Annotated in this window: 34 protein-coding genes, 8 tRNA genes, 1 other RNA gene and 1 pseudogene; 23 read left to right on the top strand and 21 right to left on the bottom strand. The window is 69.5% G+C overall.

The genetic code is table 11. The features are described from left to right. Positions 1-310 precede the first annotated feature (310 nt). Together ACFVUT_RS29645 and ACFVUT_RS29650 are read right to left on the bottom strand one after the other, a co-directional pair. Positions 311-1,147, bottom strand: coding sequence for a DUF2637 domain-containing protein (locus ACFVUT_RS29645; RefSeq protein ID WP_389657338.1), 837 nt, complete (start codon positions 1,145-1,147; stop codon positions 311-313). 248 nt (positions 1,148-1,395) lie between these two features. Next, positions 1,396-2,925, bottom strand: a complete 1,530-nt coding sequence (locus ACFVUT_RS29650) for a DnaB-like helicase N-terminal domain-containing protein (RefSeq protein ID WP_389657476.1) — start codon at positions 2,923-2,925, stop codon at positions 1,396-1,398. 275 nt (positions 2,926-3,200) lie between these two features. Here ACFVUT_RS29650 and ACFVUT_RS29655 point away from each other — a divergent pair, with 275 nt between their 5' ends. The 3 genes from ACFVUT_RS29655 (at position 3,201) to ACFVUT_RS29665 (ending at position 5,939) form a co-directional block, all read left to right on the top strand. Then, positions 3,201-3,746 (top strand): helix-turn-helix transcriptional regulator, encoded by a 546-nt coding sequence (locus ACFVUT_RS29655; RefSeq protein WP_266770085.1) that lies wholly within the window; start codon positions 3,201-3,203, stop codon positions 3,744-3,746. Positions 3,747-3,876: 130 nt separating this feature from the next. Further along, on the top strand, positions 3,877-4,176 hold the full coding sequence (locus tag ACFVUT_RS29660) for a helix-turn-helix domain-containing protein (protein WP_389657334.1): 300 nt from the start codon (positions 3,877-3,879) through the stop codon (positions 4,174-4,176). Then, positions 4,173-5,939 (top strand): tyrosine-type recombinase/integrase, encoded by a 1,767-nt coding sequence (locus ACFVUT_RS29665; protein ID WP_389657331.1) that lies wholly within the window; start codon positions 4,173-4,175, stop codon positions 5,937-5,939. Before ACFVUT_RS29660 ends, ACFVUT_RS29665 begins: the two co-directional genes overlap by 4 nt. Positions 5,940-6,011: 72 nt before the next feature. Here ACFVUT_RS29665 and ACFVUT_RS29670 read toward each other — a convergent pair whose 3' ends face one another. The 3 genes from ACFVUT_RS29670 to ACFVUT_RS29680 form a co-directional block, all read right to left on the bottom strand. Next, entirely contained in the window at positions 6,012-6,737 is a 726-nt protein-coding gene (locus ACFVUT_RS29670) for a PaeR7I family type II restriction endonuclease (protein ID WP_389657328.1), read from the bottom strand. Between the two features lie 11 nt (positions 6,738-6,748). Further along, positions 6,749-8,425, bottom strand: a complete 1,677-nt coding sequence (locus ACFVUT_RS29675) for an Eco57I restriction-modification methylase domain-containing protein (protein ID WP_389657324.1) — start codon at positions 8,423-8,425, stop codon at positions 6,749-6,751. Positions 8,426-8,739: 314 nt separating this feature from the next. Then, positions 8,740-8,827, bottom strand: a tRNA-Ser gene (locus ACFVUT_RS29680). A gap of 143 nt (positions 8,828-8,970) precedes the next feature. On the opposite strand from ACFVUT_RS29680, the gene ffs reads away from it, so the two are divergent. From ffs to ACFVUT_RS29710, 6 genes are all read left to right on the top strand, one after another. After that, positions 8,971-9,065: signal recognition particle sRNA small type (gene ffs, locus ACFVUT_RS29685), an RNA gene on the top strand. A 71-nt stretch (positions 9,066-9,136) separates the two neighbouring features. After that, a complete protein-coding gene (locus ACFVUT_RS29690; RefSeq protein WP_389657321.1) occupies positions 9,137-11,362 on the top strand; it encodes a DNA polymerase III subunit gamma and tau in 2,226 nt (741 codons plus the stop codon). A 291-nt stretch (positions 11,363-11,653) separates the two neighbouring features. Next, positions 11,654-12,904 carry a phosphoribosylamine--glycine ligase gene (purD, locus tag ACFVUT_RS29695; RefSeq protein ID WP_389657318.1) on the top strand — a complete coding sequence of 417 codons (1,251 nt, stop codon included), beginning with the start codon at positions 11,654-11,656 and terminating at the stop codon, positions 12,902-12,904. A gap of 462 nt (positions 12,905-13,366) precedes the next feature. Continuing rightward, complete coding sequence (locus ACFVUT_RS29700) at positions 13,367-15,196, top strand: hypothetical protein (RefSeq protein ID WP_389657315.1); 1,830 nt, start codon at positions 13,367-13,369, stop codon at positions 15,194-15,196. Positions 15,197-15,605: 409 nt separating this feature from the next. Continuing rightward, positions 15,606-17,069: a N,N-dimethylformamidase beta subunit family domain-containing protein gene (locus ACFVUT_RS29705; RefSeq protein WP_389657312.1), complete on the top strand. Its 1,464-nt coding sequence runs from the start codon at positions 15,606-15,608 to the stop codon at positions 17,067-17,069. A gap of 122 nt (positions 17,070-17,191) precedes the next feature. Continuing rightward, entirely contained in the window at positions 17,192-18,106 is a 915-nt protein-coding gene (locus ACFVUT_RS29710) for a phosphoribosylaminoimidazolesuccinocarboxamide synthase (RefSeq protein WP_389657310.1), read from the top strand. A gap of 56 nt (positions 18,107-18,162) precedes the next feature. Here the strand turns inward: ACFVUT_RS29710 and ACFVUT_RS29715 are convergent. From ACFVUT_RS29715 to ACFVUT_RS29735, 5 genes and pseudogenes are all read right to left on the bottom strand, one after another. After that, a tRNA-Gly gene (locus ACFVUT_RS29715) sits at positions 18,163-18,238 on the bottom strand. 22 nt (positions 18,239-18,260) lie between these two features. Further along, positions 18,261-18,808: pseudogene (locus ACFVUT_RS29720) on the bottom strand (DNA-binding response regulator). Positions 18,809-19,090: 282 nt separating this feature from the next. Next, positions 19,091-19,163 (bottom strand) — tRNA-Gly (locus ACFVUT_RS29725). Positions 19,164-19,261: 98 nt separating this feature from the next. Beyond that, positions 19,262-19,333, bottom strand: a tRNA-Gly gene (locus ACFVUT_RS29730). Between the two features lie 234 nt (positions 19,334-19,567). Beyond that, positions 19,568-19,903: an Lsr2 family protein gene (locus ACFVUT_RS29735; protein WP_389657307.1), complete on the bottom strand. Its 336-nt coding sequence runs from the start codon at positions 19,901-19,903 to the stop codon at positions 19,568-19,570. 382 nt (positions 19,904-20,285) lie between these two features. Here ACFVUT_RS29735 and purS point away from each other — a divergent pair, with 382 nt between their 5' ends. The 5 genes from purS (at position 20,286) to ACFVUT_RS29760 (ending at position 25,500) form a co-directional block, all read left to right on the top strand. Then, positions 20,286-20,546: a phosphoribosylformylglycinamidine synthase subunit PurS gene (purS, locus tag ACFVUT_RS29740; RefSeq protein WP_383072961.1), complete on the top strand. Its 261-nt coding sequence runs from the start codon at positions 20,286-20,288 to the stop codon at positions 20,544-20,546. Next, positions 20,543-21,223 (top strand): phosphoribosylformylglycinamidine synthase subunit PurQ, encoded by a 681-nt coding sequence (gene purQ, locus ACFVUT_RS29745; protein WP_389657303.1) that lies wholly within the window; start codon positions 20,543-20,545, stop codon positions 21,221-21,223. Before purS ends, purQ begins: the two co-directional genes overlap by 4 nt. After that, entirely contained in the window at positions 21,220-23,469 is a 2,250-nt protein-coding gene (purL, locus tag ACFVUT_RS29750; RefSeq protein WP_389657301.1) for a phosphoribosylformylglycinamidine synthase subunit PurL, read from the top strand. Before purQ ends, purL begins: the two co-directional genes overlap by 4 nt. 359 nt (positions 23,470-23,828) lie before the next feature. Continuing rightward, a complete protein-coding gene (locus tag ACFVUT_RS29755) occupies positions 23,829-24,467 on the top strand; it encodes a TetR/AcrR family transcriptional regulator (protein WP_389657298.1) in 639 nt (212 codons plus the stop codon). 232 nt (positions 24,468-24,699) lie between these two features. Then, positions 24,700-25,500 carry a sterol carrier family protein gene (locus ACFVUT_RS29760; protein ID WP_389657295.1) on the top strand — a complete coding sequence of 267 codons (801 nt, stop codon included), beginning with the start codon at positions 24,700-24,702 and terminating at the stop codon, positions 25,498-25,500. A gap of 71 nt (positions 25,501-25,571) precedes the next feature. Here ACFVUT_RS29760 and ACFVUT_RS29765 read toward each other — a convergent pair whose 3' ends face one another. Beyond that, on the bottom strand, positions 25,572-27,026 hold the full coding sequence (locus ACFVUT_RS29765) for a sulfatase (protein ID WP_389657292.1): 1,455 nt from the start codon (positions 27,024-27,026) through the stop codon (positions 25,572-25,574). Positions 27,027-27,273: 247 nt separating this feature from the next. After that, positions 27,274-27,366 (bottom strand): putative leader peptide, encoded by a 93-nt coding sequence (locus ACFVUT_RS29770; RefSeq protein WP_389657289.1) that lies wholly within the window; start codon positions 27,364-27,366, stop codon positions 27,274-27,276. Positions 27,367-28,005: 639 nt separating this feature from the next. Here ACFVUT_RS29770 and purF point away from each other — a divergent pair. Then, the gene (gene purF / locus ACFVUT_RS29775; protein WP_389657286.1) at positions 28,006-29,532 is read left to right on the top strand and encodes an amidophosphoribosyltransferase; all 1,527 of its coding nucleotides are present in this window, start codon (positions 28,006-28,008) and stop codon (positions 29,530-29,532) included. 60 nt (positions 29,533-29,592) lie between these two features. Beyond that, on the top strand, positions 29,593-30,660 hold the full coding sequence (gene purM, locus ACFVUT_RS29780) for a phosphoribosylformylglycinamidine cyclo-ligase (RefSeq protein ID WP_389657283.1): 1,068 nt from the start codon (positions 29,593-29,595) through the stop codon (positions 30,658-30,660). Positions 30,661-30,941: 281 nt separating this feature from the next. Here purM and ACFVUT_RS29785 read toward each other — a convergent pair whose 3' ends face one another. Both ACFVUT_RS29785 and ACFVUT_RS29790 read right to left on the bottom strand, forming a co-directional pair. Further along, positions 30,942-31,199, bottom strand: coding sequence for a DUF3073 domain-containing protein (locus ACFVUT_RS29785; RefSeq protein ID WP_317863750.1), 258 nt, complete (start codon positions 31,197-31,199; stop codon positions 30,942-30,944). A 310-nt stretch (positions 31,200-31,509) separates the two neighbouring features. Next, positions 31,510-32,601 carry a Leu/Phe/Val dehydrogenase gene (locus tag ACFVUT_RS29790; protein WP_389657279.1) on the bottom strand — a complete coding sequence of 364 codons (1,092 nt, stop codon included), beginning with the start codon at positions 32,599-32,601 and terminating at the stop codon, positions 31,510-31,512. A gap of 174 nt (positions 32,602-32,775) precedes the next feature. Between ACFVUT_RS29790 and ACFVUT_RS29795 the strand changes: the two genes are divergently transcribed. Both ACFVUT_RS29795 and bldC read left to right on the top strand, forming a co-directional pair. After that, positions 32,776-33,621, top strand: a complete 846-nt coding sequence (locus tag ACFVUT_RS29795) for a hypothetical protein (RefSeq protein ID WP_389657276.1) — start codon at positions 32,776-32,778, stop codon at positions 33,619-33,621. Positions 33,622-34,145: 524 nt separating this feature from the next. Then, positions 34,146-34,352, top strand: a complete 207-nt coding sequence (gene bldC / locus ACFVUT_RS29800; protein ID WP_003949541.1) for a developmental transcriptional regulator BldC — start codon at positions 34,146-34,148, stop codon at positions 34,350-34,352. A gap of 544 nt (positions 34,353-34,896) precedes the next feature. Here the strand turns inward: bldC and ACFVUT_RS29805 are convergent. The 3 genes from ACFVUT_RS29805 to hrpA all read right to left on the bottom strand — a co-directional run bounded on the left by ACFVUT_RS29805 (position 34,897) and on the right by hrpA (position 39,428). After that, a complete protein-coding gene (locus ACFVUT_RS29805; protein ID WP_389657273.1) occupies positions 34,897-35,142 on the bottom strand; it encodes a DUF6274 family protein in 246 nt (81 codons plus the stop codon). 128 nt (positions 35,143-35,270) lie between these two features. Then, positions 35,271-35,345, bottom strand: a tRNA-Asp gene (locus ACFVUT_RS29810). A 114-nt stretch (positions 35,346-35,459) separates the two neighbouring features. Next, positions 35,460-39,428, bottom strand: a complete 3,969-nt coding sequence (gene hrpA, locus ACFVUT_RS29815) for an ATP-dependent RNA helicase HrpA (RefSeq protein WP_389657270.1) — start codon at positions 39,426-39,428, stop codon at positions 35,460-35,462. Positions 39,429-39,582: 154 nt separating this feature from the next. Between hrpA and ACFVUT_RS29820 the strand changes: the two genes are divergently transcribed. From ACFVUT_RS29820 to ACFVUT_RS29830, 3 genes are read left to right on the top strand one after another with little or no spacing between them, the layout of a single operon-like run. After that, positions 39,583-40,086: a hypothetical protein gene (locus ACFVUT_RS29820; RefSeq protein WP_389657267.1), complete on the top strand. Its 504-nt coding sequence runs from the start codon at positions 39,583-39,585 to the stop codon at positions 40,084-40,086. A 60-nt stretch (positions 40,087-40,146) separates the two neighbouring features. Next, positions 40,147-40,977, top strand: a complete 831-nt coding sequence (locus ACFVUT_RS29825) for a DsbA family protein (protein WP_389657264.1) — start codon at positions 40,147-40,149, stop codon at positions 40,975-40,977. Next, positions 40,974-41,822 carry a cytochrome c biogenesis CcdA family protein gene (locus ACFVUT_RS29830; protein WP_389657261.1) on the top strand — a complete coding sequence of 283 codons (849 nt, stop codon included), beginning with the start codon at positions 40,974-40,976 and terminating at the stop codon, positions 41,820-41,822. Before ACFVUT_RS29825 ends, ACFVUT_RS29830 begins: the two co-directional genes overlap by 4 nt. A 38-nt stretch (positions 41,823-41,860) precedes the next feature. Here the strand turns inward: ACFVUT_RS29830 and ACFVUT_RS29835 are convergent. The 4 genes from ACFVUT_RS29835 to ACFVUT_RS29850 all read right to left on the bottom strand — a co-directional run bounded on the left by ACFVUT_RS29835 (position 41,861) and on the right by ACFVUT_RS29850 (position 42,643). Beyond that, positions 41,861-41,937: transfer RNA gene (locus tag ACFVUT_RS29835), tRNA-Phe, on the bottom strand. Positions 41,938-41,959: 22 nt separating this feature from the next. Then, positions 41,960-42,034 (bottom strand) — tRNA-Asp (locus ACFVUT_RS29840). A 39-nt stretch (positions 42,035-42,073) separates the two neighbouring features. Continuing rightward, positions 42,074-42,146: transfer RNA gene (locus tag ACFVUT_RS29845), tRNA-Glu, on the bottom strand. Positions 42,147-42,292: 146 nt separating this feature from the next. Then, positions 42,293-42,643: a metallopeptidase family protein gene (locus tag ACFVUT_RS29850; RefSeq protein WP_389657258.1), complete on the bottom strand. Its 351-nt coding sequence runs from the start codon at positions 42,641-42,643 to the stop codon at positions 42,293-42,295. Positions 42,644-43,002: 359 nt separating this feature from the next. Between ACFVUT_RS29850 and ACFVUT_RS29855 the strand changes: the two genes are divergently transcribed. After that, a complete protein-coding gene (locus ACFVUT_RS29855; RefSeq protein WP_389657255.1) occupies positions 43,003-43,587 on the top strand; it encodes a hypothetical protein in 585 nt (194 codons plus the stop codon). 238 nt (positions 43,588-43,825) lie between these two features. Continuing rightward, positions 43,826-46,027: a DEAD/DEAH box helicase gene (locus tag ACFVUT_RS29860; RefSeq protein WP_389671076.1), complete on the top strand. Its 2,202-nt coding sequence runs from the start codon at positions 43,826-43,828 to the stop codon at positions 46,025-46,027. Positions 46,028-46,159: the final 132 nt, after the last annotated feature.

The following is a 46,159-nucleotide window of genomic DNA, read 5'->3' on the forward strand; positions in this document are numbered from 1 at the left end:
GGAGACCCCCGAAGACCGGCCAAGAGTCGGACTCGGGGTACTACTGGCTCCGCCAGGAGCAGCCCGTCCGAACGCCCGCCGCAAACGTTCCGTCAGCGTAGGCGATTTCGTCAGTGTCAGCGGCGATCCGATGTCGGAGTTGGGGTGGTGCGGGTCGTGGGTCACGGATAGTGCTCCGGAGAAGTGCGGGCGGGATGGTGGCGTGCGAGGGCCACGGCTACGGCCGTAGGTGGGAATGAGCGATCAGGCGGAGAGGCGGGGACCGCCCTGACCGGTGGCCGGAGGAGTTCCGGCCACCGGTGGCGGGCGATCAGCCGACGTTCCGACCGGCGCCGGGTTCCGACCGGAGGATTTCCATGACCTCGGTCAGCCTCTGGCCGCCGACCGTGTGTCCCTTGTCTCGTATGGCCTGTTGCACGATGCCCCGTGTGAGCTTCCGCTTCTCGGCTGCGGCGATCCGCCCGATCTCGACCAGTTCCTCGACCGTTGCGCTGACCGGACGACCGCCTCGCGGAACACCCTTCGAGATCCCGGGAGGCGTATTCGGGTAGCCGGATGCGGTGGTTTGCGGTTGCCCGGTGTGCGCGGGCGGCAGGGCAGGCGATTCCGGCGTCTCAAGGGAACCGGTGGCGGGCCGGTAGGAAGCCCGGTCGACCAGTTGGTGGATCTGCCGCATCAGCACTCCGAAGGCCAGCAGGGCTGCGGTCGGGGGAACCGCCGCGACCACGTAGTCGAGTAGGGGTGCGACGCTCTCGTTGCCCGTGCCGCTCACCCCGGCCACGTTGAGCGCAATGGATCCGGTTGATCCGATGGCGGTCAGACCGACCGCCCACCAGTCGGTCACCCGGCGAAGGCCGGCGCGGAGCATCAGCAGTTCGCCCGCGACGATGAAGGCGTCCAGGGTCGCGGGCCAGGCCCATTGCCGGACCGGGGAGCTTCCCAGCCCATGCTGTCCGGCGACCTGGGCGAGGTGGGCGTAGGAGAGCCAGAAGCCGCCGGCGGTGAGGGCTGTGATGACGGTTCCGGCTGCGGCGAGGGCGTATTGCTCTGCAGCGTGCTGGGGCTTTGCTTGTCGCCTCGTGGCCTGGGCGCGGGGCGTCGCGTGAGTGTGCCGGGGGATGTCGTGGGGTGTGGCGGGTGTGGTCATGCGGGCTTCTCCGGGATGGTTCTGCGGAGGCGATCACGGCGTTCACGGAGGGGGCGTACACGTGAGCCCCCTTCTAAAGGGGGCTCACGCGTGAACGCTGGCGTGCGTGTACGGCGTGAACGATCGCGTGATCGTCTGACCTGGGGTTTTGTGCTTGGCGTGTACGCCTGCGGTGAGGCGTGGGCCGGTGCGTGGGGGAGGGGGTGCGTGTACGCCCTCGTGTACGGTCGCGACGTCCGGCGGTGGGGTCAGGAGACCGCGCCGATGTGGCGGACGGAGGTGCGGTAGCGGGCTTGCTGGCCGCCTCCGGTTCCGCCTGCGGCTCCTTCGGCCTTGTCCGCGAGTCCGGCCCTGACGAGCCGGTCCAGGGTGCGCCTGGCTTTCTCGGTGGCCGAGCGCTCGGGGTTGTTCTGGCCGCTTTGGATCATGGCGAGTTCGCGCACGGTCAGGCCGTCGGGGCGCTGGCGCAGGATGGCGACCGGGTCGAGAGCGGGGTCGAGCGTCGAGGTGCCGCGTTCGTGGTCGTGGATGACCTGAAGGGGGCCGATCTCGCCGGTGGGGGTTTTGATGTGGTGCAGGGTGACGGCGAGGTCGCCCGCTTCCCCGGCGATGAAGAGGACGCTGCCCGCGCCGGAGGTGATCCAGGTGGAGCCGTAGACCCGGTCCAGGGTGGGCTTCTGGGCGCGTGGGGCGCCCTCGGTGGCCTTGCGCTGGTGGTGGAGTTCCATGATCTCGACGCCGTTACGCATGGCTCGCTGGCGGGCATTGTTGTAGGCGACGCCAAGCGCGTCGTCGACCAGAGTGCTCACCGCGTCCTTGAGGCTGTCGATCACGATCGTGTCGGCCTGGTGAGCGGCGGCGAGGTCTGCCAGAAGGTCGGGCTCCTTGTCCAGGCTGGCGGGCAGAGGCCCCTGCCAGACAGCGAGCCCGTCGCGCAAGCGCTGCTCGTGTTCCGGTCCGATGCCGCGGGCCATGGCACGGGCGATCTGCTTGTACCGGTCCAGCGCCAGGTACAGCACCCGCCGACTCGGTGCGACCGGCATGTCCAGGACGCTGTCCGCCAGACCCAGGCGGGCGAGGATCACCTGGTGAGCCAGTGTGGTCTTCCCTACGCCGGGTGCTCCGACGATCATCAGACTTTCGCCGGATGACCAGGCCGTCTGCTCCCGCGTGCCCCACAGCGGCTCGGTGTCGGCGCCGGTCTCGGTGACGAAGAGCCATCCGTCGGTGATGAACCGGGAGAGCCGGCCCTGTCCCGAGGCGAGTGCACGCTCGCGTTCGATCCGGACCTCCGACTCCACCTCGCTGCGGATGGCGTCCGGATCGGCGCCCGGCTCCATCGCGCGCTGGGCGGTGCGGATGCCGGAGGCACGCAAGCGGCGCAGGTCGGCCAACCTGCGCACAATGCTGGCGTAGTAGGCGGCGCTGCTCGTCGAGGGCACGGCGTCGGCCAGCTGGTGGACGTACACCACGCCGCCGACCCGCTCCAGGTCGTCCTGGGCGCGCAGCTGGTGCGACAGGACGATGGGGTCGGTCGGCTTGTCCTCGCCGTGCAGAGCGAGGATGGCGCGCCAGACCGTCTCGTGCGCGGGGCGGTAGAAGTCGGCCGCGTCGAGCAGTTGGCGTACTTCGTCGATCACCGCGGCCTTGTGCATGCAGGCCCCCAGCACGGCGGCTTCGGCGTCGACGTCGTGCGGCGGAACCGCGGTGAGGTCGCCCGGCGGGGGCTGGCGGCCGGATTCCGCGAGGTGTGGCGTGTTCGGCCGGGGTTCGTCCATACTGGACATTGAGCTCCTCAACTTGCGGGCCGTACGGGACGGCGAATCCCAGGCCACGCGGGTCAATCGTTCAGGGATGGGCGGTTACGAGAGTTCGTGCTTGGCCCCCGGCGTTCGTAGCGTCGGGGGCTTTTTGCGTTCGCCCACGTTCGAGGGCGGACGCCTACAGTACCCGACGTGTTCGGAAGCGCAACGGTTGCATTCGGCTCCGGAATGGTGTTTAGTTTTCACCATCGCCCCGGCTGTCCGTCGGGCCCCTGCAAGGAGGTGCAGTGATGAGCAGTGACGAAGGCGCCTCCCGCGCGGGGCCGGAGCGGCCGCTGGCCGAAGATCACGTCGCAGAGCGCATCAAGCTCGAACGCGAGGCTCGCGGCTGGAGCACGGTCACACTGGCCGAGCGAATGGCAGACGCCGGGCACCCGGTCAACCAGTCCGCGATCTGGCGCATCGAGAGCGGCAAGCCCCGCCGCCGGGTCAACCTCGATGAGGCGCTCGGCTTCTGCAAGGTCTTCGACCTGACCTTCGACGAGCTGACCAGCCCCCCCGGCCAACTCGCCAACCCGCTGGTCCGCCGTCTCGTCGGCGACTACGTCGCGAGATGGAAGGAATGGCGGGCCCTGGGCAAGGACATGCGCCGGATCCAGGACGAACTCGCGGCGTACACGGATGCCAACCCCAACCAGGAAGACATGGTCAAGGCTCTGCTGACCCACGAGCTGACCATCGCCTCGAACGGCGAGTTCCATCACCACCTTGGAGCGCCAACTCGGCTTCGCAGCTACCTCGGCGAGCGCATGGACGCGCCGTCCGAACAGAGCTGACTCGGCCCCTCGCTGCTACGAACAGCGAGGGCTTGCCGTCTCCGGTTCCTTCTCTTCACGCCCATCCCTGAACGACTTGCCGGCCCATCGGGATTCGCCGTCCCTTGGCCTGCCAGGAGAGGACCCTCCCTTGCACCGCACCGAACTGCCGCTTGCCCAGATAGCGGACCTGCTGGACGTCCCCGAGTCCGACCTGCGAGACCTGCTCTCCGAACGACGTCCCACCGGAGGCGACGCCACCCTCGTGGCCCTCACCGTTGCCGAAGCCGCGCGCCGCATCGGCATCGGCCGCACGAAGCTGTACGAGTACGTCACGTCCGGAGAGATCGCCTCGGTGAAGATCGGCAGCTTGCGCCGTATCCCAGCGGAGGCGGTGAACGACTTCCTGGCCAGGCGCCTCACGGCCGTCGACTTCGGGGCCGCAGCATGACGCGGGGTGGGGCGGCGAAAGGCCGTCAGCCCAATGGCGCCTCCAGCATCCATCTCGGCAAGGACGGTCGCTGGCACGGCCGCGTCACCGTCGGCGTCAAGGACGACGGCACGCCGGACCGGCGCCACGTCAGCCGCAAGACCCGCGCGGAGGTCACCAAAACCGTCAGGGAGTTGGAGCAGCAGCGGGACAAGGGTGCGGTACGCAAGGCCGGCCAGAGCTGGACGATCGAGACCTGGCTCACCCACTGGGTCGAGAACATCGCAGCGCCGAACGTCTCCGAGAACACCATCGACGGCTACCGCGTCGCGGTGAACCACCACCTCGTCCCCGGCCTGGGCGCCCACCGCCTGGAGAAGCTGGAGCCGGAACACCTGGAGCGCTTCTACAAGAAAATGCAGGAGACCGGCAGCGCCGCCGGCACCGCCCACCAGGTACACCGCACCCTCCGTACCGCTCTCAACGAGGCCGTGCGCCGAGGGCACGCCATCCGGAATCCGGCGACAATCGCGAAGGCCCCGCGCCTCGAAGAGGAAGAAGTCGAGCCGTACTCGGTCGAGGAGGTCCAGCGCCTCTTGGCTGAGGCGGGGAAACACCGCAATGCGGCCCGCTGGGTCATCGCCCTGGCGCTCGGTCTCCGTCAGGGCGAGGTCCTCGGAATGCAGTGGACCGATGTCGACTTCGAACTCGGAGTCATCCGCGTCCGACGAGGCCGCCTGCGGCCCCGCTACGAGCATGGTTGCGGCAATCGCTGCGGGCGCAAGCCCGGCTTCTGCCCGCAGAAGATCAACACTCGGCGCGAGACCAAGAGCGTGAAGTCACGGGCCGGGCAGCGGCCAATCGGCGTTCCTGACGAGCTGATGGACCTGCTCCGCCGGCACAAGGAGGAGCAGGGCCGAGAGCGCGCTCTCGCTCGGGACCTCTGGACGGAGAAGGGGTACGTCTTCACCTCGCCGGTCGGCGAACCCTTGAACCCGAACACCGACTTCCACCGGTGGAAGGACCTGCTGAAGGCAGCGGGGGTGCGCGACGGCCGCCTTCACGACGCCCGCCACACAGCGGCCACTGTCCTGCTCATCCTCGGGATCTCCGATGCTGTTGTCGACAGCATCATGGGCTGGGAGCCCGGCAAGTCCGCCCGGATGCGCCGCCGCTACCAGCACATGACCGGCCCCGTCCTGCAGCAGACCGCCGCCAAGATCGGAGCCCTGCTCTGGGCCACGCCTGCGGACGTGGCGGTGGAGGCCGGCTCCGGGAGCGCGGTGAGCCCCGGATCTGCCTTGGTCGACTCAGCGGTCTACCTCGCTGACCTCGGTGGCCGACGACTGGGCTTCGCTTCCCGAGAGCACGCGGAGCAGGTGGTTACCCAATGGGGCGAGGACCGGCCCGGTCAAGCGGCTCAGGTCGAGGAGATGGAGCGGGAACAGTGGGAGGACGATGTGGGTGACGGCATTCGGCTCATCCGCCAGGAGATCCCCGACCGCCGGTTGGTGCACCACGCCCATGCCGTGTTCCTGGCAGGAGGCGAACGGCTCAACGTCGGAAGTCCTGCCCAATGGTCAACGTGGGCATGGGAATTCGAGCGCGACCTGTACACGGACCTGCCGGTGCGTTGGCACACTTCGCGTCGGCCAGGCCAGGAGATCGAAGCCCAAGTGCGTGGCACGGACAAGGACGCCGTCTCGTCGGCCTACGTGGAGGCGTGCGCACAGGCTGTGGACCGCGCGCGCAACCCCGGCACGTACGGCGACGGTCAGAGGTAGGGGTCCTCGCCCCTTCGAAGGGAACCGAGGACGGGGCCTCGACCAAGTTGGTCGAGGCCCCGTTCGTCATCCCTAGCCGGGAAGCCCGAGCTCCTTCAGATACGTGAGGCGGGCATTTATGGCTGCTGAGAAGTGGCGCCAGTCGAGGCTCTCCACCAGCTCGATGGGCTTGGGCTCCTCTGCCGACGATGTGACGTAGCACGCGGCGTCGTACAACTGCTCCGCCACGATGCGCTCACAGAAGATCCCGAAGCGGTCCTGGTAGGAAGTTCCGCGCCAGTGTGAGTCGCTGGGCAGGGCGCCCTTCGCGATCCTGACCTTGCTGCGGGACTTCTCGTGGTCTTCCATGATGAAGAAGTAGCCCAGCCAGGGCTTCTCCTTCGGATAGAGGTCGGCAAGGGCGGCTCGCCGCAGGTCCACCGCGCTGCCGAGCGCTTCTTCGACCCTGTTGTTGTAGTTGTTGCCGAAGGAGGGGCCGCCCAACGCCTTGAGTTCGAAGGCCGCGACAAGGACGCCCTCGTGGACGACCACCAGGTCCCACTGCTTCTGGGGGCGGTAGTAGCCGGGGAGTTCGAGTCCTTGCTTCTTGGTGACCCGGATGCTGTCGGGCGGATAGCCGGCGTCCAGGAAGAACTTCGCCAAGAGGATCGCGATCGCATCGAAGTGCTTACCGCCGCGTACCGACCCGGCTGTGCCGGCACCGACCGCAGCCTTGATCGCGGACTGTTCGCGCTGGAGCTTCTTGGCACCCCAGTAGGTCGCTATCGCGTCCTCGAAATCCTGGCGGGTGACCGTCAAGATTCGTCCTCCTAGTCAGGCAGTTCGGCAAGTCCGTAGACGCGTAGGGCGGCCTCCGTGGCGGCCTTCACGTCTCGCTTGTCGAAAGCTACCGCCAGGGCGTCCCGGTCACGCTCGTTGATCGCTGCCGGGTCAGGGACTCGGATCTTGCGGAGGTACTGCGCCTGGAAGCGGAGGGTTCCCCCTCGCATCTTGACCGCGTACGCCTCCACGAATGCCTCCGCGACCTTGGAAAGCAGCAGACCACCCAGCACGCGCATGTCCCAGACGTCCGAGACGATGAAGTACAGGTTGTGGTGAGGGTACAGTCCGCCCTCGTCGAGTACCGGATGGATCGTCAGCTTCATGTCCGGGAACAGCAGCTTGGGCCGCCGGGTCAGCGCGTGATCGACCTTGTCGATGGTCTTGTACCAGCGGTGCGGCTGCTTGACCGCCACATAGCGCTGGCGCAGCGCTGCTCCGTTTTCGTCGAGATATCGGGCAAGCCGCGGATACGCAGCGAGGTCGACCAGGTCGCCGCTGGCCGACCAGGGGTTGACCAGATAGGTGCCGTTCCAGTTCAGGGTCCCGCTTGTGGTGTCGCGGACCATGGCCATCGGCAGCAGTCGATCTTCCTCGATCAACTTGTCGTCGTTGGTGAGGAAGATCTTGTCCGCGCCAGTGGCGATCCCGATGCCGACCCGGGTACCGGTGCCGTCGCTCTCGAGCAGTTGGAAGCGCTCCGTCAGCTCTTCGAGCACGGCTAGCCGGGCCGGAGAGGCACTCGGCCATGAGTCCTCGTCCGGGAACCAGTGCGGCATGCGAGCAGCCTGGAAGGCTTCCGTCACGACCGCTTCAGTCCGATCACTCGCGTACCAACGCGCAAAGTCGGTGGCTTGGGGAGCACCGAACGCTCGCGTGGTGTCCGCTGCCACGGCGGTGCCCTGGGGCCGCTTGCTGATGAGCGTGATGGCTGGGTAGGCCGAAACCTGGTCGTCGAAGGCGTCGACATCGTGCATAACCAGAGCCAGGTCCACACTGAAGCCCTTGGTCACCAGCTGCCGGAGCCGCCGGCCGTACTGATTGCGCATCCACCGGTCCGCGCAGATGAAGCCCAGTTGTCCTCCGGGGCCGAGGCTTCGGAGCGCGACTTCGAAGAAGCCGACATAGATGTCTGCACGGCCTCCCATGGTGGGGCACGCGCGACGGTAGACCGTCATCCTGTCCGCGGGGACGTCCTCCAAGCGGATGTAGGGCGGGTTGCCGACCACGTAGTCCGCGTGCTGGGTCGCTTCGGGCTGGAGTAGGTAGTCACCCTGCTCGACCCAGGCCGCCGCCACCTGCTGGGCATCCGCCGGGTTCCATCCGTCGTCGACCAAGTGCTTCTTGACGACTTCGCGGCTCCTGCGGACGTTGCGCTCCAGCAGATCGAGCGCACGCACGGCACCGCTTGCGTCACCGATGGGACGGTTCTGTGCGCGGCAGGATGCGCTGATCCGCGAAGCCACGGCTCCTAGAAACGCTCCTGACCCGCAGGCCGGCTCCACGAGCTTCAGGTCGCAGAGGGCTTTATCAGAGGTGTAGCCCACTAGGTCGAGGATCAGATCGACGACCCAGCGCCGCGTGAACACCTCGCCGTGCTCCACGGCCTCCTCGGGGACCGAGGGGAGGGTGTGGAGGGCGGTGTCGAAGAACAGGGGAGTGGCCACGTCTTGACACTACTAGGGAGGATTTCGGCCACGAGAGTTATCCACAGGGGTGCTCGCGGTCAACGGAGTGGTCTGTTCCATCTGCGGAGCATCGGGCTCGTGGGCCTCGTGGGATCGACATCCACTCGCACCCGTGATCAACGAGAGCGCGCTCTGGCTCGTCGGCCTTGAGGGGGTGCACGGCGGAGGAGAGCGGACCAGCAACCGAGCCGACGCGTCACCTCGGAGCAACTGAGACCAAAACTGAGACCAATACGTCGAAGGCCCCCGCAGCAAGCTGCGGGGGCCTTCGACGTATTGCCCGGTGAGAGCAATGGCGGAGGATACGAGATTCGAACTCGTGAGGGGTTGCCCCCAACACGCTTTCCAAGCGTGCGCCCTAGGCCACTAGGCGAATCCTCCGCGGCAAACAATACAAGACGTTGAGGAGTGCTCGCGAACCCGTTCCCCTCCGGCTTCCTTCCCGCTCACCTCCGCCTCGTCCGGGGTGGTCGTGGAAGTCGGGGCGGTGGACCAGCAGGGGTGGGGATCGGCTAAGGTGGGGCTCAGCCCCTCACGTGGCGCTATCTGACTGAACTCCCCCAGGGCCGGAAGGCAGCAAGGGTAGGTTGGCTCTGGCGGGTGCGTGGGGGGCCCTTGTGTTTCCGGGGGCGCGTAGGTGCTTCACCGGTCCGGGGCCGGTTGTCAGTCCGCCCGGATAACCTCGTATGTGTGTCGTCCCTTGCGCTGTACCGCCGCTACCGCCCCGAGTCCTTCGCCGAGGTCATCGGTCAGGAGCATGTCACCGACCCGCTGCAGCAGGCCCTGCGGAACAACCGGGTCAATCACGCGTACCTGTTCAGCGGTCCGCGCGGCTGCGGCAAGACCACCAGTGCGCGCATCCTCGCGCGCTGTCTGAACTGCGAGCAGGGGCCGACACCGACACCGTGCGGCGTATGCCAGTCCTGCCAGGATCTCGCGCGCAACGGGCCGGGATCGATCGATGTCATCGAGATCGACGCCGCATCGCACGGTGGCGTGGACGACGCCCGTGATCTGCGGGAGAAGGCGTTCTTCGGCCCCGCGTCGAGTCGTTACAAGATCTACATCATCGACGAGGCGCACATGGTCACGTCGGCGGGGTTCAACGCCCTGCTGAAGGTGGTCGAGGAGCCGCCGGAGCATCTCAAGTTCATCTTCGCGACCACCGAGCCCGAGAAGGTCATCGGCACCATCCGGTCGCGTACGCACCACTACCCGTTCCGTCTCGTGCCGCCCGGGACGCTGCGCGAATATCTCGCCGAAGTCTGCGACAAGGAGAACAGCCCCGTCGAGGACGGCGTGCTGCCGCTCGTCGTGCGGGCCGGGGCCGGATCCGTGCGTGACTCCATGTCGGTCATGGACCAGCTACTGGCCGGCGCGGGCGACGACGGTGTGACGTACGCCATGGCGACCGCGCTGCTCGGTTATACGGACGGCTCCCTGCTCGACTCGATGGTGGACGCCTTCGCGGCGGGTGACGGGGCCGCGGCCTTCGAGGTCGTGGACCGGGTGATCGAGGGGGGCAACGACCCGCGCCGCTTCGTCGCGGATCTCCTGGAGCGGCTGCGCGACCTGGTGATCCTGGCCGCCGTTCCGGACGCCGGGGAGAAGGGGCTGATCGACGCCCCCGCCGATGTCGTCGAGCGGATGCAGGCCCAGGCGTCCGTGTTCGGCGCCGCCGAGCTGAGCCGCGCCGCCGACCTGGTCAACGAGGGATTGACGGAGATGCGCGGGGCCACCTCGCCGCGCCTCCAGGTCGAGCTGATCTGCGCGCGGGTTCTGCTGCCCGCGGCCTTCGACGACGAGCGTTCGCTACAGGCCCGGCTGGACCGGCTGGAGCGCGGCGCGTCCTTCGCGACCGCCGGCGCAGGGCCCGCCATGGGGTACGTACCTGGGCCCGAGGTCCTGGCCCACGCGCCCGTCGCACCACCCGTACAACCCGGCGCCGGACCCGCCGCAGCACGCGCGGCGGCACGGGGAGACGCGCCGCCCGCCGCAGCGTCGCCCGCCCTCGCCACGGCACCGCCCACTCCCGCCACGGCGCCGCCCACGCCTGTTGCAGCACCGCCCACGCCTGCCGCAGCGCCTCCGTCATCCGCGCAACCCGTCGCTCCGCAGCCGCCTGTCGAGACCCAGGCCCCGGCCCAGGCGCCCGCGAGCGGTCAGCGTCCTGGTGCCTGGCCCACCGCGGCGGCACCGGAATCAGGCCGCCGCCCCGGTGGCTGGCCGACCGCTTCCGCCCCCGGCCGGTCGCCGGCGCCCCCGGCTGCACCGGCTCCCGCCCCGGACCGGGCCGCACCTGCGGGGCCGGTGCCCGCTGCCGAACCGGGCCCGGGAATGACGCAAGGCGCAGGCCAGGTGCGGAACATGTGGCCGGACATCTTGGAGGCCGTGAAGAACCGCCGTCGGTTCACCTGGATCCTGCTCAGCCAGAACGCCCAGGTCACCGGCTTCGACGGCAGCACCCTGCAGATCGGCTTCCTCAACGCCGGTGCGCGCGACAACTTCGCGAGCAGCGGCAGCGAGGACGTGCTGAAGCAGGCCCTCGCCGAGCGGTTCAACGCACAGTGGAAGATCGAGGCGATCGTCGACCCGTCGGGCGGGGCCGGCGCACCCCCGCAGACCGGTGGCGGCCGTCCCTCCGCCGCGCAGCCCGCGCCGCAACGTCCGGCCCCCGCGCCGCAGCAGAGCTACGAACCCAGGCCCGCCCCCGCTCAGCACCAGCAGGGCGGCGCTCCCGCCGCGGAGCCCGGACCGTCGTCGTACTCCGCGCCCGAACCCCCGCGATCGGTCGCTCCGGAGGACGACACCCCGGAGGCGGACGACCCGGACCTCGTCGACTCGGCGCTCTCCGGCCACGATCTGATCGTTCGCGAACTGGGCGCCACGGTCGTCGAGGAGTTCAACAACGAGTAGCGGCGCGGCGCCCGAGCAGCGAGGGTGTGGTGCGGGGCGCTCCCCCGCTGCGGCGCCGGGGGCGACAGGCACGCCAGCGGTGCCAGACACGCCAGCGGTGCCAGGCACGCAAGCGGTGCCAGGCACGCAAGCGGTGCCAGGCACGCAAGCGGTGACCAGGGGCGTCACAGGTACCAGGGGTGTCACGCGGACCAGGGGTGTCACGCGGACCAGGGGCGTCATGCGGGCCAGGGGTGTCCACGGAGCGGCGTCCGTCGAGGCCGCAGCAGCTCGGCGGATAGGCTGCACCCCGTGAAGGTCCTCGTCATCGGCGGCGGCGCCCGCGAACACGCCCTGTGCCGCTCTCTCTCCATCGACCCCGACGTCACCGCTCTGTACTGCGCTCCCGGCAATGCCGGCATCGCGGAGGTGGCCGAACTGCACCCGGTCGACGCACTCGACGGCGATGCCGTCGCGCGCCTCGCCACTGACCTGGACGCCGAACTGGTGGTCGTCGGCCCGGAGGCACCGCTCGTCGCCGGTGTCGCCGACGCCGTGCGCGCCGCGGGCATTCCCTGCTTCGGCCCGTCCGGCGCGGCGGCCCAGCTGGAGGGCTCCAAGGCGTTCGCCAAGGACGTGATGGCCGAAGCCGGTGTCCCGACCGCCCGTAGCTACGTCTGCACCACCCCGTCCGAGATCGACGCCGCGCTCGACGCCTTCGGCGCCCCGTACGTCGTCAAGGACGATGGCCTCGCCGCGGGTAAGGGCGTCGTCGTCACCGACGACATCGAAGCGGCCCGCGCCCATGCCCTCGCCTGCGACCGCGTGGTCATCGAGGAGTTCCTCGACGGTCCCGAGGTGAGCCTCTTCGCGATCACGGACGGCACCACCGTGCTGCCGCTTCAGCCCGCTCAGGACTTCAAGCGCGCACTGAACAACGACGAGGGCCCGAACACCGGCGGCATGGGCGCGTACTCCCCGCTCCCGTGGGCCGACCCCAAGCTGGTCGACGAGGTCATGCAGTCGGTGCTCCAGCCGACCGTCGACGAGCTCCGCCGCCGCGGCACCCCGTTCTCCGGGCTGCTGTACGCGGGCCTCGCGATCACCTCGCGAGGCGTCAGGGTGATCGAGTTCAACGCCCGTTTCGGCGACCCCGAGACCCAGGTGGTCCTGGCCCGTCTCAGGACGCCACTGGCCGGTGTCCTGCTGGGCTCCGCCAACGGCACTCTCGACGAGCTGCCCCCGCTCACCTGGCGCGACGAGGCTGCCGTCACTGTGGTCATCGCCTCGCACAACTACCCGGGAACGCCGCGCACGGGCGACCCGATCGAAGGTCTCGCCGACGTGGCGGCGCAGGATGCCCCGCACGCGTACGTTCTGCACGCCGGGACCAGGCGGGACGGCGACACGATCGTCAGCGCGGGCGGCCGGGTGCTGTCGGTGACCGCGACCGGCAAGGACCTCACGAGCGCCCGTGAGCGCGCCTACACGGCGGCGGCCCGGATCCGGCTCGATGGTTCGCAGCTCCGTACGGACATTGCCCAGAAGGCCGCGGAGGCCTGAGACCGGACGGGATACGGACGGGATACGGCGGGACGCGAGCGGTCCGGGACAGAGGCCGAGCCCGTTCGGCCCCGGACCGCACAGTCCCGGGCCGCACGGCCCCGGACCGCACAGTCCCGGGCCGGGCGGTCCGCGGGTGGATCACCCGTAACGGCCCGTCCCAGCCGTCCCAGCCGCCCCGGAACCCTCCCCCTCAGCCTCTCCCGCACCCCTCCCCCCGAACCCCGGTCGAGGCCCACGGACACGCACTGCCTCAAGGACGGCGGCGCGTCAGCACCTTTGCCCAAAGCCATTCCATCGAGTGACGGCTGAGCCATCCGGATGACGCCTGCCGAGCCCCCAACTAGGGTGCGGCGCAAGCATTCCGGCACTTGGCCCACTGGCATTGCGATGTCAGTGACGGGTGCCACAGTGGGGGAGTGAACAACACCGCCGCGGGGGCAGAGGGGGTGACGTCCGGTCGTGTCCAATACCGGTACACGTGAGGAACTGGGTGCGCAGACTGCGCGCGCCCGGGCTCTCGCTCTGCTGCGCATCCGCAGCAGAGCGACCGCCGTGGCAGTTCTGCCGGCGGCGGTGGCCGTCGTGCTGCTCGTGGCGGGTGCACAGGGCCATGCCGTCGGCAGCGGTTGGGACGCGGCGCGCTGGGGCGTGGTGGTCTGCGCGGTCGTTGTGCTTCTGCTCGCCGCGGCCGTCGCGGTCGCGATCGCACGGGCGAGGCCGGCGGTCAGTCCGACCGTCCCGCTTCCGGAGGACGCCGCCCCCGACCTCTACCGTCTGGTCAGGGATCTCGCCGACCGGCTCGGGGTTCCCGCGCCCTCTGCCATAGCGCTCACGCCCGACTGCGACAGTTGGCTGGAGGACCGCACACATCCCTCGGCGCAGCCCGTAGCAGGCCCCGGAGCGGATCGGCGAACGCGCTTCGCGGGCCGGAGCCGCCGTCGCGTCACGGCGTCTCCCGTGCTGGTCATCGGTTCGCCGTTCCTCTGGTGGATGCGGGTCGGGGAGCTACGGGCGGTGCTCGCCCCGGTCGTCGCGGGCACGGGCCCGTCCGCGCACCCCGACATAGCCGCGGCGCGTCGTTTCGTGCGAGGGCTGGACGGAGCCGTCGCCGACGCCGCCGCGCCTGTTTCCGGGCCTCTGTCAGGGACGCGCAGGGTGCCGCGGGCCTTCGTCGGATGGGTCGCACGGTTGCTGCTGCGCAGTTGTCGCAATCACGCCGCGGAGATGGAGCGCGGGGTCGCCGCCGCCGCGTCGGCCTGTGCACAGGGTGTGGATTACGGACTGCGGATCGTTGCCCAGGAGCAGGTCGGCCTCGCCTATGCGGGCTGGGACAGGCTGCTCACCCGCGTCGCGCTGCCTGCCTGGCAGATGGGCCGCTGGCCGTCCCGGCTGGACGCGGGCGTGGTGTCCGCCCTCACCGAACTCTCCCGCCGCGACCGGCTCGCCGACGGGTTCACCGCACGGCTCGGCGAGCGGCCTGCCTGTGACCTCCTGGAGGAGCCGGGCGCGGCCGACGAGGCAGCATCGTTGCTGGCGGCGCGGCTCTTCCACGGCGGTCCTGCGCAGAACGGCCCCGACTGGTCTCCGGTCGACTGGCAGGAGTATCCGGAAGAGGTGGTCGACCGGAAGTGGCGCACCGAGGCCGCGCGCCTGCACCGCGTTCTCGACTCGATGAGTACGGGCCCCACCGCACCCGTCGTCGACCCCTCAGGTGATCCCTCAGGTGATCCCTCGGGCGATCTCTCGGGCGATCTCTCGGGTGATTTCTCGGGCGGTCCCTCCGACTCCGACCCTGCGTTTCCCCTGGATCCCGGAGTGCCCACGCTGGCCCGTGTCGTCGAGCATCTGACCGGCCGGAGCGGTGGTGGCGAGGAGCTCGCCGCCGGGATCAGCGCCGCGGTGGCCCGTGAGGCAGCGGCGCAACAGCTCCCGCCCGATGCCGCATCGGGCCAGGCAGGCACCCGCAGCGCCGCACACATGGGTGGGGACGTCCTGAATTTCTGGGGCCCGGACCCCCTCCCGCTCTTCCCGCTCCAGCCGCCCCGTACGGGCACGGAACTGCTCGCCGATCACGTCGCGGCGATGGTCTGCTGCGCCGCGGTCGACACGGCGGGTGCGGCGCCCGGACTCGACTGGCTCGACGGTCCCGCGCTGCTGGTCGGCGGGGAGCGGCGGGCGGATCTGGGCAGCTCCGTCCTCAGCCTCGTCGAGGACGGGGACGCGGAGCCGCTGCGGTCCTGGCTCGCCGCGGTCGGCGTGCGCACCGACAAACCCGTTCGTCTCGTCTGAACCACAGAGTCCGGCGGCCTCGCGCACCCCGGCGGCCTCGCGCACCCCGGCCACCCCTGCCGCCTCGCTTACCCCGCGCACTCCCGCCTCCCTGCTTACCCCAACCACCCCCGCCGCCCCGCGCACCCCCGCCTCCCTGCTTACCCCAACCACCCCCGCCACCCCGCTTACCCCAACCACCCCCGCCACCGCGGAAACCTCGACGGCGAGCTTGAACCACAGCGTCCCCACCCTTCCCAGAGGTCACGCTGTCGGGGCCTCCACGCCCTCAATACCCGGAAAAATACGTTCCGTTCTCGTCAATTAGCGACGAAGGGTGACGGAGTGCATGCGTTATGTGATGTGCTGGGGATCGACGCTGATAGTGGGCGCACCACTGTTGTCTCGGGGGACCAGTGAGGGGAGCGATATGGGGGCGGAGCAGATTCGGCGGTGGGAGTCGGGTGCCCTCGCGCACGCCGTCTCCGATCCTTTCGGCCAGGGCCCGCTGCCCTGGCTGCGCGGCAGTGAGAACTACTTCGACGACACCGGGCACGTCGTCCCCTGGTACGCGGACCCCACCCTGGCTCGCAGCTCCACCGACGGCGGCACCCATACGGCGGACGACGTGCACCGCCAGATCAAGGGCTTCATCTCCACGGGCGCCGCGGCCCCCGGAGAAGCGATCGACTTCCACATCACCGTGGACCCTCCCCAGCAGTTCACCGTGGACATCTACCGCATCGGTCACTACGGGGGCGACGGCGCCGCCAAGATCACCACGAGCCCGCGGCTCTCCGGCATCGCCCAGCCCGCCCCGCTCACCGCCGACCGCACGGTCTCCTGCCACCACTGGTGGCAGTCCTGGCGGCTGCAGATCCCCAGCTACTGGTCGATCGGCGCGTACGTCGCCGTCCTCACCACGGTCGACGGATACCGCTCCCACATCCCGTTCACGGTCCGCGACGACCAACCGGCCGATCTGCTGCTGGTCCTGCCGGACATCACCTGGCAGGCGTACAACCTCTACCCCGAGGACGGCCGCACCGGCGCCAGTCTCTACCACGCCTGGGACGAGCAGGGCCGCCTCCTGGGCGAGGAGGACGCCGCGGTCACCGTCTCCTTCGACCGTCCGTACGCCGGCGCGGGCCTGCCACTCCACGTCGGGCACGCCTACGACTTCATCCGCTGGGCCGAACGGTACGGCTACGACCTCGCGTACGCCGACACCCGCGATCTGCACGCGGGCCGCATCGACCCGGGCCGCTACCGGGGCCTGGTCTTCCCCGGGCACGACGAGTACTGGTCGGTGCCCATGCGCCGTACCGCCGAACGCGCCCGCGACGGCGGCACCTCGCTCGTCTTCCTCTCCGCCAACACCATGTACTGGCAGGTCAGCCTCTCCCCGTCGCCGTCCGGTGTCCCGGACCGGCTGCTCACCTGCCGCAAGCGCCGCGGTCCGGGCAAGCCCGCGCTCTGGCGCGAGATCGACCGCCCGGAGCAGTCGCTGCTCGGCATCCAGTACGCGGGCCGGGTTCCCGATCCGCACCCGCTGGTCGTACGGAACGCCGAGCACTGGCTGTGGGACGCCACGGACGCCCGCGAAGGCGACGAGATCGACGGCCTGGTCGCGGGCGAGGCCGACCGCTACTTCCCGCGCACCGCACTTCCCGCGCACGAGAGCCGCATCCTGCTCGCCCACTCCCCGTACCGGGACACCGAAGGAGCCAAACGCCACCAGGAGACCTCCCTGTACCGGGCACCCTCCGGCGCACTCGTCTTCGCCTCCGGCACCTTCGCCTGGTCCCCGGCGCTGGACCGCCCCGGCCATGTGGACCCCCGCATCCAGCGGGCCACCGCCAATCTCCTCGACCGCATCTGCAAACGCGCCTGAACGGCTCAGGAACCACGGCACCCGCCGCTACCGACGACGCCACGGACGCCCCCGCTCCACTTCGTCGCACCTCGATACGGGAGAATCGGTACGACTCCTGGATCAACCTACGCGGAGGCAGCGTGTCCGGATTTGTAGAAAAGCCCGAGCCAGTGCAGGTCCCGGGGCTCACCCACCTCCACACCGGCAAGGTGCGCGACCTGTACCGGAACGAGGCGGGCGACCTCGTCATGGTCGCCAGCGACCGCATCTCCGCGTACGACTGGGTTCTGCCCACCGAGATCCCGGACAAGGGCCGCGTCCTCACCCGGCTCTCCCTGTGGTGGTTCGACCAGCTCGCCGATCTCGTCCCCCACCACGTCGTGTCCACGGAGCTGCCCGCCGGCGCCCCCGCCGACTGGGCCGGCCGCACGCTGGTCTGCACGTCGCTGCGGATGGTCCCGGTCGAATGCGTCGCCCGCGGCTACCTCACCGGCTCCGGCCTCGTCGAGTACAACGAGTCCCGCACGGTCTGCGGCCTCGCGCTGCCCGAGGGCCTCGTCGACGGTTCCGAACTCCCGGCACCGATCTTCACCCCCGCCACCAAGGCGGCCGTCGGCGACCACGACGAGAACGTGAGCTACGAGGAAGTGGCCCGCCAGGTCGGCGCGGAGACCGCCGCCCGGCTGCGCCGCACCACACTGGACGTGTACGGCAGGGCCCGCGACATCGCGCGCGAGCGCGGCATCATCCTCGCCGACACGAAGTTCGAGTTCGGCTTCGCCCCCACGGCCGACGGCGGTGAGGAGCTGATCATCGCGGACGAGGTGCTGACGCCGGACTCCTCCCGCTTCTGGCCCGCGGCCACGTGGGAGCCGGGCCGGGCCCAGCCCAGCTACGACAAGCAGTTCGTACGCGACTGGCTCACCTCGCCGGCCTCCGGCTGGGACCGCAAGAGCGAACAGCCGCCCCCCGCGCTGCCCCAGGAGATCGTCGACGCGACCCGGGCGAAGTACCTGGAGGCGTACGAACTCCTCACCGGCACGCCCTGGCGGTAAGCGGCTCCCGGACACGAAGAAGCCCCCGGCCGAAAGGCCGGGGGCTTCTTGCTGAATGGAGCGGACGACCAGGTTCGAACTGGCGACCTCAACCTTGGCAAGGTTGCGCTCTACCAACTGAGCTACGTCCGCAAGCGCCGAAGCGCGAGACCTACTATACCCATCCGCGCCCCCGTGCGAGACGCACCGCCGCGTGGCGGTTCTCCGCCCCGAGCTTCGAGGTGGCCGCCGAGAGGTAGTCCCGCACGGTTCCCTGCGACAGCGACGCCCGTTCCGCGATCTCCGCCACCGGCGCCCCGTCCGCCGTCAGTTCCAGTGCCTCGGCCTCGCGAACGGTCAGCGGTGAGTCGCCGGCGGAGATCGCGTCGGCCGCCAACTCCGGTTCCACACAACGATATCCGGCATGCACGGTGCGGATGATCGAGGCCGGCTGCCCGGCGCTGACGGTCTTCGGCACGAAGGCCCGCACACCCGCCGCGAGCGCCCGTTTCAGATGCCCCGGCCGACCGTGACTCGTCACGATCACCGTCCGGCAGCCGGGCAGATCGGCCCGCAGCGATGTGGCGACCCTCACACCGTCGGCGCCCGGCATCTGCAGATCGAGGACTGCCACATCGGGGTGGTGGGCCCCGCCAGGGCCGGCGCCTCCGGACCGCACGCAGCCTGGGCGACGACCACGAGGCCGTCCTCCAACGCGAGCAGCGCGGCCGGCGCGCGCCCCCGATCCGCCGCACCTCGCTCGCCTCGATCACGGAATCGTTCGTGGGTTCGGCGGTGGAAGCGGCCGTGATCTCCACCGTGGCGCCGTCCGTGAGGCTGTCGGGAACGTCGTCTCTGGCCATGTCCACAGATTCCCGCTGGATCGGCGCCGCGCGCAGTGCGCGCTGTCATCACTGCTCATGACAATCGTCATGGGCGGAGGGAACGAGGGGGAACATGACGAAGGCCCTGGTCAATATCGACCAGGGCCTTCGAACGATCAAGAGCGGACGACGAGATTCGAACTCGCGACCCTCACCTTGGCAAGGTGATGCTCTACCAACTGAGCCACGTCCGCATTGCTTCCGCTCATTCTGCTCCCCTGAAGGAGTTTTCTCGGGCGGTGCGAGCACTACTCTACCCGATCCACCGGAGTGGTCTTGGAGAGTGATGCAGAGCGGGTGACAGGAATTGCACACTGCGCCTTCCCCCTGGAAGGGGGATGTTCTACTACTGAACTACACCCGCACGCTGCGTGAGGTTCGGCTTTGCGGCCTTGCCCTTCGGCGTGCTCCAGACTTTAGCCGACCTGCGGGGGTGTAACGCAAGTCGGTGGCCGCGGGGTGTCGCGGGGGCGTGCGCCGGAGCGTTGGCGGGCGTCCGTCAGTCGCCCCCATCGATGGACCGATCGATGGGGGGGGGCGGTGGACCGGTCGACGGGCCGGTCCATGAGCCGTACGGGCCGGCCGCGGGCCGGATGGCTCAACTGGCTTGGCGGAACGCCTCGTAGACCTTCTTGGGGATCCGACCGCGGGCCGGCACCTCCATGCGGTGCGAGCGGGCCCAGGCGCGCACGGCCGCCGGGTCGGGTTCGAGCGAGGTGTGCCGGTAGGACGTCGGAGTCCTGCCGCGCTTGCCGGTGTGTGTCCGCTTCCGGCCGGCCGCCATGTACGGCGCCAGGGCCTTGCGCAGTTTCTTTGCGTTGGACGGATTGAGGTCGATCTCGTACGACTTCCCGTCCAGGGCGAAGGTGACCGTCTCCGCCGCTGCTCCCCCGTCGATGTCGTCGGAGAGCGTGACCACTACGCGCTGAGCCACGGATATCGGTCCTTTCCTGCGATATCGGCGCGTCTGTCATGCGCTGATACCGGCCTTCTGGCCGTGAGGCGGATGGGGGTCGGTCGGTGTCGCTTGTTTAGGGACAATGCTGCATTCCCCGCTAATCATTTGTACAGCGGTGGGTGCCGCATTGTGAAGCCCGTCCAATTACTTCAGCGTGTCAGTGCTCTATGTGTGCTGCCTGTGTGGATTTTTTTGCAGGACTTTCCTCATGTGTTGTCGCGTCCGATATATGGGCGTGATCAAGGGATGCCGATATCTACCCGCGTAGAATTTCTGGCCAGGTAAGCTGAGTGGACCTGCGGGGGTCTGGGGAGCCCCCCGGAGAAACAGCCGCACCACACCACCACCGGGAGTGCCAGTGGCACGCGTCGTAGTCGACGTCATGCTCAAGCCCGAGATCCTCGACCCGCAGGGACAGGCGGTGCAGCGTGCACTGCCCCGTCTCGGCTTCGAGGGAATCGCGGACGTACGTCAGGGAAAGCGTTTCGAGCTGGAGGTCGAGGGACCGGTGGATGACGCCGCCCTCAGCCGTATTCACGAGATGGCCGAGACCTTCCTCGCCAACACCGTGATCGAGGACTTCACCGTGAAGGTGGAGAAGGCCGAGGAGCCGAAGTGACCGCTCGTATCGGAGTCGTCACCTTCCCCGGCACGCTCGACGACAAGGACAGCCTGAGGGCCGTACGTGTCGCGGGCGCCGAACCCGTATCGCTGTGGCACCGCGACAAGGACCTGCACCAGGTCGACGCGGTCATCCTGGCGGGCGGCTTCTCCTATGGCGACTACCTGCGGGCCGGAGCCATCTCCCGCTTCTCGCCGGTCATGGAGACGATCATCGAGAACGCGCGGGCGGGGATGCCGGTCCTCGGTATCTGCAACGGCTTCCAGATCCTGACCGAGGCGCATCTGCTGCCCGGCGCGATGCTGCGGAACAACCACCTGCACTTCATCTGCCGCGACCAGAAGCTGCGTGTCGAGAACGCCGGCACCGCCTGGACCTCGGACTACTCCGAGGGCCAGGAGATCTCCGTACCGCTCAAGAACATGGACGGGCGTTACGTCGCCGACGAGCGCGTGCTCGACGAGCTGGAGGCGGAGGGCCGGGTCGCCTTCCGCTACCTGGACAGGAACCCCAACGGCTCGCTGCGCGACATCGCCGGCATCACCAACGCCGCGGGCAATGTCGTCGGCCTGATGCCGCACCCGGAGCACGCCGTCGAGCCGCTGATCGGAACCGGTCGCACCGACGGCCTCGGTTTCTTCACCTCGATCATCAAGAAGCTGGTCAACGCATGAGCCTGGATACGGTCAAGCACGCGGCCGAGACCCCGGACGTCGCGCAGCCCTGGAAGGAACTCGGCCTCAAGGAGGACGAGTACGTCCGGATTCGCGAGATCCTGGGCCGCCGTCCCACCGGCGCCGAGCTCGCCATGTACTCCGTGATGTGGTCCGAGCACTGCTCGTACAAGAGCAGCAAGGTCCACCTCAAGCAGTTCGGCGAGAAGGTCCCGGTCAACGACGCGATGCTCGTCGGCATCGGCGAGAACGCCGGTGTGGTCGACGTCGGTCAGGGGTACGCGGTCACCTTCAAGGTCGAGTCGCACAACCACCCCTCGTACATCGAGCCCTACCAGGGCGCGGCGACCGGCGTCGGCGGCATCGTCCGCGACATCCTCGCCATGGGCGCCCGCCCGGTCGCGGTCGTCGACCCCCTGCGGTTCGGCGCGGCCGACCACCCCGACACCAAGCGCGTCCTGCCGGGCGTCGTCGCGGGCATCGGCGGCTACGGCAACTGCCTGGGCCTGCCGAACATCGGTGGCGAGGTCGTCTTCGACGCCTGCTACCAGGGCAACCCGCTCGTCAACGCCGGCTGCATCGGTGTGATGAAGCACGAGGACATCCACCTCGCCCAGGCCTCGGGGCCCGGCAACAAGGTGATCCTCTACGGCGCCCGCACCGGCGGGGACGGCATCGGCGGCGTCTCGGTGCTGGCCTCGGAGACCTTCGAGTCGACCGGCCCGGCGAAGCGCCCGGCCGTCCAGGTCGGCGACCCCTTCCAGGAGAAGCTCCTCATCGAGTGCACCCTGGAGATCTTCGGCGAGAAGCTCGTCGCCGGTATCCAGGACCTCGGCGGCGCCGGCCTGTCCTGCGCCACCTCGGAGCTGGCCTCCGCCGGCTCCGGCGGTATGCGCGTCGAGCTGGACACGGTGCCGCTGCGCGACTCCTCCCTCTCGCCCGAGGAAATCCTCATGAGCGAGTCGCAGGAGCGCATGTGCGCGATCGTCGAGCCGCAGCACGTCGAGCGCTTCCTGGAGATCTGCGAGAAGTGGGATGTCATCGCCACCGTCATCGGTGAGGTGACGGAGGGTTCCCAGCTGGAGATCTTCTGGCACGGCGAGCAGATCGTCGACGTACCGCCGCGGTCCGTCGCCCACGAGGGCCCGACCTATCACCGTCCGTTCGCCCGCCCGTCCTGGCAGGACGCGCTGCAGGCGGACGACGCGGGCAAGCTGGCCCGGCCGGCGAACGGCGCCGAGCTGCGCGAGCAGGTCCTCAAGCTGGTCGCTTCGCCCAACCAGGCGTCGAAGTCCTGGATCACGGACCAGTACGACCGGTTCGTGCAGGGCAACACCGTGCTCGCGATGCCCGAGGACGCCGGCATGGTCCGGATCGACGAGAAGTCGAACCTGGGCGTGGCCATGGCGACCGACGGCAACGGCCGGTACGCCAAGCTCGATCCGTACACCGGTGCGCAGCTCGCGCTGGCGGAGGCGTACCGCAATGTCGCCGCTTCCGGTGCCAAGCCGCTCGCGATCTCGGACTGCCTGAACTTCGGTTCGCCCGAGGACCCGGACGTGATGTGGCAGTTCGCCGAGGCCACCCGTGGTCTGGCGGACGGCTGCCTGGAGCTGGGCACCCCGGTCACCGGCGGCAATGTGTCGCTGTACAACCAGACCGGTGACACGGCGATCCACCCGACCCCGGTCGTGGCCGTGCTCGGTGTGATCGACGACGTGAGCCGGCGTACGCCGGTCGCCTTCACGGAGGAGGGCCAGCTTCTCTACCTGCTGGGCGACACACGTGAGGAGTTCGGCGGCTCGGCCTGGTCGGAGGTCGTTCACGGCCACCTGGGCGGCATGCCGCCCGAGGTCGATCTGGGCCGCGAGAAGCTGCTCGGCGAGATCCTGATCTCGGCGTCCCGCGACGGCATGGTCGACGCGGCGCACGACCTCTCCGACGGTGGCCTGATCCAGGCGGTCACCGAGTCCTGCCTGCGCGGCGGGAAGGGCGCCCGGCTGGTCGTCCCGGACGGCCTGGACGCGTTCACGTTCCTGTTCTCGGAGTCGGCGGGGCGCGCGGTCGTCTCCGTTCCGCGCAGCGAGGAGCTCCGCTTCAACGACATGTGCGGGGCGCGGGGTCTGCCCGTCGCCCGGATCGGTGTCGTGGACGGTGAGGAGATCGACGTCCAGGGTGAGTTCAGCATTGCGCTGAGCGAGCTGCGCACGGCGCACGAGGAGACCATTCCGGGTCTGCTCGCCTGACACCTGATTCCGTATACAGAATGGTTCGCTGATTCTGTGTCGGGAACGGCCCCGCCCGGATCATGGGCGGGGCCGTTTCCTGTTCCGTTCGGTACGTTGGATCCGGGGCTCCGGGAATTCGCTCGCGTCGCATCTGCGGGTCCGGCAGGCGGTGTTGGGGTGGGGAGGGGCCGCCCGTCGAATTCTGTTTCCGTTCCGGGGGGTCCGGTGAAGGGACGGGGTTTTGCGGGCGGCTGGGCTCAGGAGATCTGCCCTTCCTGTGGCGTGGTGCCGCGGTGGCAGGCGGCGCCGTGGAACGAAAAAATATATCAGGTCAAGAATTTATCTGAGTTCAATGTTCATCCTGGTACAGTGACGCCATGACTGAGGGGATGAGCCTGCGCGAGCGCAAGAAGCTCCAGACGCGACGACGTCTGCTGGCCGCGGCCACCGAACTCTTCGCCGAGCGCGGCTTCGACAAGGTCTCGGTCGCCGAGATCGCCGAGGCGGCCGACGTGTCGAAGATGACGGTCTTCAACTACTTCGCCGGCAAAGAGGACTTGGTCCTCGCTCCCATGGAGGAGCACATAGGCGATGTCGCGCGGGTGGTCGGGGAACGGGCCCCCGGCGAGTCCGCGACGGACGCCGCGCGGCGCCAGTTCCTGGCGGCCGTCGAGTCCCGTGACCCCTCCGTCGGGATGAGCGATGCGCCGGTGGTGCTCGGTCTGCGGCGGCTGATCCAGGAGACCCCGTCGCTGCTGATCCGGGCCCACGCGTTCTCCATGCGCGCCCTCGACCTGCTCGCGGAAGTCCTGATCGAGGAGGGGGAGGAGCCGTCCACCGCCCGGATCGCGGCCGCCCAGCTGATCTCCACCCGCAACGCCCTGATCGCTGCGAATCAACGGCGGCTGCTGGCAGGGGACTCGGCGGACGCGATCGCGCCGGATGCCCTCGCGCTCGCCGCGCAGGGCTTCGACCTCCTCGACAAGGGGCTCGGCGGCTTCGCGACGAGGCGCTGACGGCGGCCGGTCCGCAGGGCGTTGACGGCGGCCGGTCCGCAGGGCGTTGATGCCGGCCGGTCCGCGGGGCGTTGACGTCGGCCGTCCGTCCGGGCCGGGGCCTGTTCGCCCCAGATCTGCCGAGAATCCCTCGGGCTGTCGGGCCGCGACGCCGCCCGCTTGAAGTCCTGGTCCATGCACGCCGTGCGTTGGGCTCCTGGACCGCGCTGTCGTCCGATTAGGCTCCTGAACCATGCCGCCGTCCCAGAAACGAGCCCGCCGCTACGACCCGGTCAGGACCCGCACCGCGGTCCTTGCGCAGTTCTCCCATGTCCGGGAAGCGGTCAGCGCCCTGACGCCCGAACAGCTCGCCCTGCCGACCCGGCTCGGGGACTGGACCGTACGCGACCTGGCCGTCCATCTGGCCATGGCGCTCTCGCACGTCACGCAGAATCTGGAACGGCCCGAACCCGCCTCGCCGAAGCCCGGTCTGACGCTCCTCACATGGCCGTTCACGACAGCGGACAGGGCCGCTCACATCGCCGACGACGCGAAGGCGCTCGCCGCGGACCGTCCGGATCTGGAAGCGCTGTACGGGGAGGTCGCCGGGCGGTTCGAGGAGTTGGTGCCCGGTGTCCCGGAGGACCGGCTGCTGCAGACCCGGGTCGGTGCGATGCGGCTGGCCGACGTCCTCGTCACCCGCACCGTCGAACTCGTCGTGCACACCGACGACCTGAACGAGGCGACCGGCCTCGGTATCCCGTACGACCGCCAGGCACTCGCCGCCTGCACCCGGCTGCTCGCCGACGCCCTCGCGGAGAAGGCGCCGGGCGGCTCGGTCGAGGTGCGTGTCCCGCCGTTCGCCGTCGTCCAGTGCGTCCAGGGCCCCCGGCACACCCGCGGTACGCCGCCCAATGTCGTCGAGACCGATCCGCTCACCTGGATCCGGCTCGCCACCGGCCGCACGGAGTGGGCGCGGGCGCTCGACGCGGCGGAGGTCAGCGCGAGCGGCGAGCGGGCCGACCTCGCCGCTCTGCTGCCGCTCATGGGGTGAGGCGGGAGCCGGACGAGATCCCGCGCCGCTCCCGTGCCTCACCCCTCACCCCTCACCCTTCATTCCTCGCCTCAGGAACCCGTCGGGTACGGCAGCAGGCCGGCGTTCGTCCGTTCCCAGGAGGCCCGCAGCTCGGCCAGCAGCTCCGATTCCGCGGCTGCCCGGTCGGCCTGCTCCCGCTGGTCGTGGGCGAGCTGGAACAACTGGTCCCGCCCGCTGCTGCCCCGGTAGTACTTCCAGTCACCGCGCCGCAGGGCCCGCTCTCCGCGTACCCGCCAGAACAGATCCCGCTCCCGCGGCTTCTCGCCCCGCAGCAGGTACCCGGCGAGGCTGATGCCGTCCAGCGGGTACGCCGGATCAGGCCGGGCGCCGCCGAGTTCCAGCAGCGTCGCCGTCCAGTCGGGCGTGAACACCGGCAGATCGCTCACCTGGTGCGGATCGATCCTGGCGGGCCAGCGCAACACCGCCGGAACCCGGATACCGCCCTCCAGGAGCGAGCTCTTGTTGCCGGAGAGGGGCCACTGGTACGAGAAGCGCTCGCCGCCGTTGTCACTGGCGAAGAAGACGAGGGTGTCCTCCTCCTGGCCGGACCGCTTCAGTGCCTTCAGCACCTCACCGACCGAGCGGTCCAGGTCCTCGACCATCTGCTTGTACTTCTCGACCGAGCCGCCGTCGGCGTGGAACAGACCCGCCAGGCCTCCGGCCTTGATCTTGCGGACGATCTCGGCGCTCTCGGCCGTGTCGCCCTCCGCGATCCACGGCCAGTGCGGGGTGGTGAAGTTCAGATTGAGCAGCCACGGCCGTTCGTGGTCGCGCTGTACGTACTCGCTCGCCCGCTCGGTCAGGATCCGCGTGTAGTAGCGCAGGTCCTTGTACTCGGCGTCGCCCTCGTACAGGTCGTACTCGCCGCCCAGGCCGAGCTTGGAGTAGTACTCCAGCGCCCCGCCGAAGTTCCCGAAGAACTCGTCCCACCCGGACTTGGTGGGGCTGTAGTCGGGCAGATAGCCGCAGTGCCACTTGCCGATCAGCGCGGTGGCGTACCCCGCGCCGCGCAACAGCGACGCGAGCGTGGGGTGGGTGGGTTCGAGGCCCACCGACCGGTCCGCGATGGGCTCGGCGAGCCCGCCCTTCGTACGGCCCGGATAGCGCCCGGTGTAGAGGCTGAATCGGGTGGGGGAGCAGGTGGCGGACCCGGAGTACGCGTCTGTGAACCGCACGCCCTGCTGTCCCAGCCGGTCCAGATGGGGGGTGTGGATGTGCGGCGATCCGTAGGAGGAGAGGTCGGCCCAGCCGAGGTCGTCGCCGAGGATGAAGAGGATGTTGGGCCGCCGGGAGTGGGTGCCGCGGGCCGCCTGGAAGGGCCGCTCCCGGACCTCGCCCGTCACGGGGGTGGCCGCGGCGGCGGTGGCGGCAGGGATCCCGACGGCGGCGGTGGCGGCCGTGACGCCGACCGCGGTGCCGAAGGCGCGCCGGGTCAGCGGGCCGCTCGACGTATTGGCACTGTTGTTCGAAGTTTGGGATGACATGAACGCTCCGGGGCAGGGTTCGGCCGCGCGCGGCGGCGAAAGGAGTGGAACCTGTCAGGGGTCAGGAGCCGGACGTGGCTCCGGATTCGGCTCCGGATGCGGCGCGCACACAGCCGTGTGCGGGCGACGGGACAGAGGTGCGGTCACAACCGGCGCGCGACAGCGGAGGGGAAGTGGCATCGGCCGCGCGCGAGGAAGGCGCGGAAGCGGGGAAGCGAACGCGGCGACCGAGAACGCGCCGGGGGAATCAGGCGCGGCGACAGATGGCGCTCGCGACGCGTCCCAGATCGACGTGGCGGCGCTCCACGAGCGCGACCGAGTGGTCACCGAGAGGCTGCATGAAGCAGGAGACTGCCAATCGGGCATGCGCCTGTCAACGGCGGTCTCGCACTGCGGACCGCCTGCCGCGGTGGCGGCGATGCGCGCGTACGCCTCGGCCCAGTGGCGGCGATGCGCGCGTACGCCTCGGCCCAGTGGTGGCGATGCGCGCGTACGCCTCGGCCCAGTGGTGGCGACGGGCCCGGACCGCCCGGCGCGCTGACCGCGATGTGCCGCGCAATTCCCGGCCCAGTGGCGGCGACAGGCCACGAACAGAGCGGCGCCGCATCGCGTGAGCCCCTTCGTGAGCCGCTTCGGGAGGCCCGAAACGGGTCGGTCGGGTGTGAGGCTCGCCACGAAACGGGCGTTCGGCCGGGTGCTCCGCCGGAACGTCGACCGGTTCACCGAGCGCCACCCTCCGTCCTCGGTCGGCCCTCGGACCCACGTGGCCGAAACCGGACGGTAACCGGCCGCTGGTCCGGGTGACCGGCGCTCTGTGGCCGGTTCGTACCGCGTCCCGCGCACGGTCCTGTTCCGGAAGTGATCACTCCAAGTGACGGTCCGGAGGGGCCTCCGAACGGCCTCCGGGAGCGATTCCCCGGAGCTCGGGACCGGTATCCCGAATTCGGACCAGTGGTCGACCTCGCCTACACTCGGTTGCGTGCCCCGTGGTGATGGACGACTCAACCACGACCTGCTCCCCGGAGAGAAAGGCCCCCAGGACGCTTGCGGCGTCTTCGGTGTCTGGGCTCCGGGCGAAGAGGTCGCCAAGCTCTCCTATTTCGGACTGTATGCCCTGCAGCACCGTGGACAGGAGTCCGCGGGCATCGCAGTGAGCAACGGGTCCCAGATCCTGGTCTTCAAGGACATGGGACTGGTCTCGCAGGTCTTCGACGAAACGTCTCTGGGTTCCCTCCAGGGCCATATCGCGGTCGGCCATGCCCGCTACTCCACCACCGGTGCTTCGGTGTGGGAGAACGCGCAGCCGACCTTCCGTGCGACCGCGCACGGCTCGATCGCCCTGGGTCACAACGGCAACCTGGTCAATACGGCCCAGCTCGCCGAGATGGTCGCCGACCTTCCCCGCAAGGACGGTCGCGCCACCCAGGTCGCCGCGACGAACGACACCGACCTGGTGACCGCGCTGCTCGCCGGCCAGACCGATGAGGACGGCAAGCCGCTCACCATCGAGGAGGCCGCCGCGAAGGTGCTCCCCGATGTGAAGGGTGCCTTCTCCCTCGTCTTCATGGATGAGCACACCCTCTACGCCGCTCGTGACCCGCAGGGCATCCGCCCGCTGGTCCTCGGCCGGCTGGAGCGCGGCTGGGTGGTCGCCTCCGAGAGCGCCGCCCTCGACATCTGCGGTGCCAGCTTCGTCCGCGAGATCGAGCCGGGCGAGCTCGTCGCCATCGACGAGAACGGTCTGCGCAGCTCGCGCTTCGCGGAAGCGAAGCCCAAGGGGTGTGTCTTCGAGTACGTCTATCTGGCCCGCCCCGATACCGACATCGCCGGGCGCAACGTCTATCTCTCCCGAGTGGAGATGGGCCGCAAGCTCGCCGCCGAGTCCCCCGTCGAGGCCGATCTGGTCATAGCGACTCCGGAGTCCGGCACCCCCGCCGCCATCGGTTACGCGGAGGCCAGCGGCATTCCGTTCGGCTCCGGACTGGTGAAGAACGCCTACGTCGGCCGGACCTTCATCCAGCCGTCCCAGACCATTCGCCAGCTGGGTATCCGACTCAAGCTGAACCCGCTCAAGGAAGTCATCAAGGGCAAGCGCCTGGTGGTCGTCGACGACTCGATCGTCCGCGGCAACACCCAGCGCGCACTGGTCCGGATGCTTCGCGAGGCCGGCGCCGCCGAGATCCACATCCGGATCTCGTCCCCGCCGGTGAAGTGGCCCTGCTTCTTCGGCATCGACTTCGCGACCCGCGCCGAGCTGATCGCCAACGGCATGACGGTCGACGAGATCTGCACCTCGATGGGTGCCGACTCGCTCGCGTACATCTCGCTCGACGCGATGGTCGAGGCGACGACGATCGCCAAGCCGAACCTGTGCCGCGCCTGCTTCGACGGTGAGTACCCGATGGAGCTGCCGGACCCGGAGCTGCTCGGCAAGCAGCTGCTGGAGACCGAGCTGGCGGCAGGCCCCGCGGCAACCGCCGCGTCCGACGCGCTGCGTCGTCCGTGACGGCCCGGCCGTACACCTCCGGCCACCAGCCCCGTATCTCCACACGAAAGATCCCAGGCAATGTCTGAGACAACAGGTGCTTCCTACGCGGCAGCGGGCGTCGACATCGAGGCCGGCGACCGTGCCGTCGAGCTGATGAAGGAGTGGGTGAAGAAGACGCGGCGCCCCGAGGTCCTCGGCGGCCTCGGCGGTTTCGCCGGACTCTTCGACGCCTCGGCCCTCAAGCGTTACGAGCGTCCGCTGCTCGCCTCCGCCACGGACGGCGTCGGCACGAAGGTCGACCTCGCCCGCAAGATGGGCGTGTACGACACGATCGGCCACGACCTCGTCGGCATGGTCGTCGACGACCTGGTCGTCTGTGGCGCCGAGCCGCTCTTCATGACCGACTACATCTGCGTCGGCAAGGTGCACCCGGAGCGTGTCGCGTCCATCGTGAAGGGCATCGCCGAAGGCTGTGTCCTCGCCGGCTGTGCCCTGGTCGGCGGCGAGACCGCCGAGCACCCGGGCCTCCTCGGACCGGACGACTTCGATGTCGCGGGCGCCGGCACGGGCGTGGTCGAGGCCGACCGCCTGCTCGGCCCGGAACGTATCCGTAAGGGTGACGTCGTGATCGCGATGGCGTCGTCCGGTCTTCACTCCAACGGGTACTCGCTCGTCCGTCACGTGGTCTTCGACCGGGCCGGCTGGGCGCTGGACCGCGAGGTCGAGGAGTTCGGCCGGACACTCGGCGAGGAGCTCCTGGAGCCCACCAAGATCTACTCGCTGGACTGCCTCGCCCTCACCCGGACGACCGAGGTGCACGGCTTCAGCCACGTCACCGGCGGTGGCCTGGCCAACAACCTGGCCCGAGTCATCCCGGACGGGCTGCACGCCAGGGTCGACCGCTCCACCTGGACACCCGGCGCGGTCTTCGACCTGGTCGGCAGGGCGGGGCAGGTCGAGCGCCTCGAACTGGAGAAGACGCTGAACATGGGCGTCGGCATGATCGCGATCGTCCCGGCCTCGTCCGTGGACGTGGCCCTGACCACGCTGGCGGACCGCGGGGTCGAGTCGTGGGTCGCGGGGGAGATCACGGAGCGCGGTGCGCACACCTCGGGTGCCGAGCTGGTGGACGACTACGCGCGGTAGCACGGAAGGCGACCGGGCCCGCCCGGTCGCCGCTTCGTCGTCGACACATGCGTCCTCGGCCGCTTCGTCCTCGGCCGCTTCGTCCTCGGCCACCGGACGCGTTCGTGAAGGACGCCGTCGAGCGCCGGGAAGCGGGCCGGTCCGTCGGCGCGGTGCGGGGAGCGGGCCCGGTGCCGCCCTTGGACGGACACCGAAATCCGTCCGCACGACCGGACCGTTTCGGGGCAGCACAGAACCCGGTCCGGGACAGGCCCGGACCGGGTTGATGTGTCAGCGCGAGGTCAAGCGCCGCGGCGCTGTGACGACGGACCGGACTTGTCGTCCTCGTCCTCATCGTCGTCGTCGTTGTACAGATCCGCGTACTGTGCGTACGGGTCATCTTCCTCGTCATCGTCCTCGAACGGCTCTGCGTTCGGTGGTTGACTCGAAGGCGATGCGCCCAGCTCATTGGCCAGACGCGACAGGTCAGTCCCGCCGCTGCTGTACTTCAGCTGGCGGGCGACCTTCGTCTGCTTGGCCTTTGCCCGGCCGCGCCCCATGGCTCGACCCCCTCGGTGACGGGGCTCGACGGCCCCAGAGTCTTGACACGCGTTCATGTTTCAGGACGGGCTCTCGATAGAGAGACCGTGCCTGTAGAGCTTTAACGGTACCTGCTTCCGCGGCCATACGGTACGCCGCCCGCATCACGCGCCCCGGAAGAAGACCGGCGAGAAGCTCCGTCCTCGCTGGTCAACTGCGATTTTAACCTCTTCTCGGCACGCGACCCGCCGACCGGCGTGAGTCTTGTCTCGCCGGTCGGCGGGTCACAGGGAAAAAGCGAGGGGGCGTCGGGTGACGCCCCCTCGACCTTCAGTTACGGCGCGCCTCGGCCATGCGCTGCTCGGCGATCCGGTCGGCCGCGGCGGCCGGCGGAATCCCGTCTCGCTTCGCATGTGCGAATGTGTCGAGCGTGGTGTCGAAGATCTTCGACGCCTTGGCCTTGCATCGGTCGAAGTCGAAGCCGTGCAGTTCGTCGGCGACCTGGATGACCCCGCCCGCGTTCACCACGTAGTCGGGCGCGTACAGGATCGCCCGGTCCGCGAGGTCCTTCTCGACGCCGGGGTGCGCGAGTTGGTTGTTGGCCGCGCCGCACACCACCTTCGCGGTGAGCACCGCAACGCTGTCGTCGTTCAGCGCGCCGCCGAGCGCGCACGGGGCGTAGATGTCGAGACCCTCGGTGCGGATCAGTGCCGCGGTGTCCGCGGCGACGGCGACCTCGGGGTGCAGATCGGTGATGCGGCGGACGGACTCCTCGCGCACATCCGTGACGACGACCTCCGCCCCGTCCGACAGCAGATGCTCGACCAGGTGGTGACCGACCTTGCCGACGCCCGCGACCGCCACTTTTCGGCCACGCAGCGTCGGGTCGCCCCAGAGGTGCTGGGCAGAGGCCCGCATGCCCTGGAAGACACCGAAAGCCGTGAGCACCGAGGAGTCGCCGGCTCCTCCGTTCTCCGGGGAGCGGCCGGTGGTCCAGCGGCACTCGCGGGCGACGACGTCCATGTCGGCCACGTACGTGCCGACGTCGCAGGCCGTGACGTAGCGTCCGCCGAGCGAGGCGACGAACCGGCCGTAGGCCAGCAGCAGCTCCTCGGACTTGATCTGCTCGGGGTCTCCGATGATCACGGCCTTGCCGCCGCCGTGGTCGAGACCGGCCATGGCGTTCTTGTACGACATACCGCGCGACAGGTTCAGCGCGTCCGCGACCGCCTCCGCCTCGGAGGCGTACGGATAGAAGCGGGTGCCGCCGAGGGCCGGGCCCAGAGCGGTGGAGTGGATGGCGATGACGGCCTTGAGGCCACTGGCGCGGTCCTGGCAGAGCACGACCTGCTCGTGGCCCCCCTGATCCGAGTGGAACAGGGTGTGCAGTACATCGACAGGAACGCCGGTCACATCGGTCACTGTGGTGACTCCCAAGTACGAAGCGGCGGAGGACCCTCCTGAAGGTGGGGAGGGCCGCGGACCGCCGGCACGGCCGGTCCGATGGGCAAGAGGGTAAGTCCTACGCGGACGTAGATCTGTTCCAGTGCCGGGGATCACCCCCCGGCGGAGTACGGGCATGACACGATTTGCTGCATGTCGGTGGTGTCTTCAGTGCTTGTGCCGTACGCGTCCTACCTCCGGGTGTACGAGCCGCTGGCAGCCTTCCCGGAGCCCGAGCGCGGCCACTGGGCCCGCTACGCGGAGCGTCCCCGTATGCCCACGGCCCAGGACGAACTGCGCCGTTCGCTCGCCGACCTGGTGGCCACACCGCCGGTCGGCGTGCCGGTGCACGAGAGCGGGGACGCGTTCGTCGCCGAGCTGGACGGCGTGGTGTGCGTCTGCCCGTGGCGGACCAGGCTGCGCGGCTGGCTGGCGCTGGACGAGCTGACGGAGATGTTCCCCGCGCCCGTGCTCGACGCCGTGCTGCCGCCGGTGGTGCGCGGCCAGGCGGTCGCGGACCACGAGCGGTGGGCGGAGCGCAATCCGGACGCCAGGCCCTGGATCCTCACCGCGGTCTGGCAGGTCCCGGTGCGCTGGTTCGTTCTCTTCTGCGACGAGGAGCGGGAGTACATCGCCGCCGGCGAGGGCGGTGAGCCACCCGTGCTGCGCTACCGGACGCCGATGGTCCAGGCCCGGCGCCGGCTGGCGCGGGGGCTGAGGACGCTGCGCGAGAACGTGGACGAAGGTCCGCTGACCCAGGGGCTCGTGGAGGTGGGGCGCTGGCTGGAGGAGTTCCATCCCCGCGCCCTGGTCGAGCTGGACTACGCCGGTCTGGTGCACGCGCTGCCCGCGGAGCAGCTCGCCGGGGACCGCTCGGCCGCCGACGTGGCCGAGGGCATCGCGGCGCTGCGGGCCGGTGACACGGAAGGCGCCGGTGCGGCGTACGGACGGCTGGCGGAGCGCTGGCGGGCGGTAAGAGACCGTCAATTCGCGAACTGACACGGTCCCGTATGCGTCTGAACCTGTGACCTGTGTGACACGTGGAGCTGAAGAGGCGGAAGCGTATCTCAGGGGTCCTAGGACCTACGTCCCGAACCGGTCCTTTGCGCGCAAGCGTGATGGATAGCACTAACGGGGCCCTTGCGCCCTTCCCTACTCCTCGTGCCAAAATAGGACAAGGAGTCCGGGGAGGGCTCCATCCGTCCAACTAGGGGCGGATTGCTCTGCATTGCACGCTATGGGGGGTCTGGTGACTCCTGATCGCTCTGTGACTGATCGTCACGGTGGTGTGACTGTCCGCTATGGCATGGTCCATCGGCTTCCGTCGCTGATGAACACCTGGGAGGGCAATTCCATCGGTTTGGCCGACGTGGCTGGACGGATGGTGTAGTTGTAGTGCCGAGGACAAGCCGTTCGTCCTATAACCGACTCGGCCCGCGTCTGCCATTTCGGGCAACGCGGGTCAAGGTGCAGAATTTAGAGGAAAGAACCGAGATGGTTCGGTTCTCCCGAGGAGGCCGCTCATGACCGCTCGCACCCCTGATGCCGAGCCGCTGCTGACCCCGGCTGAGGTTGCCACGATGTTCCGCGTGGACCCGAAGACGGTTACCCGCTGGGCCAAGGCAGGCAAGCTCACGTCCATCCGCACGCTCGGTGGACATCGCCGGTACCGCGAGGCAGAGGTCCGCGCACTGCTTGCGGGTATTCCGCAGCAGCGCAGCGAGGCCTGAAACATCCCTGTCGCCGCACCACAACCGGGCTTTCGGGGCCCCCAATCCCGCATAGTCCGCCCATAGCTCCACATGACGGGCGCCTGCCCCAACGGGCGCCATACCTGTGCCATACGGGTGCGTCGTTCGATCGCGCTGGACTCCGCCGGGTCCAGCGCGATCTTTTTTGTGTGCCCCGAGGGTTCCGGTGGCTGTTCTTCGCCGGCCGGCCTCGGGGGTTCTTCCTCGCCCGCAAGCGCCTCGGGCCCCCTCGGGGCGCCACTGAAAACCGGGCGTCCGGTTGGCTCCGGTGGGCGCCGTGCGGGCTTGCGCGGGTCTGTGCGGGACTGTTCCCGGTCGTCCGGGAAGGTCGGGCCGGGACCGTTCGGAAAGTCCCGTCGCGCTCCTGTCCTGGTGGTGCAATTGCACATATTAAATTCGCTAGTTGTAGGAAGGGAGTAAAGTCACCCCTTCTCAAAACTCCTTTGGTGACTCCCGTCACACCGTATGAGTCTTGCCAACTCCGAGCCTGCCACCGTCGGGAAGCGGAATGCCTCGCCGTGGATCACCCCGTGCAGGGACTTTCGACCCTGGCCTCCCGGCCTTCCTGTGCGCCGTCCTGGCGTCCCGCGCGCAGGACCGGCGGCCCGACGGGGAAAGGGGACGCCCTGGAGGCCGTGACGGGCTCCAGGGTGAGCCGCAGGAGCCGGTGGCAGACCGGGCAGCGGTGGGTGAGATGGCGATAGTCGGAAGCGGCAGCCAGATGGGCGCGCAGAAGCGCGCAGATCCTGTGCTCAGTGGATGTCGCCATGCGCGCCACCTCCCGGTGGAACGCCGCCCCCCACAGGGGCGACCCCTGCTGTTTGAGTACTCGTCGGCAGCCGTCGGAGTCAAGACGTGCGAAAGCCCGGATCCAGAGAATCCGGGCTTTCGTTACTGCGGTCCTGACGGGATTTGAACCCGCGGCCTCCACCTTGACAGGGTGGCGAGCACTCCAAACTGCTCCACAGGACCAGGTTTTCGCTGCTGCCTTGCGGCTGGCTGCGAAGACAGACTGTACAGCAGGTCAGAGGGTCTGGTCGACTTCACCCAGGGTGGTGATTCCGCTACGGCCCTCGCGGGGCCGCCTCACGGCGCCGCCGCGTCGATCGCCTTCACGATCCGCTTGTCGGAGACGGGTTGAGCCGTCCCCAGGGCGTGCGCGAAGTAGCTGACCCGGAGCTCCTCGATCATCCAGCGGATGTCCAGGACCTCCTGCGGAACGGGCCTGCCCTGCGGCATCTGTTCGAGCAGCCAGGCGTACTCGTCCTGCATCTCGTGCACCTTCTCCATGCGCGTGGTGTCGCGCTGGACGGCGGTGGGCATCTGCTGGAGCCGACGGTCCGCGGCGACCAGATAGCGCATCAGGTCGGGCAGCCTGCGCAGCCCGGTCGCGGTGACGAAGCCCGGTGGCACGAGGGCCGCGAGCTGGTTCCGTACGTCGGCGACGTTGTCGACCAGGACGAGGCTGTGGGTGGCCTTCAGGCGCCGCTCGCAGGACTGCCAGGCGGCCAGCACCTGCTGGACCTGCTTGACGGTGTGCTCGGTCAGTGCGACGAGGTCGGCACGCACCTTGTCGTACAGCTTGCGGAACGACTCCTCGTCCCAGGCGGGGCCGCCGTGCACGCCGATCAGCCGGTCGGCGGCCGCCGTCGCGCAGTCCTCGAAGAGCGCCTGGATGGAGCCGTGCGGATTGCGGGACAGGGCCAGCTTCTGCTGATTCGTCAGCTGGTCCGAGACGAACTTCGCCGGGTTCACCGGGATGTTCAGGAGGATCAGCTTCCGGGTGCCGCGCCACATCGCCTGCTGCTGCTCGGCCTCGGTGTCGAAGAGGCGTACGGCGACGGTGCCCGCCGCGGCCCCGTCCTGGTCGACGAGCGCCGGATACGCCTTGACGGGCTGGCCGGCACGCCGGGTCTCGAAGACCCGGTCCAGCGTGCCGATCGTCCAGTCCGTGAGGCCCGAACGCTCGATGGACTCGCCCGACGGGCCCGCGGTGGCCGCGGCGGCCTTGGAGATGGCCTGGCGGGCCTTGGGGCGCAGTTGGAGCTTCAGCGCCTCCAGGTCCTTGCCCTCGGCGACCTTGCGACGCCGCTCGTCGACGATCCGGAAGGTGATCTTCAGGTGGTCCGGGACGCGGGTCAGGTCGAAGTCGCCGGCGTCGACCGGGACGCCGACCATGCGCTGGAGCTCCCGGGCCAGGGTGACCGGCAGCGGTTCCTGGAGCGGAACAGCCCGGTCCAGGAACGTGCCCGCGTAGTTCGGTGCGGGGACATAGTGCCGGCGGATCGGCTTGGGCAACGAGCGGATCAGCTCCGTGACCACTTCTTCGCGCAGACCGGGGATCTGCCAGTCGAAGCCCTCGGCGGTGACCTGGTTGAGCACCTGGAGCGGTACGTGCACGGTCACGCCGTCCGCGTCCGCGCCGGGCTCGAACTGGTACGTCACCCTGAACTTGAGCTTCCCCTGCCGCCAGGAGTCCGGGTAGTCGTCCTTGGTGACCGTCCCGGCCTTCTCGTTGATGAGCATCGAGCGCTCGAAGTCCAGCGCGTCCGGCTCGTCGCGGCGCTTGTGCTTCCACCAGGAGTCGAAGTGCGCCCCGGAGACCACGTGCTCGGGGATGCGCTGGTCGTAGAAGTCGAAGAGCGTCTCGTCGTCCACGAGGATGTCGCGGCGCCGGGCGCGGTGCTCAAGCTCTTCGACCTCGCCGAGGAGCTTGCGGTTGTCGTGGAAGAACTGGTGGTGCGTCCGCCAGTCGCCCTCGACCAGGGCATTGCGGATGAACAGGTCGCGGGAGGTCTCGGCATCGATCCGGCCGAAATTGATCTTGCGCTGGGCGACGATGGGCACCCCGTACAGCGTGACCCGCTCGAAGGCCATCACCGCCGCCTGGTCCTTCTCCCAGTGCGGCTCGCTGTAGGTGCGCTTCAGCAGGTGCTGAGCCAGCGGCTCGATCCACTCGGGCTCGACCTTGGCATTGACCCGCGCCCACAGCCGGGACGTCTCGACCAGCTCGGCCGACATCACGAACCGCGGCTGCTTCTTGAAGAGCGCCGATCCGGGGAAGATCGCGAACTTGGCGCTGCGGGCCCCCAGGTACTCGTTCTTCTCGGTGTCCTTCAGCCCGATGTGCGAGAGCAGACCGGCCAGCAGCGAGGTGTGGACCGACTGCTCGGGGGCGTCCGCGCCCGCCGAGGGCTCCCCGACCTGCATGCCCATCTGCTTGGCCACCGTACGCAGCTGGGCGTAGATGTCCTGCCATTCCCGGATGCGCAGGTAGTTGAGGTACTCCTGCTTGCACATCCGGCGGAAGCTGGACGAGCCGCGCTCCTTCTGCTGCTCGCGGATGTACCGCCACAGATTCAGGAACGCCAGGAAGTCGGAGGTCTCGTCCTTGAAACGGGCGTGCTGCTGATCGGCCTGCGTCTGCTTCTCCGAGGGCCGCTCGCGCGGGTCCTGGATGGAGAGCGCGGAGGCGATCACCATGACCTCACGGACACAGCCGTTGCGGTCGGCCTCGATGACCATGCGGGCCAGGCGTGGGTCGACGGGCAGCTGCGAGAGCTTCCGCCCCAAATCGGTGAGGTGCTGCCCCTTCTTCCCTTCCCGGGCGGACTTCTCGTCCTGTTCCAGCGCGCCGAGCTCCTGGAGGAGCTGGATGCCGTCGCGGATGTTGCGGTGGTCCGGCGGGTCGATGAAGGGGAACTTCTCGATGTCGCCGAGGTTGGCCGCGGTCATCTGCAGGATGACGGAGGCCAGGTTCGTGCGCAGGATCTCGGGGTCGGTGAACTCCGGACGGGTCAGGAAGTCGTCCTCGGAGTACAACCGGATGCAGATGCCGTCCGACGTACGGCCGCAGCGGCCCTTGCGCTGGTTGGCGCTGGCCTGGGAGATCCGCTCGATCGGCAGCCGCTGGACCTTGGTGCGGTGGCTGTAGCGGGAGATACGGGCGTTGCCCGGGTCGATCACGTACTTGATGCCGGGGACGGTCAGCGACGTCTCGGCGACGTTGGTCGCCAGGACGATCCTGCGGACGATGCCGTGGGGGGTCCGCTGGAAGACGCGGTGCTGCTCGGCGTGCGAGAGCCGGGCGTAGAGGGGGAGCACCTCGGTGTGGCGGAGGTTCTTCTTGTTCAGCGCGTCCGCGGTGTCGCGGATCTCGCGTTCGCCGGAGAGGAAGACCAGGACATCGCCCGGCCCCTCCGACTGGAGCTCGTCGACGGCGTCGCAGATCGCCGTGATCTGGTCCCGGTCCGCGTCGTCGCCGTCCTCTTCGAGGAGCGGACGGTAGCGCACCTCCACCGGGTACGTACGCCCGCTGACCTCGACGATCGGCGCCTGACCGAAGTGCCGTGCGAACCGCTCGGGGTCGATCGTCGCCGAGGTGATGACGACCTTCAGATCCGGGCGCTCGGGCAGCAGCCTGGCCAGATACCCGAGCAGGAAGTCGATGTTCAGCGACCGCTCGTGGGCCTCGTCGATGATGATCGTGTCGTACGCGCGCAACTGGCGGTCCGTCTGGATCTCGGCCAGCAGGATGCCGTCCGTCATCAGCTTGACGTACGTCGCGTCGGGGTTCACCTGGTCGGTGAAACGGACCTTCCAGCCGACGGCTTCGCCCAGCGGGGTCTTCAGCTCGTCCGCGACGCGCTCGGCGACGGTACGGGCCGCGATCCGGCGCGGCTGGGTGTGGCCGATCATGCCCCGGACACCGCGCCCCAGCTCCATGCAGATCTTCGGGATCTGCGTCGTCTTGCCGGAACCGGTCTCCCCGGCGACGATCACGACCTGGTGGTCGCGTATCGCCTCCAGGATCTCGTCCTTCTTCTGACTGACCGGGAGCTGTTCCGGGTAGGACAGGTCCGGCCTGCGCTCGGCACGCCGGGCGAGCCGCTCGGCAGCCTTTCCGGCCTCGGTGGCGATCTCGTCCAGCACGGCCTGCCGGGCCTCTGGCTTGCGGATGCGGCGCGCCCCTTCGAGACGGCGACCGAGCCGGTGCGCGTCACGGAGCGAGATCTGTCCGAGCTGGTGCTGGAGATCAGCGAAGGAAGTAGACATACGGAGCCCAGGATCTCACCCGGGCCCGGCGAACGGCGAACATATTTTGTGCGGTCCGGGTCACCACGTCGGCACTGCGCGGATACGCGGGATCACAGCACGTACCATTTCCGCAGCTGACCACCCGTTGCCCCGTCCGGAAAGGCCGGTCGCCGTGTCCCGTACACAGTGGTGCTGCCTGGTGGCGGTGCTCGCGGTGGTACTCGGACTGTTCTGCGGTTCGGTGACGGGAGTCGCGAGCGACGCGGCAGGGCGTACGGCGGTCGGAGGCGTCTCGGGACGTACGGCCGCCGCGGCGGATACCGCAAGGGCCGTTTCGGGCAGCTCCGCGCGGGCTGCCGTGTCGGATGTCCCGCCGGGCGTTCCGGACAGTCTCGGCCTGGTGGCCGCGCAGGGCGCTCCGGAGAGTCTCGCCCTGGTGGCGGCGTCGTCCGCGGACCGGCACGGGATCCCCGGATGCGGCAAGAGCCGGAAGAGCGAGGACGGCGAGCCGGCCCTGCCGGGCCGGACCCGAGCGGCGTGCGACCAGGCGCCCGGCCCCGCCGAGTGGGGCCTGCCCGCCACCGGACAGGGACCGGCCGACCCGGCCGTACGGATAGAACCGCGCCCCGCCGCCGTCGCGCCCACCCCGGTCGAGCTCTCCGTGCTGAGGGTGTAGACGGCCTCGCTCCGACCGGCCGTACCCCTTCCCTCCCGCACCACCAGCACGGAGCCCCGCATGCCCAAGTCCATGTCCTCACGCACACCGTCGTCCAGGAAGCCGCTGTTCTACGGCGCCGGAGTCGTCGTCGCCGCCGCTCTGCTCGGCTTCGTCTCCTACCGGGCGACCGCACCCGACCACTCCGCCTCCTTGCCCTCCTCTTCCTCGTCGGTCGCCGATGTCACCGAGGCCCCGGACGCCGGCGCCTATCCGGAGCTGGAAAAGCTCGCCCGGCGCGACGCCGGTGACAAGCTCGCGCAGGGCCGGGTCGACGCGCCCGTCGTCCTCATCGAGTACGCCGACTTCAAGTGCGGCTACTGCGGCACGTTCGCCCGTGACACCGAACCCGCCCTGGTGAAGAAGTACGTCGACAACGGCACCCTGCGCATCGAGTGGCGCAACTTCCCGATCTTCGGCGCCGAGTCCGAGGCCGCGGCCCGCGCCGCCTGGGCCGCCGGGCAGCAGGGCCGCTTCTGGCAGTTCCACCGTGCCGCGTACGCCGAGGGCGTCAAGGAGAAGGGGTTCGGAAAGGACCGGCTGCGGGCCCTCGCCCAGCAGGCCGGGGTCGCGGACCTCGACCGCTTCGCGCGCGACGCCGACAGCTCCGCCGCGTCCGCCGCGGTGAGCAAGGACCAGGAACAGGGATACGGGATCGGCGCGACCTCCACCCCGTCCTTCCTGATCAACGGCCGCCCGATCGCCGGGGCCCAGTCGGTGGAGACCTTCGCCGGGGTCATCGAGGCAGCGGTCGAGAAGACCCGCACCACGCAGGACGCCAAGCGCGGTACGGACGCCGAGGACGCCAGGAGTGGCACGGACGCCGAGAACGTCGACGGCAGCGCGAAATGACGGCGGACGCCGGCTATGTCGCGGCCTTCCTCGGCGGACTGCTCGCCCTGCTCAGCCCCTGCAGCGCTCTCCTCCTGCCCGCCTTCTTCGCGTACTCCATCGACTCCGTCTCACGGCTCCTGGCCCGTACCGGCATCTTCTACGCCGGTCTGGCCACCACCCTGGTCCCGCTCGGCGCCGCGGGCTCGTACGCCGGGCGTCTCTTCTACCGCCATCGTGACGCGCTCGTCCTCGGCGCGGGGTGGCTGATCATCGTGCTCGGCATCGTGCAGATCGTGGGTCTGGGCTTCGCGTCGCGCCGGATCGCCGCTCTCAGCGGCCGGATCCGCCCGACCACCGCTGTATCGGTCTATGCACTGGGCGCCGTATACGGACTGGCCGGTTTCTGCGCGGGTCCGATCCTCGGCAGCGTCCTCACCGTGGCGACGGTCAGCGGCAGCCCGGTCTACGGCGGGCTGCTGCTCGCCGTCTACGCGCTGGGCATGGCGGCTCCGCTCTTTCTGCTCGCGTTGCTCTGGGAACGTTTCGACCTGGGCCGGCGCGTGTGGCTGCGGGGGCGCGCCTTCCGGCTCGGCCGATTCGAACTCCACACCACGACGCTGCTTTCCGGGCTCTTCTTCATCGGCCTCGGCACGCTCTTCCTTGCCTACGACGGGACGACGGCGCTGCCCGGACTGCTGGATGTGGACAAGTCGTTCGCCGTGGAGCAGCGGGTCCAGCGCGTCGGCGAGCACGTGCCGGACGCGCCGGCGCTGGTGGCCGTGGTCCTGGTGGTGCTGCTGGTCCTGGCGGCACGGGCCTGGCGCGGCCGGAGCGCGAACTCGGGGGAGCGGGAAGAGACCTGACACGGCGAAGGCCCCGTCCGGTGGACGGGGCCTTCGGGTGGTGGCTGGGGCCGGGATCGAACCGGCGACCTATCGCTTTTCAGGCGATCGCTCGTACCAACTGAGCTACCCAGCCACGCAGCTCAAAAAGGCTGCAGCGGTCCTGACGGGATTTGAACCCGCGGCCTCCACCTTGACAGGGTGGCGAGCACTCCAAACTGCTCCACAGGACCAAGCGGTGTGCGAGACAAGTCTCGCACACGTTTGTTGCGTGCCCCCAACGGGATTCGAACCCGTGCTACCGCCTTGAAAGGGCGGCGTCCTGGGCCACTAGACGATGAGGGCTAAGGGCCCACCTGCGCGCTTTCCAGCGCGTCGGGGACGTGAGAAGCATATGGGATGGCGGCAGCTATCGCCAAAACGGTTTACGGCGAGGTCGCGGGAGGGGCCGGGGAGACCCGGGAGGCGGAGAGGCCGGGGAGGCGGGGGAGTCAGCCCCAGCCCAGTTCGTGGAGCCGTGCGTCCTCGATGCCGAAGTGGTGCGCCACCTCGTGGACGACCGTCACGGCCACCTCGTGGACGACATCCTCCGGCGTCTCGCAGAAGCGCAGGGTCGGGCCCCGGTAGATCGTGATGCGGTCCGGGAGGACGCCGGCGTACCACTCCCCGCGCTCGGTGAGCGGGGTTCCCTCGTAGAGGCCCAGCAGCTCCGGGTCGTCAGCCGGGGGCTCGTCCTCCACGAAGACGGCCACGTTGTCCATGACCCGCGTCAGCTCCGGCGGGATCTGGTCCAGGGCTTCACTCACCAGCTCTTCGAATGCCTCGCGCGTCATCTCCAGCACAGGGCCATTGTCCGGGACGATCGTCGATCGGAGATACATCTGGCGGGGCGGACTGGTCCGGTGGGCGAGCCCCGCCCCGGCGACACGGCCACCGGGTGGCCCCGGGCACCGGCCGGCGATGCCGCCCGCCGGTGAGAGTCCCTGCCCCGAAAGTGGTCCCGGGGCCTGGCCGGCCGGGGCCCCACGGCCGACGCGGTACCGCCGGCCCGCGCGGTGCGGGTGGCGCGCAGGAGGCGTGCGGGAGGTGTGCGGGCCGGACGCGGGGCGTGTCCCCCTCGGGGCCGCGGGAGTTGGACACGGAGCCCCCTTCCTTTCCGTACCGCTCCGTCTCCTCTTCGTACTTCCCGGAGGTGCCTCCCGTGCGTCAGTTGTCCGCCCGCGTCCGATGGGCGGCCGTCATCGCAGTGACGGTCGCCACGTCCACAGGCTGTATGAGCGTCGGCGACGACGGAGGGAAACCCGCGACGTCGCCGTCGTCCGAGCCGAAGGGGAGCGTGGCCGGGCCGGACGGCGAGACCGTGGCAGGCGCGGGCGGTGCCCGCACCGGTGGCGGCGCGGAGGCACATTCCGAACGGGAGGCGGCCGACCGGACGGAATCGGCACAGCCGAGCGGCTCCGCGTCCGCCGATTCCCCGGACTCGCCGGGCCGCGTACGCCCCGGCGCCGGGCCGGGCGGGCCCGGGGAGACGCGGGGCGGCGGGCTGCCGGCCCCCTCGGTCCCACCGTCGGCGCCCGGGGTGCCGCAGCAGCCCGAATCGCCGCCGTCCGAACCGGCCGCCTCCGAGCCGCCCGGTTCCCCGGAACCGGAGCCGGAACCCGCGGAGCCGTCGCCGCAGTCGTCCGCCTCGTCGGCGGCTCAGCTCCGCAACGACGCGATGAGTGCGCTGGAGAAGCCGGCGTTGATGCGGACACCGGACGTGTCGCCGCAGGTGGAGCCGGTCTAGCGGGCGCGTAGAGGAGGGCGGTTTGCGCAATGTGGGGGGGAGTGCGTATGGTGGTAGATCGTTTGATCCCATTGCCCGGCGCCGAAACAGAAGCGCGCCGTGTGGCGCGTACTCTCCCTTGCCGTGGCTGGACCGCATTGAGGCGGTCGAAATTGCGATCACGGAGTTACGGGCGCGTGCCGAGACTCCGGAAGGTTTCGCATTTCGCATGTCAATTTCCAGTCCTGACCACACCGTCATGCCCGAGAACGTCGAGAACGACGAGCTTGTCGTCGACTCCGTAGAGGCCGACGCCCCCCAGGCCGAGCAGGTCGCCGAGCAGGCTGCCGAGCAGGTCGCCGAGCAGGTCGAGTCCGCCGCAGACGCCGAGCAGGCCGAGTCCGCCGACGCCGATGCCGAGCCGACCATCACCTTCGCCGACCTGGGACTGCCCGAGGGCATCGTCCGCAAGCTGGCGCAGAACGGTGTGACCGCGCCCTTCCCGATCCAGGCAGCGACCATCCCGGACGCCCTGGCCGGCAAGGACATCCTGGGCCGTGGCCGTACCGGCTCCGGCAAGACGCTCTCCTTCGGTCTGCCGACCCTGGCCACGCTGGCCGGCGGCCACACGGAGAAGAAGAAGCCCCGCGCGGTCATCCTCACCCCGACCCGTGAGCTCGCGATGCAGGTCGCGGACGCCCTTCAGCCGTACGGCGACGTGCTCGGCCTGAAGATGAAGGTCGTCTGCGGCGGTACGTCGATGGGCAACCAGATCTACGCGCTGGAGCGCGGTGTCGACATCCTCGTCGCCACCCCGGGCCGGCTGCGCGACATCATCAACCGGGGTGCCTGCTCCCTGGAGAACGTCCAGGTCGCCGTCCTCGACGAGGCCGACCAGATGTCCGACCTGGGCTTCCTGCCCGAGGTCACCGAACTGCTCGACCAGGTTCCGGTCGGCGGTCAGCGCATGCTCTTCTCCGCCACGATGGAGAACGAGATCGGCACGCTGGTCAAGCGTTACCTCAACAACCCGGTGAGCCACGAGGTCGACAGCGCCCAGGGCAACGTCACGACCATGACGCACCACGTCCTCGTCGTGAAGCCGAAGGACAAGGCGCCGGTCACCTCCGCCATCGCCGCCCGCAAGGGCCGCACCATCATCTTCGTCCGCACCCAGCTGGGCGCCGACCGCATCGCCGAGCAGCTCGTCGAGGCGGGCGTGAAGGCGGACGCGCTGCACGGCGGCATGACGCAGGGTGCCCGTACCCGCGTGCTCGCCGACTTCAAGGACGGTTACGTCAACGCACTCGTCGCGACCGACGTCGCCGCCCGCGGTATCCACGTCGACGGCATCGACCTGGTGCTCAACGTGGACCCGGCCGGTGACCACAAGGACTACCTGCACCGCTCGGGCCGTACCGCTCGCGCCGGCAAGTCCGGGGTCGTCGTCTCGCTGGCGCTGCCGCACCAGCGCCGCCAGATCTTCCGCCTCATGGAGGACGCGGGCGTCGACGCCTCGCGTCACATCGTGGGTGGCGCGGGCGCCTTCGACCCGGAGGTCGCCGAGATCACCGGCGCCCGTTCGCTGACCGAGGTCCAGGCCGACTCCGCGAACAACGCCGCCAAGCAGGCCGAGCGCGAGGTCGCCGACCTGACCAGGCAGCTGGAGCGCGTCCAGCGCCGCGCCGGCGAGCTGCGCGAGGAGGCCGACCGCCTGGTCGCCCGTGCCGCGCGTGAGCGGGGCGACGACCCCGAGGCCGCCGTGGCCGAGGCCGTCGCCGAGGCGGAGGCCGCCGTCGAGGCCGCCGTCTCCGTACCGGAGCAGCCCGCCGCCCGTGACGACCGTCGCGACGACCGCGGCAACTTCGATCGCCGGGACCGTGGCGGTGACCGCGGCGGCTACCGAGGTGGCAACGACCGCCGTGACGACCGCGGCTTCCAGCGTCGTGACGACCGTTCGTCGGGTGGTCGTTCCTTCGACCGTCGTGACAACGACCGTCCGTCGTTCAACCGGGACCGTCGCGACGACCGCCCCTCCGGCGGGTTCCGTTCCAACGACCGTCGTGACGACCGTTCGTCGGGTGGCCGTTCCTTCGACCGTCGTGACAACGACCGTCCGTCGTTCAACCGGGACCGCCGTGACGACCGCCCCTCCGGCGGGTTCCGTTCCAACGACCGTCGTGACGACCGTTCGTCGGGTGGCCGTTCCTTCGACCGTCGTGACAACGACCGTCCGTCGTTCAACCGGGACCGTCGCGACGACCGCCCCTCCGGCGGGTTCCGCTCCGGTGGCAGTGACCGTCCGTTCAACCGCGACCGTCGCGACGACCGTCCGTCGGGCGGCTTCCGCTCCGGAGGCGACCGCCCCCAAGGCCGCCGCGACGACCACCGTGGCACCGGCACCAACTCCGGTTCCTTCGGCCGCCGCGACGACAAGCCGCGCTGGAAGCGCAACGGCTGAACGCGGTGAAGCGGACCTGCTGAAGGTGAAGGTCCGCTGAGGTTCTTCGAGGAGCGGGCCCACTCGTCGGTCCCGTCGCTCAGCACACCCCTCCGGACACCGTCCACGTACACCACGGCCCGGTCCCGGAGC

The organism is Streptomyces sp. NPDC058051 (genome assembly GCF_042885475.1).
Lineage (GTDB): Bacteria > Actinomycetota > Actinomycetes > Streptomycetales > Streptomycetaceae > Streptomyces.

Excerpts from the sequence above, each read along its gene's own strand:
- ACFVUT_RS29860 (WP_389671076.1), top strand. The coding sequence starts at position 43,826 with ATGCCCGAGAACGTCGAGAACGACGAGCTTGTCGTCGACTCCGTAGAG.
- ACFVUT_RS29825 (WP_389657264.1), top strand. The coding sequence starts at position 40,147 with ATGCCCAAGTCCATGTCCTCACGCACACCGTCGTCCAGGAAGCCGCTG.
- ACFVUT_RS29655 (WP_266770085.1), top strand. The coding sequence starts at position 3,201 with ATGAGCAGTGACGAAGGCGCCTCCCGCGCGGGGCCGGAGCGGCCGCTG.
- ACFVUT_RS29665 (WP_389657331.1), top strand. The coding sequence starts at position 4,173 with ATGACGCGGGGTGGGGCGGCGAAAGGCCGTCAGCCCAATGGCGCCTCC.
- ACFVUT_RS29755 (WP_389657298.1), top strand. The coding sequence starts at position 23,829 with ATGACTGAGGGGATGAGCCTGCGCGAGCGCAAGAAGCTCCAGACGCGA.
- ACFVUT_RS29805 (WP_389657273.1), bottom strand. The coding sequence starts at position 35,142 with ATGGCGACATCCACTGAGCACAGGATCTGCGCGCTTCTGCGCGCCCAT.
- ACFVUT_RS29830 (WP_389657261.1), top strand. The coding sequence starts at position 40,974 with ATGACGGCGGACGCCGGCTATGTCGCGGCCTTCCTCGGCGGACTGCTC.
- ACFVUT_RS29785 (WP_317863750.1), bottom strand. The coding sequence starts at position 31,199 with ATGGGGCGCGGCCGGGCAAAGGCCAAGCAGACGAAGGTCGCCCGCCAG.
- ACFVUT_RS29705 (WP_389657312.1), top strand. The coding sequence starts at position 15,606 with ATGGGGGCGGAGCAGATTCGGCGGTGGGAGTCGGGTGCCCTCGCGCAC.
- purM (WP_389657283.1), top strand. The coding sequence starts at position 29,593 with ATGTCTGAGACAACAGGTGCTTCCTACGCGGCAGCGGGCGTCGACATC.
- ACFVUT_RS29760 (WP_389657295.1), top strand. The coding sequence starts at position 24,700 with ATGCCGCCGTCCCAGAAACGAGCCCGCCGCTACGACCCGGTCAGGACC.
- ACFVUT_RS29795 (WP_389657276.1), top strand. The coding sequence starts at position 32,776 with ATGTCGGTGGTGTCTTCAGTGCTTGTGCCGTACGCGTCCTACCTCCGG.
- ACFVUT_RS29645 (WP_389657338.1), bottom strand. The coding sequence starts at position 1,147 with ATGACCACACCCGCCACACCCCACGACATCCCCCGGCACACTCACGCG.
- purL (WP_389657301.1), top strand. The coding sequence starts at position 21,220 with ATGAGCCTGGATACGGTCAAGCACGCGGCCGAGACCCCGGACGTCGCG.
- ACFVUT_RS29650 (WP_389657476.1), bottom strand. The coding sequence starts at position 2,925 with ATGGACGAACCCCGGCCGAACACGCCACACCTCGCGGAATCCGGCCGC.
- hrpA (WP_389657270.1), bottom strand. The coding sequence starts at position 39,428 with ATGTCTACTTCCTTCGCTGATCTCCAGCACCAGCTCGGACAGATCTCG.
- bldC (WP_003949541.1), top strand. The coding sequence starts at position 34,146 with ATGACCGCTCGCACCCCTGATGCCGAGCCGCTGCTGACCCCGGCTGAG.
- ACFVUT_RS29765 (WP_389657292.1), bottom strand. The coding sequence starts at position 27,026 with ATGTCATCCCAAACTTCGAACAACAGTGCCAATACGTCGAGCGGCCCG.
- ACFVUT_RS29770 (WP_389657289.1), bottom strand. The coding sequence starts at position 27,366 with ATGCAGCCTCTCGGTGACCACTCGGTCGCGCTCGTGGAGCGCCGCCAC.